Consider the following 57,671-nt stretch of genomic DNA (forward strand, 5'->3'; position numbering starts at 1 on the left):
TCAACATCGAAGCCTCAACGCGCATTAATAACGAGACTGCGCCCCTGATGCCACTCTCCACCCCATCCACCCTCCATCTCATCCACCCTCCATCCTATCCACCTTCAGTCCCGAGGGTCAGTGAATGTGTGTGGCGAACGAAAACTTAGACATTTTTCTAGAGGGGCAAATAACAATAGTTACCCAATTATGTCGCAGCCTTAGGGCAATGTCAACCGTTTTCTAGATCGGCAGACGTATGCTATAATCAAAAATGTAGAATATTTTAACTGACTTTTAGTCGAATGAGTGGCAGAATGAGTGGTCGAATGAGCGGAAGAATGAGTGGTCGAATGAGTGACTGAAAGGTAAGGTGCCAAACGACAAATGAAAGCGCTACGATTACAGTCCGACCGCGTCGGACAAATACCGCCGTACATGTTTGCCGAATTGAACAAGAAAAAAGCTGCGCTCTCCGCCCGCGGCGTCGATGTGATCGACTTAGGAGTGGGCGATCCCGATTTACCGACCCCTGCGCACGTGTTAGATAAGATGCGCGAGGAACTAAGCAAAATGGAAAACTCGCGCTATCCGAGCTATGTCGGTTGTACGGAGTTCCGCGAGGCCGTCGCTGCCTACTACGCGCAAAACTACGGCGTCACACTCGATCCGGATCGTGAAGTGCTCGCCCTGATCGGTTCGAAAGAAGGCATCGCCAACTTAATTTACGCACAAGTTGATCCAGGGGATTACGCCCTTGTACCCGACCCGGGCTACCCGGTGTATCGGATGGCGACCTTGCTCGCGAATGGACGCTATCATTCGTTACCGCTGCGGGCAGCGGAGGGGTTTCTACCGAATTATGAAGAGATCCCACCGGAAGTACTCGCTCAAGCGCGCATCTTGTTCGTCAACTACCCGAACAATCCGACGGCGGCCGTCGCCGACGAGGCGTTTTACGCGCGTACGGTTAACTTTGCCCGCGCGGAAAACATTGTCGTCGCCAACGACTTCGCCTACAACGAAATTGCCTTTAACGAGTACAAGCCGCCTAGTATTATGCAAATTCCCGGAGCGAAAGACGTCGCTGTCGAGCTCGGCTCGCTGTCGAAGACGTTCTCGATGACCGGGTGGCGCATCGGTTACATCGTCGGTAACCGCGAAGTGATTAAAGCGGTGGCCACGATCAAAAGTAACGTCGACTCCGGCCAATATACGGCCATTCAGCGTACAGCGGCGACGGCGCTAACTGGGCCGCGCGACTTCTTAGCACACAATTTGCGCGTATACGAGACGCGGCAACAGACGGTTTTGGAAGGGTTAAAGGCTTTAGGCATCGACGTTTCTCCACCGCGGGCCAGCTTTTTCGTGTGGGCGCCGCTTCCTGCTGGGGCGATCAGTTCGGCCGACTTTGCGGAAAAGCTTCTTACCGAGACGGGGGTCGTCGTGACGCCCGGGGCAGCTTTTGGCCCACACGGCGAGGGGTACTTTCGCCTCTCGCTGTCGCTGGCGACGGAGCGGTTGGAGGAGGCAATGCAGCGCATACAATCACTTGCGGCCAGAACGCGTTAGTTTATTCGTTTAATTTTCGGGAGAGCGTAGACGAGTTACGGTCGTTAGCTTGCCCGTTTTTTTGTGCTAAAATGAGGGGGAGCCAAGTCATATGTATTAGCACTACCGCGATGTGATCGGATACATTCGTCGCACGTCGTACACCCGATTTTTTGTGTGGGAGGGATCCTATTGCAAGACATACTATATAACGGACTCGATGAGCTGTACCAAGAAATGGTCGATATTCGTCGGTACTTACACCAACATCCGGAGCTGTCGTTTCAAGAAGTGGAAACACCGGCATACATTGCGGCATACCATCGAAAGTTAGGTCACGAGGTGCGTACTGGAGTCGGTGAACGGGGCGTCGTCGCCGTGCTTCGTGGGGCGAAGCCGGGGAAAACTGTGGCGCTGCGCGCCGACTTCGACGCGCTCCCGATTCAAGATGAGAAAGAGGTGCCGTACAAGTCGCAAGTTGCCGGTGTGATGCATGCCTGTGGCCACGACGGACATACGGCGACACTGTTGGTCTTAGCGAAAGTGTTGAACGGGCTAAAAGAGCACTTGGCCGGCAACGTCGTCTTTATCCACCAGCACGCGGAGGAAATGTCCCCGGGCGGCGCGATCGCCATGGTTGAAGACGGCTGTTTAGAAGGAGTAGACGCCATTTTTGGCACCCATTTGTGGGCGACGTTGCCGTCGGGCCACGTGTTTTACCGCTCCGGCCCGATTATGGCTGCGGCCGACCGCTTTGAGATCGAAATTGTCGGGCAGGGCGGGCATGGCGGTTCGCCGCACATGACGAGAGACGCCCTCGTCGTCGGCGCACAACTCGTCACGACGTTACAACAACTCGTCAGTCGCCGCGTCGACCCGATTGAGTGCGCTGTCGTCTCAATCGGCTCATTTCACGCAGGAAATGCATTCAACGTCATCGCCGACCGCGCCTACTTACAAGGAACCGCGCGCTCGTACAGTGCAGACGTGCGCGACCTCGTGGAGCGGGAAATTAGGCGCATCGTCGAAGGCACGTGCCTTTCTGCCGACGTCACTTACGACATGAACTACGTGCGCGGTTACCCGCCAGTCGTCAATCACGAGAACGAGACAGAGTTTCTCGCGACGCTCGCCCGCGCCGTTCCAGCAGTAAAAGGCGTGAGCGAAATTGCGCCACAAATGGGCGGGGAGGACTTCGCCTATTATTTAGAACACGTACCGGGAACGTTTTTCTTCACGGGTGCGAGGCATCCGTACTGGGAAGTCACCTATCCACACCACCATCCGAAATTTGACATTGACGAAGGGGCGATGCTCGTCGCAGCGCAGACGCTCGGCAGTGCTGCCTTGTCGTATTTGGCACAATAAGCTTAGGAGGTTGTCACGTTGTATACTTTACCGAGTAACGAACAACGCAAACGCATCTTGGAAGAAGCTCAAACAATTGCTGTCGTCGGTTTGTCCAACCGTCCCGAGCGCACGAGCTATATGATCGCCCAAGCGATGCAACAGAACGGCTACCGCATTATTCCGGTGAACCCGGTCCTCAAAGAGCCGGTGTTAGGGGAAGAGCCGTATGCGTCGCTCACCGACATCGAGGAGCCAGTCGATCTCGTGAACGTGTTTCGCCGTAGTGAGTACACGCCGGAAATTGCCACCCAGGCAGTGGAGATAAAAGCGAAAGTACTGTGGCTGCAGCAAGGTGTTTTCAATGAGGAAGCTGCCCGCATTGCCCGGGAAGGCGGCTTGGCTGTCGTCATGGATCAATGTATTAAAGTCGACCACGCGCTTTTTATCGGAAAGAAATAAATAGGTGCGTGTTAAAGTACTTACTGACAGTGTGAATGATATAATGATACAAACCGAAATGGCTCGCTCGTTTTAGCGCAAAGAACGAGGTGGTTCCATGGAGACGCTAAAACTGTCGGAAATCGTGAAGGCAATGGCGCCAGATTTATACGCGCTGTTGACGGAAGAAGAATTGGACGCTGATGTCGTTATTCACGGTGAGGTCGGGACGCTCGCACGGGAAGATGTGAACCGCATCATCGCTTCGGCGATTGAGCAAAACTTACAGACACCCCTTTGTTAAATGGGCAAAAACACCGCAGGATTGCCCCTGCGGTGTTTTTTTGAAAAAACGAGGCATGACTGTGCGACGACGGTACGTTCAGTTGTTACTTTGCGTTAGTTCTTCTGTCGTTTATAGCGCACTCGTCCCAACTGCCATTATCGAGAAAAATGCGTTTGTTCCAACTGCTGGTCATCTAGTTCAACGTTTCGTTTCCGCGATGTCCGCCTGCGTCGGTCAGTTGCCGAACGGGAGCGCGATTAACGTATGCCAGTCGTCCGATTGCACCGTGTGTTGTGCAATCCGATTCACGTGACGTTTGCCGCACCGCTGACACTCGTGTACAATTTGGTACCCTTTTTTCTTATGGCGTTTTAGGCCAACGGGCGCCATCAGTCCGCGGCAACGATTGCGCCGATCTCCCGGTACGTTGTCGACGTGTTTTGAATATAAACAAAACGGACAGTGGTTTCTGTAACTTCCATTCGATACGGGAAGTACTTGTCTCCCGCACGATTCACAATGAAAAGCTGTATTTTCTGTTTCCCTGCTCATACCCGCACCTCCACGATTTTTTGCAAAAAATCGGTAGAGGCAGGGTTCCGTATGCTCTTCCTAATACATCTTAGGTTTCAGGCTCGGTTAGCCGAGGGACACATTCACCGCGATTCCTCTCGGTTGGCGATTACTTCTCGTTCCTGCTTCATCCATGTCTTTCGACCAAAGAATCCGGACCACGACCAACTTTATGACTTTGTATTGGCCACTGTAGGGCGGGCATCCCCACCCTCCACGAGTAAGTGTCGACTACCCTCACTGACGTTTGGCGTCGTCCCCTAATGTGTATGTGCAGTGAAAGAAAAAAGCGAATAGCCCGTTAAACGGTATCGATCGTGTAACACAAGATCCTCCTTTTGCGCCGACAGCCATGCCAACCAATTGTAGCACACGAAAAGGCAAACGGCGGGGCTCACTTGACGATCATCCGCATGTGCATGGAACGACTTTTTTTGAAATCGTTATTTGTAATGGGTATGATCTAAGTATGAATAACGTATGAGTGCAAGCTAAGCGAGAGGAGATAGTCCTTTGACGAAAAAAACGTGGGTATGGATTACCGTTGGTTGCGGTATTTTGTTAGTTATCGGTTTAGTCGCCGGGACGCTAATCGTTGTTAAGTCCGGAGATGGCGGCAAAGTGGCCGGCGATTGGAAAGTCCGCATCGAGAAAGAGGGTGGTGCAGACCGCATTTTATTGCTAGGTGTCGACGGTGTGATCATGCAGAGTGAAGACGGAAGCCTGCTCGGCGCGGCAGGTACGAGCCCGTGGGAAGTGACAAACAAGTTGGAGCAAGCGGTGAAAGACAAAAGAATTAAAGGGATTGTCGTGCGCGTCGATTCGCCCGGGGGCGATGTCGTCGCCAGCGACGAAATTTACCACAAACTGCTGCAAGTGAAGCGCGAACAGAAGTTACCGATCGTTTTCTCGTTTGGCTCGACGGCCGCATCGGGGGGTTATTACGTTGCGACAGCCGCCGATAAAATATTTAGCAACCCGTTGACGCTAACGGGCAGCATCGGGGTCATTATGGAAAGCTACAATTTGAGCGAGTTGGCCGACAAAGTCGGTATAAAGAGCGTCGTCATTAAAAGTGGCAAGATGAAAGATATCGGTTCGCTGTTTCGCGAGATGACGAAAGAAGAGCGCGACGTCCTACAGCAACTAGTGGACGAGTCGTACGACCGCTTTGTCGAAGTGGTGGCGACGGGCCGCGACTTACCGGAAGCAGAAGTGCGCAAGATCGCCGATGGTCGCGTCTACACGGGACAGCAAGCGAAAAAGTTAAAGTTAGTTGACGAGCTAGGGACGTTAGACGACGCGATTGCGGAAGCAGAAAAAATGGCAGGGATCCGGGAAGCGACCGTCGTCAGTTACAAACAAGGCAGCAGTCTCCCGTCGTGGCTCGGCGTATTGGGCAAAGATCAGGGCTTGTCCGCCCAAGATCTGTTAGAGCGGAAGTCGCCGGGGTTAATGTATTTGTATACGACGGATTAAACGTCGTCAAGAGATCCGCAACTTGTTCAACAAACTGTCAAAAATATGTCGTTTATTGTCGAGTGGATCTGTGGTATATTATTAGTGTAAGCAAGATTGACCCTCTTGTTTACAAAGGTAGATGCTACCACGCTTCTTAACTCCTTTAATCTTGACCCTCTTTACATGCTTTTGGGCCGGACAAGTTGTCCGGTCATTTTTTTGTGTTGTTTTCTATTTTCATATGTTGGGCGTGGTCGGTTGTTTAACGCGTTTGTCCCCCAGCAGCTTTGCGGTAAGTACTGTCAACTGCCATTTCTTGGAGCTGTTCGAGTAGCGGCGGCACGTCGTACCAGCTCTGCACGCGGAAGACGTGCGGCGGTAGGACTCCTTGATTATACGGCGTGTCAAACAGAAAGACGGGGATCGCTAATGTTTCCGAGAGTTCACACGCGTTGTCGTAGCGGTCTTCGAAAAAGAGCTGTACCTCCTGTTTCCGTGCGGTAGCAATTTTATCGTGGGAACCGATTAAGTGGACGTCGTCGTACGGTAGCGCATGGGCATGAAGCCACTTGTATGTCACCTCGTAGTCCCTTTCCTCGCGCGCACTAATGAAGATCAGGCGGTGGCTTGCTGCGGCTAGCTCGGCGAGTACTTGTTTCGCATCCGGTTTGAGTGGTGCACTGGCGTATATTTTTTCATTGTTATTATAAAACCATTCGCCCATGACCGCCTCGGGAACGTCGTACAACAGATGGAGATCGTATTGCTCGACATCTGCTAGCGTGAAATTTTTGCTAAACGCTCGATTTAAGTGCGGCAGAAAACAATCGGGTTGTGTAATCGTTCCGTCAATGTCAATCCCTAAAATCAGTTGCCTGTTGTTTTTCCAGTTAGTCATTCTGTCTCCCCTCTCGTTTACAATGCATGGTGTCATATCGTCCATCGTTTCGCTGCCAGTTCGACGTCAGACTTAACGTCGTCGCACGACTAACGCGAAAGCGTAACATAATCCTTGGCACGATGTTTGCTAGTTGTTTGCTATATTCATCATACCACATACAGTCCCATGTTTTGTTTGCCTCCCGGAGTGATTCCGCGTATAATAAACATACAAGCGACGAAAGGACTGACTATTTGAGCAATGAGAAACTAAACCTATCCATTTCGCAAAAAAAAACGGGTTTTGATTCACTTGGTACAAAACACTCGTTCCGGATAGGTGACGTATGTCTTTTTTTGCTCATTGCTCATTGTTCGTATGCGGATCCCGTATAGCGCCGCCACGCGTGTGTTAATCGCGTTTGCGCCATACGTTTATCAGCCGCACCTGCGCCGTATGTAAAGGACGTGGGGTGCGTCGAGACGCAATAGCAAAAAAAAACACATTTATAACAAACAAACCTCACCGGAACGAAAACTGGGAGGTTTTTTTATGTTGTACATGCAGGCGCGACACATTGCTTATACGATTGGCGAGCGGGTGATTTTAAACATACCGAAACTACAGCTTTACGCTGGAGACCGCATCGGCTTGGTCGGCAAAAACGGGCAAGGGAAAACGTTGCTCCTATCTTACTTGTTAGGGAAGACGGAGGAGAGGCCGCAAGTCGAATGGCACGGGTCGGTGGGGTTGTTTGAACAGTTAAACACGACGGAGAACGGACACGAACCGTGTCCACACGAACCGTGTCACAGCTTAAGCGGCGGTGAAAAAACGGCGTTAAAACTGGAACAGCTATTTTCCGAAGGGCACGATGTGCTATTGCTTGACGAACCGACGAATAACCTCGATTGGGAAGGGGTCGAGGCACTTGAGCAAAAGCTAAAGTACTTCCGTGGCGCCTTCGTGCTCGCCTCGCATGACCGGGCGATGCTCGACGCCGTTTGTACAAAAATATGGGAGCTGGACGACGGAAAGCTTACGGAATTTAGCGGTAACTACACGCACTACCAACGTGAGAAAGAAGTGCAGCGGCGGCAGAGAGAAGCTGCGTACGCCGCTTACACCCAAGAAAAGAAGCGCCTGGTAGAACGATACCGGCAGCTGCAACAACGGTCGCAACAAATGAAAAAGGCGCCCAAGCGTATGGGGAATTCGGAAGCGCGACTGCACAAAGGAAAGGCGAGCTCGCAAAGAGGAAAAGTGGGACACGAGGCAAAGATGATCCGCGAACGCTTCGAGCGTTTGGAACGGGTGAACAAACCTTTCGAATGGGACACACTTAAAATGGATTTGACGCTCCACACGCCCCTTCATCGGCGGACACTTTTAACGGCCGACAATTTGGAAAAACATGTCGGGAGGCGCCACTTGTACACAATCCCGCGCTTGACACTTAGAACCGGATCCAAAACGGCACTCATCGGGGCGAATGGAAGTGGTAAAACGACCCTAATGAAGCAGTTGCTCGCAGGAGATGAAGCGGTCGATCGCGCGGCCAACGTCAAAATTGGCCTGTTTGAACAGCAGTTGGAAAAACTGCCTGCTGCCAAGACCGTACTTGCTTACGTACAGGAAGACAGCGTGTTCCCACAGCATATCGTACGCACCACCTTAGCCCGATTACGTTTCTACCGCGAGGATGTGCACAAAAAAATCGGCGTGTTGAGCGGCGGTGAACGCGTCAAGGTGGCCATCGCTAAACTTTTAACAGGCGATTATAATTTTTTGATGCTCGACGAGCCGACAAACCATTTGGACGTAGAGGCGCTGGAAGCATTAGAGGAACTCATTAAGGACTATCCGGGGACGGTACTCTTCGTCACGCACGATCGACGTTTAATCGAAAATACAGCGGACAGCCTGTGGATGTTAGAGAATGGAACGGTGCATCATTTTTCCGGGACGTACCAGGAGTGGAAAAAGCAACGGCGCGGCGAGGCGAATGCTGCGCAACGCGGCAACGTTCCCGGCGATGAATCAGCGACTCGCGTGCGGGCTTCCAACGACCCAGCTACTGGTGGCCGTGCCGCCGAGGCGCGTGACGGCCATGTTACTGACGACAGGGCTTCCAACACCCCGATTACTAACAAACGAGCTCCAGTCGCATCTGCTACTAAACGGGACGATAATGAGCGGCTCGCCTTGGAAACGAAATTGACAGAGCTGATCAGCCGTCTCAGCGTGCCGTCGTCTAAGGACGACCTAGCGGAGTTGGAGCGGGAGTACGCCCGCGTGTTGGCACAGTTGAAGCGCGTAAAAAAGGCCTAGCGACACGGTGGCAGCTTTGCGGAAAGTGTCAATAAATCGACGGTGTCAGCCTTCGTGTAATTTGGTACAATAAAAATTGACACGATCTTCGCTCGCAAGCCGCACATAAAAAAATATTTTCTTCGGGATACGACAGGATACGACGGGATACGATCGGAAGGGAGTCATATTGGAAATGAGTAACGAGCAACAGGAACGGACCGTACTGTCCGGGCGAGTCGTTTTTGAGGACGGCATCTTAGAAGACGGCATCGTCGTCATCGAGGGCGAACGCATTGCCTACGCTGGTTCACCGCTAGCGGAGTACGTAGAGGGCGCGAAGTGCGTGAAGGCGGACGGATATATTTGGCCCGGACTCATCGACGTACACATTCACGGGGCTGGCGGCGCCGATGTCATGGACGCGACACCACAAGCGATCCACAACATTGCAGAAACGGTCGCGCAATTCGGTGTGACGGGATTTTTACCGACGACCGTAACGGGAGATAAGCCACAGTTGGAAAAAGCGATGGCTAACGTCGTCGCCGAAGCGCCGACGATTGCAGATGGGGCTGAAATTTTAGGGATACATTTAGAAGGGCCGTGGATTTGCCCACAGCGAAGCGGCGCGCAAAACCCGGATCACATCGTCGATCCCGCGCCGGAGGATGCGGCGTGGGCAGTTGAAAAATCGTCGCACATGCTGCGTATTGTCACGATGGCGCCGGAACGCCCAGGCGCGCTGGCGACGATTCGCGAACTGGCTAAGCGCGGGGTGAACGTCTCCATCGGGCATACGGACGCGACGTATGACCAAGTATTGGAGGCGATCGAGGCGGGGGCGGCTCACGTCACCCACTGTTTTAACGCGATGAGTGCTTTGCACCACCGCGAGCCGGGGGTAGTCGGCGCAGCGCTTACCGAAGACCGGTTGACGGTCGAACTGATCGCCGACGGGTACCACGTCCATCCAGCCGCGGTGAAGTTAGTGACGACGGCAAAAGGTACGGACGGTACGATGCTCATAACGGACGGGATGCGCGCGGTCGGGATGCCCGAAGGGGAATACGACTTAGGCGGATTACGCGTCTTTAGTGACGGGGAGACAGCGCGGCTAGAAAACGGTGCGCTCGCGGGCAGTTTGTTGACGCTCGACGCGGCGGTGCGCAAAACGACAGCGTACAGTGGCATGCCATTGTACAAAGTTGTCCACATGGCCTCGCTCACCCCAGCCAAACGGCTCGGAGTCGCTACAGAGATGGGTAGCATCCGAGCAGGAAAATTGGCAAACCTCGTCGTTGTCGACGAGGCGTGCCGCGTCGAACGCGTCTTCCGGAGAGGGAAGGTCATTCACCAACGCACCCAGTAAATCAGTAGGGGAATATACACAAAAAGAGACAAACAGAGCCCGTAAGTCGCTTAGGCGACAGCGGGCTCTGTTCGATCTTAAAGACGACGCAACACACACTAGAAGCCTTCGATCGTGCTCCATACGTCGAGTTTCGTCTGCACTTTTGAGATGACTTCGTTCGTAAATTCGGTCATCGTGGCGCTTCCGTGTAGGTCCGCCGTGCGGGTGCCTTCTTTGACTGCTTCAATCGTCGCCTCGTAAATAGCGCGGGAAGCTGTCGTCGCCTGTTTATCGCCGAAGTAGGTGAGCATGGAGGCGGCGGCGAGAATCATTGCCATCGGGTTGGCAAGGTTTTTCCCGAAGAGTGAGGGCGCCGTGCCGTGAGGCGCCTCCGCCATGACCACGTCGGGGTTAAGTTGCTCGTCAAAGCTAATGAGCATCGATTCGGCGCCGGCAATCGAGCCGAACAGCTGCAGCACCATGTCGCTCAAGCAGTCGCCGTCGCGGTTGAGTGCGGGAATGACGAGCGGGTCGTCGCCGTGACTGTTTAACAAAAGCGCATATGTGGCATCGATCAGTTGCGGTTCATAGGCGACTTCTGGGTATCTTTCACTCGCCGCGTCCATTTCCTCTTTCAGCATACCTTCGTACACGGGGCTAACGGTAAACTTCGGTCCGCCGAATACTTTGGCATTCATTTTTTTGGCGTGGCGAAAGGCGTACTCGGCCACCGCGCGGCACGTCTTTCGGTCAATCGTTTCGGTGCGGTAGGCGATTTCATCGTCGCCGCTCCCTTCGCGCCACTCCTTGGCGCCGTAAGCATCGCCGACGGCCATGCGGATGACTGAAATCGGAGCGAACGTTCCGCCGATGGGACGAATGCCCGGAATACGGCGGCCAGTGCGCACGATCACTTTTCCGTCGATCTCTTTGCGCAAAATGGCGTTCGGGCTGCCGATGTCGCTTTTCGCTTCCGGTGTAATCGTTGCCGCTTTTATGCCAAAGCCGTGCTTCGTCATCGCGCGAGCGGCATCGTGCACGACTTCGTTACTCGTATTGCGCCGATTTTCCAAGCTAAGATCGTATTCATCAAATCCAATCTCAAATCCGATCACGTCTGGATGGAGCACGCGAAGTGCTTCGTCCAACAGTTCTTGACCTGTCTGATCGCCTTTCATGACGACGACAGTTTTTTTGCTTGCCATACTTTCATCTCCTCGAAGTGGTTCAACTTCCGCATATATTATAACGATAATTATCCTTTTTGAGTACAGTTTACCTCTTTTCCCTAACTTTCACCCTATTGTCGACAGGGGAGGAGGTGGAAGCGGCGACAAAACTGGCGGTTATGGGAGTAATAGTTCGTAAATGACCTGCCCATTCGCATCTTTGGCGTATATTTTGCGATTTTGCTGCTGGTGCTCCATACACCAGCTGTAAATGCGGACAGCCGTGCGCAACACTTGGGCGTAAGAGGTGGCATCCGTTCCAGCTTTAAGGCGTTCCAGTTCACCCATCGACTTATCAGAAAACTCGATTTGTAGTTTTTTTGCCACTCCATTTTCCTCCTTTACCGCGAAGTTTTGGTATCATAATATGTGAGTGAATTAAAAAAGTGTTTCAGCAGAGAGAAAGGGGGGGTAGCATATATAGTCTGTTGTGTTATTATCGGGTTATTAGTTTAAGTGCACCGTTTCGATGTGGAATGGGATGCATGGAGGAGGTAAAGGTTTGATTGTCGAAATTAGTGTGGCGGTGATTGCCGTTGCCTTCGCGGTTCTCGTCGCTTATTTGATCACCGTTGTAAAAAGGATTAACGAAACGCTGGCCACGTTAAATCAAACGGTCGGTCGCTTAGAAAGCGATTTAGAGAAGGTCAGCAGAGAGTCTGTCGCCATGCTTAAGGAAACGCAAGCGGTTATGCGGGAAACGGAAGGAGTCATGCGGGAGACGAAAGCAGTGGCGGCTGATATACGGCAAAAAAGTAGCCAGTTAGACAGCCTTTTTGCGTCGATCAAAGGCGTTGGCGACAGTGTCAACCAAGTGTCTGCGTCAGTGGCTACCCAAGCGCGCACTCACCAGCAAGAATTCGGTAAGCTACTCGCAGCGACAGGTTTTGGCTTACAAGTATGGCAAATGTGGAAAAAGGCGAAGCGCGAAGTGAGAGGAGAATAAAACGATGGAGGAGAAACGAGCAGTGGAAGAAAAATGCTGTAAGTTACAAGGAAAGGGCCTAATCGTCGGCGCAGTTGCTGGAGCGGTCATCGGCGGTGTGACCGCACTTTTGCTCGCACCGAAGTCCGGAAGAGATACGCGGGCCGATTTAAATCGGCAATGGGTGACGGTCAAAGATAAGACGCAAGAAGTCAGCCGTTCGGTAAAAGATAAGACGGTCGAAATCAGTCAAGCGGTTAAGGATCAATCAAGCGAAATGATATCGAAGTTCAAAGGTGTCAAAGACGACCTCGGCGAGGAATTGAATGAACTGAAAGATTCAGGGAAAGCGCTCGCTGTCATCGTGTCCGGAGACAAGGCGGCGGAAGCCGAGGACGCAGAGGGAGAAGGTACAACAGAAAACGCCGTAGGCGGCCAAGTTACAGCCGCGGCAGAGGATGCGGTAGACGTTGCAGGCGAAGTAGAGGAAGCTAAGGGCGAACAACCTGAGAAGGAATAACGGTCGCCGTGCAGGTGACATTCGCGAGTGAGATTTACTTATTTCATGTTGCAAGACAGTTTGGCTTGCTAGCTCTGGGTAGACATTGTTAATATAGAGCTAGCGGATCTAAATAGCGATGAGTCGTACTAGGAGTTGATCAGCTACTTCGTAGGACGTCTACGAGACGGCGGATCAGCTCCTCGGGACTTGTTTTTATAAAATGGTGAAACAACTCGTCCCTATTATCCGTTAACCATATTGGTGCTAGATTTTACGATTGAACGAAAGTCGCACTATCATTCATTCTTTTATTTCATCTAATTTATTCATTCATTCATCCATTACACGACTAGTAGTTTATTCGTTCGCAATTATTCATCCTATTATCTTTTATTCATTCAGGAGGTTCCCATGAAACCTAATAAATCAGGGTTAGCATACCCAAAATCCGTAACTGACGAATTTATGGAGCGCATTCAGCAACACAGCCGTTATTTATATAGTGTCGCATACCGTTTGACAGGTAACACCGAAGACGCGAAAGACTTGACGCAGGAGACGATATGGCAAGCGCATCGCAAATCGCACAAATACGTTTACGAGAAGTCGCTAAAAGCTTGGTTGCGCACGATGATGACGAACCGCTTTCGCGACCAAAAAAGGAAAAAGAGCTTGAAACTGGTGGCGCTCGAAGACGCGTTTATCGCTTCAGAACCGCCACACAACGCTCAGTTGCAATCGGTTGAAGAACAAGTCGAGCAGCGACTGATGGTTGAACGCATTAAAAAAGAAATCGAGAAGCTGCCGGAAATTTACCAACGCGTGATTATTTTACGGCATTTCAACGGCTTTTCCTACGCCGAAATTAGTGAAACGCTCGACATACCCGAAGGGACGGTGAAAACACAACTCTTCCGGGCGCGAAAAATGCTTAAAGAACGACTTTCTTAAGGAAAAGGATGACTTGAATGACTTGCCGTGATGTCGATCGATACATACAGCTTTACGTCGACCAAGAGATTAGCGAAGCGGAACGGCGCCATCTTTTGGAGCATACGCGCACGTGTCCCGAATGTCGCAGTGAGCTGCGCGAAATGGTTGCGCTCGTTTCTTCCTTGGAAGATATCCGGCAAGATATACGTCCCGAGACCCCTGTTTTTTTGCGTGGTTTTCTCAAGTGGGTCGCTGTTTGTACGGTTGTCGTTTCGTTTGCGACTGTGTTCCCGTTGACGAAGTTTTTCTTCTCCGGCCGTGGGAACGATACAGCGACACAGCCGATGCAACACGCTGTGACCGTGTTGGCGGCACAAGGGGAACAATTACATATTCCGAGTGGCGACTACGTACACGTCGTCCGTCCTAGCAAGTTGGAAAAAGGGGACTTACACGCGCTCGATCGGGAAGGCGCAAAGATGGAGGCTGCTTTAGTTTATCCGAGTGCGATGCCTTATTTTATGAAAGAAAAACGTGAGTGGAGCGATTTGGCCAGTCGCTTCGTCTTTGTCGCCGTGCCGGACGAACAGACGTTAATGTCGCTGCTCGCGTATATCGGTGCGAAAATCGATAAGTCGGCGGCACTTACCGATGTGACGTACCCGACATCGGTAATGGTCGACTTCGATGAGCAACTGGAATACGAAACGTTTCAATTTCCGGAATCGAAGCGGGACATCGCTGACTGGTTTGAGAATTTGTCCGCTCCGGTTTCGACTGAGGCCGCCCATTAAGTGGCGCTCGCGGTTTTGTTTTTGTCGCGGAAGGGGGATCTTCTTCCCGGTTCTTTTCGTGTACGGGCGTAATGGGCGAATGGGCGTATTAAAAATCTGCAGTAAAAAAAAGTCCCTCGGTTCCAACTTCGGGGTGGCAATCTAGTAGACGGTAAGCTATAATGACAAAAAGCTTACCGGGGGATGGATATGTCAAAAGCACAGTTGGAGCAGCTTAGAGCAGCACTCGACAACATTAACTTAGAAATACTAGACGCCATGAGTCGCCGGGCAGAAATTGTGCAACAAGTCGGCAAGGTAAAGGCAAAACAAGGTGTCAATACGTACGATCCGATTCGCGAGAAGAAAATGTTGGACGTTTTGGTAGATAAAAATACCGGGCCGTTCGACGACAATACGGTTCGTTATTTGTTTAAGCAAATTTTCAAGGCGTCCCTCGATCTACAGCTAAAAGACCAGCAAAAGGTATTGCTCGTTAGCCGCAAAGAACAAAAGGAAGATACAGTCGTTACGATCGGCCGCGAAGAAGTGGGCAATGGTAAGCATATGGTTGTCGCCGGGCCTTGTTCCATCGAAAGCGAGGAGCAAGTGCGGCAAGTAGCTGCCTCACTAAAGCGGATGGGGATGCCGTTCATTCGCGGGGGCGCCTTTAAACCGCGGACGTCGCCGTATGACTTCCAAGGTTTGGGTGAAGAAGGTCTGAAAATTTTGCGTAAAGTAGCGAACGAGTTTGATCTGGCCGTCATTAGCGAGATTGTGACTCCAGAACATATCGCCATGGCTACCGAGTACGTCGATGTCATTCAAATCGGTGCCCGTAACATGCAAAACTTCGAGCTATTGAAGCGGGCGGGACAAACGCGGACACCGGTACTGTTGAAGCGGGGGATGTCGGCGACGATCGACGAGTTTATTTTTGCGGCGGAATACATCGTCGCCCAAGGGAATACGCAAGTGATTTTATGTGAGCGCGGTATTCGCACGTACGAGAAAGCGACGCGCAACACGCTCGACATTTCTGCCGTCCCGATATTAAAACAAGAGACGCACTTACCGATCTTAGTGGACATTAGCCATTCAACCGGACGGCGCGACATTTTGTTACCGATCGCCAAAGCGGCGCTAGCCGCTGGTGCGAACGGCATCATGGTCGAAACTCACCCAAATCCGGCGGTGGCACTCTCTGACGCGAAACAACAAATCGACTTGCCGCAATTCGAAGCGTTAATGCGCGACTTAGTTGCTTCCGGCCTGCTCAATGTACCTCAGAAAGTCGTATAGGTGATTTTCTGCGACGAACGAAACTTTTTTGATATAAACAACTTTCTAAATCGCATAACGATATTTTGCGTTTGAATACGGCAACCGTTTTTCTACATTAAATAAATGGCAGTAAAAGAACTAACCCTCCCAGTTAGTTCTTTTGCTGGGTTTTTTGAAAGGAAATGATTAGTAGACAGCAATTTGAGGAATAATAAGAGCTGTCGTACTCTATAACATGAACTTTCTCTGAACAGTTGGCGAGACAAGTTTACACTATTGTATGTTTTGTCGTATGCTAAAGTTATGGAAACATACGGGATGCACGCCGTTGGTAATTAATGGAAAATGACGAAAATGAGGAGATAATGATGCCAGTAACAATATACGATGTTGCACGTGAAGCAGGCGTATCGATGGCTACCGTGTCGCGGGTCGTCAACGCAAACCCGAACGTCAAACCGACGACGCGTAAAAAAGTGTTGGATGCGATCGATCGGTTAGGATATCGTCCGAACGCGGTAGCCCGCGGGTTGGCGAGCAAGAAGACGACGACAGTCGGAGTCGTCATCCCCGACATTTCGGGTGCTTTCTTTGCCGAAGTGGCACGTGGAATCGAAGATATTGCTAATATGTACCACTATAACATTATTTTATGCAACTCTGATGAAAAGAAAGAAAAAGAAATCCGCCTCATCAATACGTTGCTCGAAAAACAAGTCGACGGTTTGATCTTTTTGGGCGGCGAAGTGACGGACGAGCATAAGGAAGCGTTTCGCACGACCTCTGTGCCGATCGTGCTTACGGCGACGTTTGACGATGAAAAACAGTGGCCGTCAGTCAACATCGACAATTTGAGTGCCGCGATTGACGCGACGGAAATTCTCATTGACGAAGGGCACAAAGATATTGCCCTCATTAGCGGTCCATTAACCGACCCGATCAACGGCTACAGCCGCTATAAAGGGTACCGCCAAGCACTGGAAGCGCGGGAAATTCCGTTCCAAGAAGAATATGTACGCATCGGTGATTACCGCTATCGCTCCGGTATGAACGTCATGAAGGAGCTGTTAGCGTTGGACAAGCCGCCAACAGCCGTTTTTGCCGCGAGTGACGAAATGGCAGTCGGCGCGATTCACGCCATCCAAGACGCGGGCAAGCGGGTGCCGGAGGACATTTCTGTGGTCGGTTTCGACAATATTGACATCGCCTCCATGGTGCGTCCGCTACTCAGTACGATCGCCCAACCGATGTACGACATCGGTGCGGTGTCGATGCGTTTACTCACGAAGTTGATCAATAAAGAGTCCGTTGAAGATCCCCACGTCGTCCTGCAATACGACGTCATGTTGCGCGATTCGACGAAAACGAAAGCGTAGGTCGCTATTATGCGGAAACCCGCTTGGGACAGATCGCGTTCTATAAATATGGGGTGGCCCGCGAATGGCACGGTGAACTTTCGCGGGCCTTAGTTTTTGCGAGGGAATCCTTAGAAGCTGCGAACGGGGAAGGGATAGTTGTGACGAAGTTTGGCATTATTGGCGCGATGAAGGAAGAAGTTGCGCTGTTGTTAGGACATATGACCGTCGATGCGCAAGAAAAACGCGGCGGTACGACGTATTACCGCGGCACGTTTATGGATCGTTCCATCGTTGTCTGTCAGTGCGGCGTCGGGAAAGTTAACGCGGCCGTTTGTACGGAAAGCTTAATCTCAGTTGACAAGGTCGAAGCAATCATTTTTACGGGCGTGGCAGGTGCTTTACACCCTAAGCTCGACATTGGCGATGTTGTCATCTCGAGCGAATGTCTGCAACACGACGTCGATGCCAGCGCACTCGGTTTTCCGCCAGGGACAATCCCTTACCACCCGCGGTCCGTGTTTAAGGCGGATGAGCGATTTGTTGCCGCAGCGCGTCAAGCGGGCGAAGAGGTAATCGAACATGCGACGTATACGGGAAGCGTCCTCTCCGGGGATCAATTTATTGCTGACACAGAAGTCGTGCAGCGCTTACGCGAGGTGTTCGGCGGGTGGTGTACCGAGATGGAAGGGGCGGCGGTGGCGCAAGTGTGTGACCTACACGAGTTACCATTCGTCGTTATCCGTTCCATCTCCGACAAAGCCGACCATTCCGCCGACGTCAATTTTGCTGCTTTTACGAAGTTGGCGGCTGAGCAGTCGTACCGCATCGTGCGCCGTATGTTACAGTTGTTGTAACGAGCAACGAATCCACCTTTGTGTAGAGGTGGGTTTTTTCCTTGTATTTTATGGTTACAATTCTTATCTTATTTGAGTGGTACAGACAATCCCCATTGGTCCCTCAATCCACGCTCACCATTTTTTGTTATCTTGACTGCACGTGTGTTTGCAAACCGCCGTTCGATCCAGTTGAGCTTGAATAGACGTTCTAAGATAGCTGCACCTAATGCGCCAGCCAAGTGGTGCCGTCGTTCGCTCCTATCGAGGCAGGAGGTTAATCGTCCCCTCCTACTCGATTTCGTCGTCGGATCCGCGTTTAAATAACGACACGTACTCTCCGTATCCTTCCTGTTCGAGATCTTCCTTTGGAATAAAGCGCAATGCGGCTGAGTTGATGCAATAGCGCAAGCCAGTGGAAGGTGGACCGTCCGGGAACACGTGGCCGAGGTGGGAGTCCGCCTCTTTGCTCCTCACCTCCGTACGCACCATGTTGTGACTGTAATCTGCCTTTTCGATAATCTTTTCCGCATGCAAAGGTTTAGAAAAACTCGGCCAGCCACAGCCGGCGTCGTACTGGTCACGTGAACTGAACAGCGGTTCACCGGATACGATGTCGACGTAAATGCCTTCGCGCGTGTTGTTCCAGTACGCATTGGCAAAGGGCGGTTCCGTCGCGTCTTCTTGTGTTACCGCATACTGTATTTCCGTTAGGCGCTCTTTGAGAAGATCCTTATGTTTACTTGCGCCGTGTTCATTGCCGTGCGTGTCGTTTTGTTTGCGATTCATGTCGTCACCCCACAGAATAATTGTGCCGTATAGTGGCGTTTTTTATTGCTTCCTTACGCGTAGCATACGACTCTGTTTGGTCGTCACATACAGCGTATCGCATACATGTATAGCTCTATATTACCAGTATTATTGCCAACAGAGCTGGATTTGGTACAATATAAGGGAAAAAAGTATCGCAAACGCGGGCGGCGATCGCACTCAGGTGGCCGCCTCCGGATAAGAGAGGTAACTATGGATAAAAAGAAACTCGTTCTCACTTTTATTTTTGTCATAGCCTTAATGGTTGGCGGGACGTTGTTCTGGAACTATCAAGGGAATAAAGTTGTCGAAGAAACGAAAGAGAAGACCTGGAGCTACTTGACAGAGTCAATGAAATATAAAGAGAGTGATATTAAAAAAATCGAAGCGGCTCTCGCACAGGGCGGAGATAACGGCGTGTTAGTCGCCGTGGTGTTTGCCGACGAACCTGACACCGAATACACCTACCAGCAAGTGGAGGGAAAAATTGTGCAAGTAGGCGTCAACGGCAGCAATAAAGCGAGCAAAAAAAATAAACACGCCGAAACGGGTAACGGTATTATCGAAACGAGTGACGGGAAAGAAAAATAACGTTCCGAGCTGTGATCATACAAGTGGATCGTCGATCATACACTTGGGCCGAAGGGCGCGCCGCGACATACGACTATTCGCGAAGCGCCCTTACATCATTCGACTATTGCGCCGTCCAGCCACCGTCGACGACAAATTCTGCACCTGTCGTCCACTTCGATTCGTCGGAGGCTAAATATAAATCCATGTAGGCGATGTCTTCCGGTACACCGATACGGCCGATCGGATGGAGTTCGCCGACTTTTTTCAAATACTCTTCTGGTTCGAGCCCGTAACCGCGCGCTTCTTCTTCGGTCAAATCGGTATGTACGTACCCCGGATGGACCGTGTTGACGCGGATGTTATACTTCTTCTTCCCGCAGGCGAGCGCTGCAGATTTTGATAAAATCGTAACGGCACCTTTTGATGCACAGTAGGCAAACAGCCCCGGTTCAGCAATTTGTCCGTCAATCGAAGAGCGGTTTATAATCGAGCACGGTTCGCCGTGCTGTTTCATCGTTTCGATGGCGAATTTTGTGCCGAGGAACACGCCTGTCGCGTTGACAGTCATCACGTTGCTCCAATCTTCGAGAGTCGTCTCTTCGATGTCTTTGGCGAGGGAAATGCCGGCGTTGTTGACCAACACGTGCAATTTGCCATACGAGTCGATGACTGTTTGCATCGCCCGTTTCCAGTCTTCTTCCTTGGTCACGTCAATTTGTAAAAAGAGCGCTTCGCCGCCGTTCGCTTTAATTTCACGGGCGAGTGCTTGTCCCGCCTCTTCTTTAATGTCGGCGACGACTACTTTCGCACCTTCTTTTGCAAAAAGTTCAACTGTCGCCCGTCCGATGCCGACGGCACCGCCAGTTACCATTGCTACTTTTCCGTCAAGACGTCCCAACATTCATACCTCCGATTGTTGTTATAATTAAGCTATGGAAAAAACTAGCCATCTTTATTGTAGCCCATATGATGTCTGTTCGCCGTGCGTATCCCTGAACGTTTTATAACTAATCGTACATTTAAGTACTGTTTGGCGCTATAAAATGGATGGGTAGCGTGGAAAGATTGCATTAAAGGCCGATGACTGAAATGAGGGGCTCTCGCATGTGATCGCGACGACGGCAGACGATTGCTGTTATGTGCATTTCGTATCATAATAGTAACGGGGGACAAACGACGACTGCAACATGCCATCGTTGGACAATAGGGTAAAACTTACTACGTAAACGGTTTACGACGAAGACGATGTACAACTCACGATGTACAACTCAAGATGTACAACGAAAACAGGAGGTCATTCGAATGCGTATGGTCGATCTCATTCATAAAAAACGAGACGGAGGCACGCTCACGACAGATGAAATCCAGTATTTTATTACCAGTTACACGAACGGTGAGATTCCGGACTATCAAGTGAGCGCGATGCTGATGGCGATTTACTTTCGAGGGATGGACACGCGAGAAACGTCTGATTTAACGATGGCGATCGTCCACTCTGGGGAACAAATCGACCTGTCGGCGATTCACGGTAGAATTGTCGACAAACACAGTACGGGCGGTGTCGGTGATACGACGTCAATTATTCTCGTGCCGCTCGTCGCCGCATGTGGCGTGCCGGTAGCTAAAATGTCGGGTCGCGGTCTCGGACATACTGGCGGTACGATTGACAAGCTGGAGTCGTTTTCTAACTTCAGTGTCGAAATTGACAACGAACGGTTCGTCGAACTCGTCAACAAAAACAAGCTGTCACTCGTCGGACAATCAGGGAATTTAACCCCGGCAGATAAATTACTTTACGCCTTGCGCGACGTGACCGCTACGGTCGAATCGATCCCGCTTATCGCCGCGTCGATCATGAGTAAAAAAATTGCTGCCGGCACCGACAGCATCGTACTCGACGTGAAAGTCGGCAGTGGCGCATTTATGAAAAATATCGAGGCGGCTAAAGCGCTGGCGACGACGATGGTCAACATTGGGGCCCACGTCGGCCGCCAAACGGTCGCCGTCATTAGCGACATGAACCAACCTCTCGGGCGCGCCGTCGGTAACGCGCTTGAGATTAAAGAAGCGATTGACACGTTGCAAGGAAAAGGCCCTAGGGACCTTGAGGAGCTATGTCTCGCCCTCGGCAGTCACATGCTCGTGCTCGCCGGAAAAACGGACGATGAACGCGAGGCGCGCGCCATGCTTCAGGCGGCGATTCGCGACGGCAGTGCGCTGGAAAAATTAGTGACGCTCGTCGAATCACAAGGCGGTGACCCGCGACAAGTGAGACAACCGGAGTTGCTGCCGACAGCGCCGCACCAGTTCGACGTGTGCGCGCCGCGAGCTGGTTACGTCCACCACATCGCTTCGGAAGAAGTCGGCATCACGGCGATGCTGTTAGGGGCCGGCCGCGCGACGAAACAAGACGACATCGATCTTTCCGTCGGCATCGTCTTAAACAAAAAAGTTGGTGACTATGTCGAGGCGAACGAGTCAATCGCCACGTTGCACGTGAGGGACGAAGCGCACGAGAAGCTCGGCGAGCGTCTCCTAGCGGCTTATTCGCTAGTTGACGCTAAACAAGAAGAAGCGCCACTCGTTCACGCGGTCGTCCGCGCCGAAGGGTAGGTCGTATCGGATATAGTGAACACCATTAAGTGAACACCATTAAGTGAGCACGCACTTGCGACGGCTACCTACAGTCGGCGCGCAATCGCAAAGAGTTCTCCAAATAGAGGGAGGACTCTTTGCGTTTTTCTACTGCCACTTTCGAACTTACGCGAACAAACAGATGAAATATGTTTGTTTAATTGTAACTTTTCCCAGTAGCCTTCGTATGGAAAACGTCGTTCTTATTATTGTAGTTTATACTTGAATGAGCTTAGGAGAGCGTGATTGTTTAGACGGACGTCCTGTGAATGATAAATCGTGTATGGTAAGGCGATAATACTAAAAAATGGGTTATTTGCTGAAGTCCTGCATTTTCCGAAGCTGTTGCACAAGTTACACAGCAAATGACCGACGAACGAGGGGAAAGGAACAGTATGTTTCCGGAATGGAAGCAAGCGGATCACGTGCTTCAACATGTGAATGTCATCGGAAATCGAAACAACGAGCCAGTGACAGTGACTGGTGGTGTGCCCGGCTTGCGCTGTATCGGGATTGGCACAGATGCAGCCGTGTTCCGCTATGAGAAGTTGCCGGCGTATGCCTATAAAGTGTATACCGCGGACGCGATACAAAAAAAAGACGTAGAAGCACACGTCTACGCCCGTTTGGCTGGTTCTCGCTTTTTTCCGCAATGTTATGGGGCGGGGAATAACTATCTCGCCCTTAGCTTTGAACGAGGTTATACGTTGTACGAGTGTCTTTTGCGCGGTATTCCCGTCCCGGAGCAAGTGATGATCGACGTCGAACAGGCGCGCGAGTTTGTGCGTGCCCGTAAGTTAAATCCGCGGGACATTCATCTAAAAAACGTGTTGCTACAGGAAGGTAGAGCTAAAATTGTCGATGTTTCGGAATACGTTAAGGATGGGAACGATTATCGCTGGGAACATTTAATGTGGGCGTACGAACGTTTTTATCCGTTTATTCAAGGTGCCAAAGTCCATTCCTTTATATTAAACACGATCTCGTACTGGTACAAACTGCTCTGGTAACTGTTTGATTTAAAAAAGGGCTCACCATCAAACATGAAAAGTTCCTATAAAGACGTTACGAAAATTGTAAAACCCGTCATAGCGAAAAGAAGTAATACGCTGATACAATTTATCTTGTACGGAGCAGCAAGAGTCAGGTATTTAAGGAATAATCCCCTACACAGGAGTGATGTCGAAATGAAAGCAGCACGATGGCACGGGCTTAAGGATATGCGCGTTGACGACATTCCAGTACCCGGGGTAAGACCAGGAACAGTGAAAATTAAAGTGAAGTGGTGTGGCATTTGCGGTTCTGATTTACACGAGTATACAACAGGACCGGTTATGGTGCCGATTGACAAGCCGCATCCGCTCACAAAGGAACAGGCCCCCGTCGTTTTCGGCCACGAGTTTTCGGGTGAAGTCGTTGAAGTCGGCGAAGGCGTGACAAAGTATAAAGCGGGCGATCGCGTTGTTGTCGAACCGATTTACAATTGCGGCAAATGCCCTGCCTGTCGCAGTGGAAAGTACAATCGTTGCGAGATGCTCGGCTTTTACGGGGTAATCGGTGGCGGGGGCGGATTTTCCGAGTATACCGTTACACCTGAAAAAATGGTACACAAAATCCCGGACAATATGACGTTCGAACAAGGGGCTCTTGTCGAACCGACAGCTGTCGCCGTACACGCCGTGCGAAAAAGTAAGCTGCGCATCGGCGATTCGGTTGCCGTATTCGGTACTGGCCCGATCGGCTTGCTAACGATTATGGCTGCTAAGGCAGCTGGCGCGGCTCGTGTCATTGCCGTCGAAGTGTCGCAAGAGCGCAAACAATACGCTGCAAAAGTGGGTGCCGACATCGTCCTCGACCCGACGGAAATTGATGTTGTGGAAGAAATTCATCGCTTAACCGGCGGTGGTGTCGACATCAGTTTTGAAGTGGCTGGCATCGAGGAAGTGTTGAATCAAGCGATTGACAGCGTCAAGTTCGACGGACAAGTCGTCGTTATCAGTGTATGGGAACAGCGTGCCGCGATTGATCCGAACAAGCTGCTCTTCAAAGAATGCGACGTCATCGGCACGATTGGTTATTGCGACATTTTTCCAGGAGTCATTAAGCTTATTGCCGACGGCCGCATCAAAGCCGATGAGTTGGTCACGAAGAAGATCGACATCGACAACGTTGTTTCTGATGGGTTGGAAGCATTATTGGCAGAGAAGAACCAAATTAAAATTTTAGTCAAACCAGACTAAGGCGAAATAACATGCATTTTACGCTGTAAATATTGCTTATAATATGTAACACTAATTGTACGTAAGGAGGTGGGATCGCCCCACTTCCTTAAATTATTGTATGTATTCTCGTAATAACGACGTTCTTTTCTTCAAACAGCTTCGTAATCGTTGGTCAGCTTCAAAAAAGTAGCGAGTAACCCAAAAAACGTTGCTAAATTGTTAAGTTTGTTTCCCCGAAAGCTAGTTAATTTTTGATACAATTAATTTCGTAGGGCACTGCTAGGGTTAGAGACGTAAGCGAATAATTTCCCCTACACAGGAGTGATGTCGTAGTGAAAGCAGCACGATGGCACGGAGTCAAAGATATTCGCGTCGAAGACATTCCAGTACCTGATGTGAAACCGGGTACAGTAAAAATTAAAGTAAAATGGTGTGGCATTTGCGGTTCCGACTTGCATGAGTATTTAGCGGGACCGATCCTTATTCCGGGAGACGAACCACATCCGCTAACGAATGAAAAAGCACCCGTCGTCCTCGGCCACGAGTTTTCGGGTGAAGTGGTCGAAGTCGGCGAGGGCGTAACGAAATTTAAAGCAGGCGACCGCGTCGTCGTCGAGCCGATTTACAACTGCGGCAAATGTCCGGCATGCTTAAGTGGCAAGTACAACCGTTGTGAAGTGCTCGGTTTCCACGGACTAATCGGCGGTGGCGGTGGCTTTTCCGAGTATACCGTCATGACCGAAAAAATGGTACACAAAATCCCGGACAATATGACGTTCGAACAAGGGGCACTCGTGGAACCGACCGCCGTCGCAGTGCACGCGGTACGGAAAAGTAAGATGCGCATCGGCGATTCGGTAGCTGTATTCGGTGCCGGCCCGATCGGGTTGCTAACGATTATGGCTGCCAAAGCGGCAGGTGCAGCGCAAATTATCGCCGTCGAAGTGTCTCCAGAACGTAAAGAGTTCGCGAAAAAAATGGGCGCCGACATTGTCCTCGACCCGACGGAAGTCGATCCAGTGAAAGAAATTCACCGCTTGACAGACGGCGGAGCCGACATCAGCTTTGAAGTGGCCGGGATCGAAGCCGTGTTGAACCAAGCGATCGACAGCATCAAATTTGACGGACAAGTTGTCGTCATTAGCGTGTGGGAAAAACGGGCTGCGATCGATCCGAACCAACTCTTGTTCAAAGAATGTGACGTCATCGGTACGATCGCTTACTGTGACATTTTCCCGGCGGTCATTAAACTGATTGCCGACGGTCAAATTAAAGCGGATCAATTGATCACGAAGAAGATCGACGTCGACGACGTCGCAACCGAAGGGTTCGACGCACTCGTCGCGGAGAAGAGCCAAATTAAAATTCTAGTAAAGCCAAATTAAAGCTGCGAAAATCGCTTATTTTCTGCATGAAGAAGAAGCCGTCGATTGACGCAACGTTTAATTGGTTAAATTTATTTAGCGGAACGTATGTGATGCGTTGCTTTGCACATGCGTAAGGAGGTGGGGCTGTCCCACCTCCTGTTTTCGCTGCGACTAAGTGTGCGCCTCGTGCAAACACTACAGTTAGTTAGCTTCTCGTGAAAAAATGCTACGACTAAGTGTGTTATCCGTGCAGATAACGTATCCTTGAGTACGCCGTGAATGCTTTGTAGCACATGGTTAGTAGCGGATCGTTACTTGTTAATAAACCGTTCCGGGTAGTTCGTGCAGACGCCGTCGACACCGAGTGCTTCGTAGTTTACACGTTCGCCGATCCGGCCGTCGACAGACCAAGGGTAGACCTTAATGTTGCGCTCCTTTGCGCCGCTGATCAACTCGTCGGTCAAATAGAACGATTTCGGGTGTAGGCTATAAGGCGTATAACCGAGTAGGTCAATGTAGTCAAACAGCTTAGCGAAGTTAATCGGCAAAATGAGACCAATCTTGACGGTCGGGTCTAGCTGCCTGACCGTGTCTAAGCATTGGAAGTCAAAGGAGTTGACGACTGTCTTGCCGAGACAATCATACGTTTTGAGTAGCGTGAGCAGCTGATCTTCGATGCCGTCGTAATAAATCGGGCCATTTTTTATTTCGATATTTAAAATAACGTCTTCGTGCTGCACCCGCTGTAGAAACTGCTCCAATGTCGGGATTTTTTCCCCGCGGAAGTCGGAGGAAAACTTGCCGCTAAAGTCGAACTGCCTTAGCTCTTCCAACGTGTAGTCACAAACAAATCCCGATCCGTCGCTCGTGCGGTCAATCCTCTGATCGTGACAAATGACGGGCACGCCGTCTTTCGTTAGTTGTATATCTGTTTCAATCGCATCTACCTTGAGCGAAAGTGCTTTATCAAATGCAGCCATCGTATTTTCGGGAGCTGTCCCGGAAGCGCCGCGGTGGGCAATGACAAACATCGAATCTCCCCTTCGTCTGTTTTTCACATATCGTGATTCCCATATAAAGACTGACTAGCTGTTTACAACGCCGTGCTTACTTACCTTTGAATAGACGTGCTTTACGTGAAAGTACTACAATCGGGACAAAGCGTCAAGCTAATTAACACGAAATTAATTGTATCGCAATTGTAAGCGCCACTTCACAATTACCCCCCTTGACCCAACAACTAGTCAGTGGTATACTCCGGGAAACGAAACATTTGAATAAGTGAGTTTATCGTCCTGAAGCTACATCACCAGACTTCTACGGTTACTTCAAGGAACACTTCACTCGATCCGCCAAGAGTCACTCCACTCGATCCGCCAAGAGTCACTCCAAAGGTCGCAAGCCGCTCATTTCTCAAACAGACCCGTCCCTTATTACACGTAGTTTACAAAGTATTAACATGTTTTCTACAAGAGTGTAACAACCGCTCGCTAAACTAATAGTGGCGGCAAATAAAGAGAGGGTTGGAGGCGAGTTGTATGAGGGTTAAGCGTGTAGCAGTCGTGTTAGTGGCGTTTTGTCTCATCGTCAGTGTCGCGGCTTGTTCCGGCGCAGGCGGTCAAAAGGAGGGGGCGCCGGCAAACGAAGGAAAAGGGTCAACGAAAGACAAAATGGTCATTACGCTGTTTGATCTAAAGTACGGTGAAATCCCGCCGAAAGACGGCAAAGGGATTGCGATGATCAACGAGAAGTTCAATGTCGATTACCGTCCACAGTACGTTCCGTACGAAGATTTTGAGGAAAAGTTAGCGACGCTCGTCGCTTCCGGCAACATACCGGATATTATCGGTTTTGACCATCCGAGCGGCAACTTTTTCAAATGGGTCAAACAAGGGGCATTCCTGCCTTTAGATGATTACATTGCCAACCATCCGACGTTGAAAAATGTGCCAGAACACGTCTGGGACTCGATGAAAGTAAATGGCCATATTTATGCGATTCCGCGCTACTTCCCGGCATATCACTTGCGAACGCCGATTATTCGCAAAGATTGGTTAGACAAGTTGGGACTAAGCATGCCGACAAATTATGAAGAACTGAAAGAGGTGGCCATCGCCTTTACGAAACAAGATCCGAACGGCAGCGGAAAAGATGATACGTACGGGTTAGTGTTATCGGAAAATATTAACCCGAGTTTCGCCTTTGGCGCTTATTGGGACGGTACGGCATGGTACCACAAAGACAAGGACGGGCAACTCATTCCGGGACACATCGCGGAAGGGAGTAAAGAGCGGATCGCCTGGCTGGCCGATTTATATAAACGAGGGGCGGTAAACAAAGACTTCGCCGTTATGTCGTATAAAGACTCACACGATATTTTCTTCTCGGGCAAAGGGGGCATTTACGCTGCGCAAGCGTACAACCAAGGGAAAGACCCTTACGAAAGCTTGGCTGAAATAGACCCGGAGGCCGAACTAGCTGCGATCCCGCCGTTTGAAGCGCCCGACGGTACACAAGGGTATACGGCGAGTAGCAGTTACTATCAAATGACTGCCCTTTCGGCGGAATTGGCCAGCGATCCGGATAAAGTGACGCGTATTTTGGAAATGATCGACTTTGGGCGCCGTTACTACCCGCTTGGCGAACATACGCCAGACAACAAAGATTACGATTGGTACGCCGGTCGTGAAGGCTCCGGCTATCAAATGAAAGACGGGAAGCCGGTGGGAGAGGGCCAAGGCTCAGGGTTAGCCCCGAAGCATTATTTACCTGATGAACGGCCGTGGCCGCCGGATGAAAGTAAGCACGAGTTTGCCAAAGGGTACGAAGTGCCGATTATGAAAGTGATGGCGGGCACGCTAGAAAACATGCACAACGAGAATGCCCACTACTTAAACCCGTTCTTCCGCATTTATTCGGAAAAGCATTTGCAAAAAGGTGCCGAACTCGATCAGTTTTTGTTAGGGGAGCAAACGAAAATGATCGCCGGACAGAAGCCGCTTGCCGAATGGGACGAGATGGTGCAGCAATACTTGCAAAAGGGCGGTGCCGACATTGTGAAAGAAGTGAACGAAGCACTTAAAGCGGGCAACATCTCCGGAGAGTGGGAGAAATAGTTTAGGGGATGGGACGAGAGAAAAATTGTATGAGGCGCAAAGACGTAGGTGAAGGAGGCGGTTGACGGTGCGCACTGAACAAGGTCGAGTAACGACACATTCGCGGTTACCGGTATCGAAGGTCGGACGGGGTGCGCGCATTCGCGCTCGGCTATGGCGCGACCGCTACGTCTACTTGCTCTTGTTACCTGGACTCCTCTACTTTCTCGTCTACAAATACATTCCGATGTTAGGGACGGTCATTGCCTTTAAAGATTACAGTCCCTTCCTCGGCTTTTCGGACAGTCCGTGGGTCGGTTTGAAACATTTTCGCACTATTTTCGAAGACGCGGAAGTGTTGCAAGTGCTGTGGAACACGCTTTACTTAGCCTTTTTGCAAATCGCCTTTGCCTTTCCCGTCCCGATTATTTTGGCTCTTATGCTCAACGAAGTGAGGCACCGCGCGTACAAACGGGTCGTTCAGTCAATCGTGTACTTGCCGCACTTCCTGTCGTGGGTCGTCATTATTAGCATCGTGACCATTTTTTTGCGCAGCGAAGGATTAGTGAACAAGCTGCTCGGTCTGTTCGGTTTTGCGCCGTTGCCGTTTCTAACCGAACCGGGTTTCTTCATGCCGCTCATCGTGCTTGAGGTCATTTGGAAGGAATCGGGCTGGGGAACGGTGCTGTTTCTGGCGGCGTTAGCTGGCGTCAACCCGCAGTTGTACGAAGCGGCAACGGTTGACGGCGCCAGCCGACTGCGGCAAATATGGCACATTACGCTTCCGGCGATTCGCAGTACGATCGTCATTTTACTCATGCTGCGACTCGGGCACGTGTTAGACAGTGGGTTTGAACAAATTTTTCTCATGCTCAACCCGTTTAATATGGAAGTAGGCAACGTGCTCGATACGTTTGTTTTCTTTAAAGGGATTGAACAAGCGGACTACAGTTTTGCGACTGCTGTCGGTTTGTTTAAAGGACTCGTCGGCCTCGTGTTGATCGTCCTCATCAATCGGTTAGTGAAGCGCTTCGGAGAAGAGGGTCTATATTAGAGGCTCGTGTAAATAAATCGTAGCGGAAGTAGCCATCGCACATGGATCAAAGGGATCGTGGTCGTAGAGGTTAAGGGAAGGAGTGGTTGCATGAGTCACCGAAGTGTCGCCGATCGTATTTTAGACGGTCTCAACATGGTCGTCCTCGGCGTCGTCGCCCTCACCATGTTATTTCCGTTTTTGTATGTGTTCACCGTATCTTTTTCCTCGTTGAAAGACTACATGGCGAACGACATCTTGCTGTGGCCGAAAGAATGGGTGGCCGACGCGTACGCGTATATTTTAGGGTCGGAACCGTTCGTTCGCTCCTTAGGTGTGACCGCCTTTATAACCGTCGTCGGTACATTCGTCAATTTGTTGTTCACATCCACGATGGCGTACGCGCTTTCGCGGCCGATTTATGGGCGGAAGCTACTGTTATTCTTTGTCTTGTTTACGTATCTTTTTTCAGCGGGGATCATTCCAACTTACTTAGTCGTCAATGCGACCGGCTTAATCGATTCCGTTTGGGCGCTCATCATTCCGGTGGCGATTAGTCCGTTTAATTTAATCGTCATGCGGCAGTTTTTCCTTCATCTTCCGCAGGAACTAACTGAGGCGGCGTTGATCGACGGGGCCAACGAACTGCAAATTTTTTGGCGGATCATGTTACCTTTATCTAAACCGGCCATGGCTGCGTTTGGACTGTTTTATGCCGTTTCGCACTGGAACAGTTTCTTTAGCGGGATCCTTTACTTGAACGACCCAGCTAAGTGGCCGATTCAAGTCGTGTTGCGGCAAATCGTCGTCGTGAACAAGCCGACCGACACGTTGGGAGCACAAGAAGCGCTCATGCAACATCCTCCACCAGCGGAGACGATTCAAATGGCGGCGATTTTAGTCGCTACCGTTCCGATTTTAATCATTTATCCGTTTTTACAAAAGCACTTTGCCAAAGGGGTGTTAATCGGCTCGATTAAAGGATGAATCCCTTTTTTGCAAAAAAATGTATGGGGTGTGGTGTAGCAATGCCGAAAGAAGGCGCGCCGGCGCAGTGGACATGGGGAACGTCGCTGAATGGTCCGATGAATTTAGGTGAGATTAAAGCCGCAGGCATCGACTGTATCGAAGTAGTGCTCAATGGCAAGCGGTTCACCCAAGATTGGAAAACGGCGACAGCGCATTATCAATCCATTGTAGAGCAGGCGAAACGGGCTGGACTGACAGTATTTTCGATGCATTTACCGTACGGTCACGCGTGGGATATTTCCCACCTCAACGGTGTACAGAGGGAGCAGATCGTTCAAGCACATGCACAATTGTTGAAACACGCGCAGCAATGGGGGATTCATTGCGCGGTCATCCATCCGAGCTATGAGCCGATCCAACTTGCCGAGCGGCCGAAACGGTTGGCCGTCAGCCGTGACGCGCTTAAAACTCTCGGCACAAACGCTCGTACACTTGGCGTACAGTTGGCAGCAGAGTGCTTGCCGCGCACGTGTTTAGGAAATACGGGCGACGAAATGGAGCAGTTGTTACAAGGTAACGACGATGTAGCAGTCTGTTGTGACGTCAATCACTTATTACAGGAAAAACCGGCGGCGTTTATTCGCAGGCTCGGTAAACGGGTCGTGACGCTGCACCTTTCCGATAACGACGGCGTCGACGAACGGCACTGGCTGCCCGGAGACGGCATCATCGACTGGCGCGACGTCATTGCTGCTCTGACGGAAGTCGGTTACGATGGACCGTTTATCATTGAGGTGAAGAACCCGCACCCGCGCACGATCGCCAAGTGCTTACACCGTTTGTTCGGGAGGATTTAAGGCGACACGCCTCACAGGGGGCATAAGGTTTATTAGAGCGAGTAACGTATGACACATAGGATTGTGAAAATAAATGTGGTAAGATAAGTACAATCAACTAGTAGACGCTTTTTAGCGGCTAACATACCTTATCAACCCATCACGCCATGACGACGACAGCTCAAGGAGCAAACACGACGGAACTAGAAAGATGAAGTAGTACCAGTGAATGTAAAAGGAGTACGTCGATGAAGATTGCATTGTCGAAGCACGCTATCGTATTTATTGTGTCATTTTTCGGCTTCATCAGTTCGCTAGGCGACGATTACTCATTGGATTCACCGAATGTTGAAGCGAAGGCAGCCGTATTGATGGATGCGCACAGCGGGAAGATTTTGTTCGAGCAAAACAGTGAGCAGCCGTTGCCGCCAGCGAGCATGTCGAAAATGATGAGTGAGTATATCGTTTTGGAAAAGGTCGCCCGCGGTAAGTTAAAGTGGGACGAAATCGTTACCGTTAGTGAAAACGCTGCCCTTACAGAAGGCTCGCGCATCGACTTAGCTCCAGGGGAGAAAATGACGGTGCGCGATTTGTACAGTGCGATGGCCATTGCCTCAGCAAATAACGCCACCGTTGCACTCGCCGAACACATCGCCTCTTCCGAGGCGGCGTTTACGAAACTAATGAATAAAAAGGCGCGGCAATTAGGGTTGTCGCGAGGGACGCACTTTATAAACTCTACTGGCTTAGACGAGCATGGCCGAGAATCGCAAATGACGGCGAAGGACGTTGCCAAGTTGGCGTATCGCTTACTGCATGATTACCCGGAGGTGCTGGGCACTGCCAACATCCCTCGCTATAAGCTTGAGCGCGGTGGGCCGCGCATTCGCAATACGAACCTCATGCTTCGCACGCGGCGGGAAGAGTTGCAGTTTGCCGGCGTGGACGGGCTAAAAACAGGGTTTACAGACGGGGCGGGGTATTGTTTTACTGGCACGGCGAAACGGGGCGAGAAGCGTGTCATTTCAGTCGTTATGGGGACAGACTCGATCAAAAGCCGCTTTATTGAGACGAAGAAGTTGCTCTCTTACGGCTTTCATCCGTTGAACTTCATCGCACTGCAAGCGAACGCAGATTCGTAAGAGTAGCTTTAAGCGTAAGAGTAAGATTTAAGCGTAAGAGTAAGCTTTAAGGTAGTAGAAGTAGTGCTTGAAGTTATGGATGACGTATTCAAGGTGGTCACCGAACGGATGGAAAAGCAACCGAACCGACAGGGGGCGGCCGGTTGATAAACAGAAAAAAAGTGCCGCGTGCAGTTGTTCTAAGGCAAACTGCAGCGGCACATGTTTATTTTTAAGGCTTAAAGATCGCTGGGAAGCTCGTTAAATCGATTCCCCACGAGACGGGGAGCCAGAAGTAGACGAGTGCGACGATTATGATCACGGAGACGATGTTGATCCAAAAGCCTGCTTTTGCCATGTCCGTCATTTTTAAATAGTTGGCGGCAAAGACGACGGCGTTAGGCGGTGTCGCTACCGGCAACATGAAGGCACATGAAGCAGCGATCGCCGCAGGAATCATTAAGCTGTACGGGTGCACGTTCATGGCAGTGGCTAGGGCAGCCATAATCGGTAAAATCATCGTAGCCGTAGCCGTATTGGACGTAATTTCCGTCAAGAAAATAACGAGCGCTGTTACGACGGCGAGGATGAGCACGAAGTGCACGCCTTGCATGACAGTCAGTTGCTCGCCGATCCAATCTGCTAGGCCCGTCTCTTTAAAGCCAGCGGCAATGGCGAGGCCGCCCCCGAAGAGGAGTAAAATACCCCAGGGCAACTGTTTCGTCACTTCCCAGTCGAGTAAAAACTTGCCTCGACTGTTGCGCGACGGGATCAGGAAGAGCACCGCAGCCGCAAAAATGGCAATGATTGTATCGTCGACGGCCGGCAGCCATTTGTTAATGAGGAATGAACGGCTAATCCACAAGAACGCGGCCGTAATAAAGACGGCAAACACCATTTTTTCTTCGTACGTCGCGCGGCCGAGTTCCTCTTTCTGTTCCTCGATCAATTTGGAGCCGCCTGGCAGTTGTTTCGTCTCCATCTTAAAGGCGACTTTTACGAGGTAGAGCCAAGCGAGCGACAGCAAGATGACGACGAGGGGGACACCGAACAGCATCCATGTGGCGAAAGAAATTTTGACGCCGTACATCTCGTCGACGACTGCCGCTAAAATCGTGTTCGGCGGCGTCCCGATTAACGTCCCTAAGCCACCGATAGACGCAGAGTAGGCGATTCCGAGCATCATCGCTTTACCGAATTGGAAGTCTTGTTGCTTAATAATCCGATTGTGTTCGCGGGCGAAAGCTTCCGACACTTGATAAATGATTGCTGTACCGATCGGCACCATCATCATCGCTGTCGCCGTATTGGAGATCCACATCGACAAAAAGCCGGTCGAGACCATAAACCCTAACACGATGCGTTCTGTACTCGTACCGATGACGGAAATGATGGACAGGGCGATCCGCTTGTGCAAATTCCACCGTTCCATCGCTAGGGCGATGAGAAACCCTCCAAGGAATAAAAAGATCGTGTCATTGCCGTAAGCGGCTGTGACCGCTTTCGTTTCTAACGCACCTGTGAGCGGAAACAAAATAATCGGCAACAACGAAGTAGCGGGGATCGGAATTGCTTCCGTGATCCACCAAGTAGCAATCCACAGAGTACTTGCGAGCACCGCCTTCGCTTCGGGAGTCATCCCCGTCGGGGTAGCGATCGCCATTATGGCGAGGAACAAAGTTGGACCGAGTACTAATCCGATCATTTGTGCCGGGCGGTAAGCGGGCCTGCGGCTCGGCGGTCGTTGCTCTTCGACAGTGAGATTAGGTTTACCTTCAGTTGTCCGTGCACTCGCTTCTCCTCTTCCAACTGCAAAGGCGAGTAGTTGTTTCGTCCGGTCGTGTGCGTGCCAAAGCGCTTGCCAGACAGCAGCAATTGGTGAAGCGCTCATGTGAGTCTCCTCCTCTTCGATCGTTGTCACATTCGGTGCCTTTGTTAACAGCTTGAATCAATAGCGAGGTGAATAAAATCACTTAATGAATGTAATCATTCAGGCAACGCCACCGAATGTTCATAAATAAAGTATAGAGCGCTTCCAACCGTTTTGTCCTGATTTGTCCTTATTGGTCTTTTTGTTCTTTTTGTTCTCGCTGTTGCAGTTTTTTCATCTCCGCTGCAAGATCTGGGCTAATGAGTGCGCGGTATTTCGCATAGAGCGGCTTGAGCGCCTCGATCCACGTCCTTTTTTCCGCCGCTGACTGAACGTGTACGTCGAGCGTTGAATCGGTGAGCTTTTGCAAGTGTTTGCGGTTCAAGGCGACTGCTTCTGAGTGCATCTTGAGCGAAACCTCTGCAAGCGCTTCTTGCACAGCCTTGCGGTAGTCCCTTGGCAACCCGTTCCAGAAAGACTCGTTGACGATGACGACGTAACCAAGGTAATTGTGGTTCGTCACCGTTAGATACAGTTGCTCTTTATAGAAGCCTTTCGTATAAATGTTCGTCGGCGTGTTTTCTGTCCCGTCGATCGAACGCTCGTGCAGCAGTTGGTACACTTCGTTAAACGGTGCCGGGTGCGGCTGGGCGCCGAGTAGCGTATACATGTCGGCAAGCGCCTCACTCGGCATGATTCGCATGCGCAAGCTGTTCATGTCTTCTGGCCGGCGGATGGGACATTCGCGGTTGATGGGCTGCTTAAATCCGTTTTCCCAAAAAGTGAGGCCGAGATACCCTTTTGCTTGTAAGCTTTCCAGCAACAGCTGCCCGATGTTGCCGTCCAAGGCGGCGCGAATGTCGTCGTCGTCCGCAAATAAGTAAGGCATGTCCATAATCGCCCAGTTGACATCGTGCACCATCACTTCGGAAAACGCAGGGGCGATCATTTGCACGTCTCCCCGTTTGAGGGCGGCAAATTCTTGCTGCGCGTCGTATAGGACGCCGTTCGGGAAAATTTGCACTTCGACCCAACCATTCGTTTTTTCACTGACGAGGTCGGCAAAATAATTGGCCGCGAGCCCTTTCGGGGAGTCACTCGCGACGACGTGACTAAAGCGGATCACGTATTTTTTTTCGAGGCCTTCCAATTCGCGGTCGATTGGCAGGTCGTTCTTCCCTCCCGGAAAACCGAAACCGACGTAGACGGCAGTAAGAATACCGAGTAGGAGAAAAGAAACGATGGCGGTGATGCGCTTCATTGTGTATCACCTTCAGGTGTCTCCGATGTTGCAGGATCACTACCTACAGGTGCCTCTCGTGTTAAAGGTTTGCTGTCCTCGGAAACGTAGCGATAGCGTTGCACCGGTCGGCCGATCGTCCCGTAATGCAGTTGCACGGTGACTGCATTGGCCTCTTCTAAGTATTGTAAATAGCGACGCACGGTGACGCGAGCGAGGCCGACGGCGTCGCCGATTTCTTCTGCCGACTGCGCCTCCTGCACGCGCTGCATGTACTGTACAATTTGTTCCAGCGTGTGTCTCTGGATCCCCTTGGGCAACGTTTGTCTGTTTGTCTTTTTCGGCGTGTGAGCGCCTTCGTGTGGTAGGCGCACTTCGTCCAACCGCGTCTGGGAGACGGTTTCCTGCTGTTCCAGCCGCTGATGGAGGTGTTTGTATTGCATGAGTGCCTGCTGCAAGCGATCAAACGTAAACGGTTTGACAATGTAGTCAACGACCCCTTGCCGCAATATTTTTTTAACCGTTTCCGTGTCGTTGGCCGCCGTGACGGCGATCACATCGACGTCGTACGCGCCTTTTCGCAATTCGCCCAGAGCGGTAACGCCGTCTTCTTCTGGCATGAACACGTCGAGAAGCACTAAGTGGGGCCGTAACTCGGCGACTTTAGCTCTTCCTTCTTTGCCGTTGGCGGCAGCACCGACGACGCGGAATCCGTCCACTTTTTCGATAAATAGACGGTTCACTTGTTGCACCATCGGATCGTCTTCAATGAGTAGCACGCGGATGTCCTCCGCCATCTCGTTCACCCCGCTTTCGCCACATCGGGAGGCGTACTGAAATCGTTGTCCCTTTACCGATTGAGCTTTCCATTTCAATGTCTCCTTCGACGCGGTCGACAATTGCTTTGACTAGGAATAGTCCAATACCTCGTCCATTTTTTGCTTTCGTAGATACGCCGCGCACGAACATCGTTTCTTTGACAGCAGCATCGACCCCTTTGCCGTTGTCTTGTACGGAGATGATTAGTTCGTCGTCTGCCTGGCCGAGGTAGACGATAACTTTTTTCTCCTTACGGTCGGCAGCGTGTACGGCGTCGACGGCGTTGTCGATTAGGTTGCCGAGGATGACCACGATATCGTGACGGTCGATCCCTTCCGGGTAGCGAGTAAACGAACTGTCGGCGTCTACGGTGATCGTCACGTCCAGTTCGTTACCCCGGCTAATTTTGCCTAGTAACAGCCCGGCAATGCTCTCGTCCCGAATTTGGGTACGGAACAGCTGGGACACTTGAGCCTGCTCCTGAGACAGGTCAAAAATATATTGCAGCGCTTTTTCGTTTAAGTTCAGTTGAATGAGGCCGGCGATCGTGTGTAATTTGTTCGCATACTCGTGGTTTTGTACGCGTAGTGCGTCGACGAACGACTGAATCCCGGTCAGTTCCGTCGCCAGCCGCGTCACTTCGGTCTTATCTTGAAAGATGGCTACCGCGCCGATCGTCTTACCTTGTTCTTTAATCGGAATGCGGTTGCTGAACACGAGACGGTTTTGAATGTAAAATTCCCGTTGCAACAGCGGCTCGTCCAACTGCAACACTTCCGGCAGGCGCGTATCGGGAATGACGTCGCCAATACGTAAACCGACCGCTGCGCCGCGGACGCCGAGCATGTGCCGCGCGACATCGTTAATCACCGTTATGCGTTCGTGTGCATCGATGGCGATGATGCCCTCGTTAATCGCGTTGAACGTTGCCGTTTTTTCCTGCAAGGTGCGGGCGAGCTCTTCCGGTTCCATATTAAACGTCCGCTCCTTAATGTGACTGGCGAGCATCCACGCCCCCCATAGCCCGAACGCGAGGGCGATGACGAGGACGACGACGCCTTGCGGGCCGAGTTCGCCGATTAGTTCGGGGATCGTTGGCAGCCGATTGCCAACGACGACGACGCCGACCTGCTCGTTCCGCTCGTTTAGGATCGGCACGAATGCCCGTATGATCAGCCCTTCGCGCGCCTTCGCTTTGGAAATGTAAATATGTTCATTAAAGGCCGCATCTTCGTCCCCACCTTGAAACGGAGTCATGAGTAGCTCTCGGTTCGGGTGGGTCAAGCGGATTTTGTCCATATTCAATATTATAATGTAATCGTCGTTGTTTATAATGCGAATGCGTTGCGCGAGCGGTTGCAAAATGTCGGCTGCGTTTCGCTCTGTCACCGCTTCTTGCACGGTGTGCAATTGGGCGACGAGTTGCGCCGTGACCATTGACCGTTCACTTAACTGCGTTTCTTTCGTCTTGGCGATGTACCCGAGGGAGATGATCGTACCGATCAGCAGCGAAAAAAGGACAATTCCACATGAAAGCACTGTAATTTTCCACTTGATCGGCAGTTGTCTGAATCTCTTCACTGGGTCAGCTCATCTCCCCTCGCAATCTAGGTGTATTAGTCACATGCCGCTCGCTGTCGATTGTCGATGAGCCAGTTAACACGATTGGCCATCACTTTTTCTTCAGTTACAACGCGCTTCAAACGCGTCACTAGTCAATTCTTAGTATAACAAGTTTCCTTTGCTTCTGCTGTGATTGAACGACTCGCGGATCGGGAGCGGAGAAAACGACGCACGTCTTAATGTGGAAAGGATGGTGTACGTTTTGCCGCAAGGAAGGGAGATTCACGATCATAAGCGGTTTGTCAGATGGCGAGCTTTCCTAGTACAATAACGAGACAATAGCGTTTCACAAAAGTGGGGCAGCAAAACGATTCATAGAGGTAAAAAGGAGAGGAAGCTATTGGACGAATTGACGACGCGCAAAAAAGTGACGATTATGATTTCGATCATGTCTACGCTTTTGTTTGTCGCTTTAAATCAAACGATCGTCGGGACTGCACTGCCGAAAATTGTTGCCGACATCGGCGGGATGCAGTACTTTAACTGGGTGTTTACGATTTTTATGCTCGCCTCCAGTATTACAGCGATTCTCGTCGGCAAACTGTCGGACATTTACGGCCGTAAACCGTTTATATTGATTGGGCTCGGCGTGTTTACGTTAGGGGCATTTTTGAACGGCACGTCCGGCACAATCTTCCACCTCATTACATATCGCGGCATCCAAGGGTTAGGCGGCGGCATGATTATGTCGACAGCGTTTACAGCAGTCGGGGATCTTTTTCCACCGCGGGAACGGGGACGCTGGCAAGGGTTGATGGGGGCGTCCTTCGGCCTCGCTAGTGTGTTCGGGCCGACGCTCGGCGGCTACATCGTCGATCATTTTCATTGGCACTGGGTGTTCTGGGTGTTTTTGCCGTTCGGATTGGTCGCGTTTGGTCTCATTTGGTGGCTCTTTCCACCACAGGCGAAGCGTGAGGGCGAGACGGTCGATTACATTGGGGCCCTCGTGCTCGTCTTGACTCTTGTCCCGCTGTTGCTCGCTGTTTCGTGGGCGGGGTCTGCCTATGCGTGGTTGTCGCCGGTTATCCTCGGGCTGTTAGCCGCGTCCGCAGGCGCCTTTATACTGTTCATTTTCATCGAGCGGCGGGCAAAAAGCCCAATTTTGCCCCTCCATTTATTTGCGAACCGCATTTTCACGATTTCTAACATTGTCGGGTTTATGTTGGGCGTCGGGATGTTTGGGACGATTATGTACATGCCGTTTTTCATTCAAGGTGTAATGGGGGCCACGGCAACCGCCTCTGGCTTTATGATGATGGCGATGACGCTCAGTAACGTCTCCGGCAGTGCGATTAGCGGGCAAATCGTGACAAAGACTGGGAAGTACAAGAAATTAGCACTTGGCGGATTAGCGATTATGGCAAGTGGGTTGGTGGCTGCGACTTTTTTGAGTGCGGGCGTACACCCGTCGTTTGTCGTCGCGTGTTTAATCGTCATCGGGTTCGGCCTCGGCACGTGTTTTCCGATCTTTACCCTGACGGTGCAAAATGCGATCCCGCACAGTTACCTCGGCGTGGCGACATCGTCCGCCCAACTGTTTCGCCAGTTAGGGGGAGCGGTCGGCGTATCTGCAATGGGGTCAATTATGAACGCGTTAGTGGCGCGGCAAATGACCAACCACGCGACAACAGCTGCCGAGCTGCCGCAGTTACAGCGACAACTTGACGAACTGCAAAACCCACAATTGTTGATGGACCACGATAAGCTGGCTCAACTACAGGCAGGACTTCCGTCCGGGGCACAACCGGTTGTGGCCGAGCTGATCGACCAGTTGCGCGGGGCACTAGGGACCGCGTTAAGTGGCGTGTTCTTCACTGGCGCGTGTGTGATTGCGGTCGCTTTCGTTTTGACGTTGTTTCTGAAGGAAATTAAATTGCGCACGACGAATCGGTGAGGATGTGTGGGTAGTTTGACTAAGGGGAGAATATCATTGGTTAAAAATAATTTTTTGGAAATAGAGGTTACGAGGGAAAATAAATCGATCCCAGTAGCTAGTGTAATTAGCACTTATTCGCAGGTAGAAGAACAGGCAGGATGGCATCCATTCCCGTGGTTGAGTGACAGTGAACGGTTAGTTTATGAAGGGTACACAGCACATAAAAGAAAGCGAGAATATTTGTTAGGAAGATATGCGGCCAAGAAAGCTGCGAGTGTCCTTCTCGGTGAGAGCGACTATAAGAAAATTTCTATTCTAAGTGGCGTTTTCAACCAACCAGTGTTGTACCACCACAATAATAAACACAACATTCAAGTAAGCATTACGCATGCAGCTAGTAAAGGGGCGGCGATTGCTTTTCCGGAGACTCATCCGATGGGGATTGATATTGAAAAAGTAGAAGGGAAGCTAGAAGACAGTCTTAAATCCGTCATGACGAATGAGGATTTGACGCAACTATACGATCACCTGTTGCTAAACGTGACAGGATTGACTTTATCTTGGAGTGCGAAGGAGGCGCTTTCAAAAGTTTTAAGAACAGGTTTTACAGTTTCACCCTACTTATATGCAATAAAGAGCATGCAGCAAATGGAAAATGTATACATATTGGAGTTTAAGGAATTTCATCAGTACAAAGTAGTCAGCTGGTTTTTTGCCGATTATGTAGGTTCTATATGTCTTCCTAAACGTTCTCACCTAAAATTACATCGTGTGCTTTAAACAGTACTGCCGTTGTATATATACAATTCTTTGAGAGTCGGGAAATAAACAACGCGATTTTTTTTATTGTATCGGCCGAAGTTGTATATTATAATTGGTGGGAATACTTGAATAAGAGGGGATGTACACATAAGTCGTAAGAATAGTGAAGTAGTAGCAAGAGAAGAAAGGAATGATTACCTAAATGTATTTGAGAAGGGAAGTGATTAGGTGGCAGATATTGTAAGAACGAGTCGATTGACGAAAGTCGTTCTAGGAAAGGAAATCGTTTCAGAGGTGAGTATGACGATCGAAAAGGGCGAAATTTACGGCTTTCTCGGTCCGAACGGTGCCGGTAAAACGACGTTTATGAAAATACTGACCAACTTGGTGCGGCCGACGCGAGGAACGATTGAACTGTTTGGCGAGCCAGTCCAACCTTCATCTTTTTTATATTTACGCAGAATTGGTAGCATGATCGAATACCCGATTTTTTACGAGAAAAAGACAGCCAAGGAAAATTTGATTATACACTGCGACTACATGGGGCTTAACGATCGACGTGCGATCGGCGAAACGTTGGAACTCGTTGACCTAGAGGCGAGTGCAGATGCCCCGGTTCACACTTTTTCATTAGGAATGAAGCAGCGCCTTGGCATCGCACGAGCTATTTTAACTAGACCAGAGCTGCTCATTTTGGATGAACCGATCAATGGCTTGGACCCTGCAGGGATTAAAAAGGTCATACAATTGTTCCGCTTTTTAAGTCGAGAACACGGTACCACGTTGCTCATCTCTAGCCATATGTTGCACGAGGTCGAACAGTTGGCAGATACGCTTGGCGTCATTAAGGATGGCCGGATGATTGAAGAAGTATCTATGTCGAAAATTCGCGGGAAAGACACGGCGTATGTTGAATTAGTAACACCTAGTCCGAAAAAGGCGTGTGTTGTCCTCGACCGAGAGCTGAAGCTCACATGTACGATGGCAAGTGATGATACGATTCGCATAAATGCAGCATCGTATTCGCAAAACGACATAACTAAAGTTCTGATCGCACACGACATTGAAATTGAGTCGATTAGTAAAAAGAATAAATCGCTAGAAGAACACTTTTTCAGCCTACTGCAACAGCATAATAAACAGAATAGTTGGAAAGGGGATGCAAATGATCAAAATAATGCAGTTGGAAATTAAAAAGGCTCAGTTAGGTTGGTACGTGAAGGGGGCAGTAATCGCAAACGTCATCATTCTTGCCATAACCGCCCTTATAATTTTCATTGCACAGCTAGAAGTGGAATTTTTCTTTTCTGACACTGAGGAAATATTCATTATCCCCGGTATTCTCGTGCGGGGCACTTTTATTGTATTTGCTGCGGTCCTACACGTGAAACTCGTCGTCGAAGAATTCAAGAACAGGACGATCCATGTCATGTTCATGTATCCGATTAGCCGGAAAAGACTCATTGCAGCTAAGGTGCTTTGTGTTGTCGGTTTGACTTTTTTTACGATCGTTCTTTCAAACGTCATCATCATGTCGATCGTTATTGTCGCGAATGCGTCATTCCAGTTTATTGCTGCACCAATTACGGTTGACATGCTCATGGGACAGTTAGTTACTATCGTGATCTACGCGATTGGTGCAACGGGAACAAGTCTAATTCCTTTGTACTTCGGTCTGCGAAAGCAATCAGTTCCCGTCACGATCACCTCATCGTTGGTGATCGCCTTACTCATTAGCTCGCACAATCCCGTTTTTTCGATTGCCTCTATTATTTACGTACCGCTAGTTCTGGCAATCGTCGGTGTCCATCTTACTTTGATGACGGTTCGGGATGTAGAAATGGCCGACGTGTTCTAACGAAACGTCCGCCTCTTCAAGAGAAGCGAAAAAAGTTACCAAATGATGCTTGACGACCTTATTATAATTAAATATAATAAAGGTCGTTAACATTCGTTAATCAAACGAATCGTTAATACTGTAGCAACCCGATCAGTCGTATTTGGTTTAGTGAAAGCCCTTGCAGTGAAAGGGTGGTCGCTTCTGATTAAACGTCATGTAAATTGGCCTTTAAACGGGGCAACTTTTTTAAGAAACACACATAGCGGTGAGTCAGGATAAACACACCAATGGGTCAAGATCAACACATCAAGAAAATCAACAAATTTCCCTTGTTTTAACTTTAAACCGCTTCCATGAGAAATAATTCGTTGCAATTTCGGATGGCCGCGTGACAGCGCGTCAAAATAACGACAGTTTTTGTCTAAAGGTGTTATTCTGCTATCTAGTTTATTTTTGGGTAAATCTGTGTTCATTTATGCAACAATATTGAATAAAAGTAATAAAAGAATAAAGGAATATGGAGGTAACTATGGTTCTAAATGTCGAAAAAGTAACTAAAGTTTTCTCTAACGGGAAGACCAAAGTAGTAGCCAATGACAATCTTTCATTTAGCATGCAAAAGGGTGAGATCCTTGGGTTGTTGGGTCACAACGGGGCGGGTAAAACGACACTCGTTAACCAGATTTTGGGGTTACTTACCCCGACATCCGGAGAGATCACTTTGTTAGGGAAGTCTGTTGCCGAATCGCCGGCACGAGCTCGGTCAATTTGTTCCGTGCAGCCACAGTCGCAAATACCGCTCGGAAATTTGACTCCCGCACAAGCAGTTTCGATAATGGGTTCGATGCGCAAGGGGAAAAAGAGTGAAGTGAGACGGCGCATGAATGAATTATTTGAGGCTTTAGATATGCAGGGGTGGGCCAATACGGAAGGCGAGAAACTCTCAGGAGGTATCCGTCGACTGACAGCTTTTTGTATGGCGGTCGTCGTTCCGGGTGAGATCGTCATCCTCGATGAGCCGACTAACGATGTCGATCCGATGCGTCGGCGTTACTTGTGGGATACGATTCGCAAGCTTACCGACGATGGCACTTCTGTCATTTTAGTCACTCACAACGTCCTGGAAGCTGAGAAGGCCGTCGACCGAGTGGCCATTTTGCACAAAGGGAAGTTCCTTTCCCAAGGAACGCCTTCTGAAGTGAAAAGCTCCGTTAGCAATCAAATAAGGATTGAGGTAAGCTTGGCTGCCGAGTTTGAAGAGTTCGACATCCCGAGTTTTGCGCTTTCCTCGCATCGCAAAGGTACCCGGTTAGTTTTTTCGGTAGAACAACGTTCTGCTCTCGAAGTTGTTGAATGGGCCAGAAGACGCATCGATGAAGGTACCGTTCTAGACTACTCGATATCGCCAACGACACTCGAAGATGTGTATGTCGAGTTAACCTCGGATAAGGAGGCAGTTGCAGTATGAATGCGGTAAATGACTTTAAAAGTGTATTTGCCATACAGTTTCTAAGGAGTTCTGGTTATCTAGTGTTTTTTACTATCATTCAAATAATGATCTCCTTAGGGATCGTCATCGGTTTTACATACTTGATACCGAATCCAAATACGGAGAGCATTCTCTTCTTAGCGACGGGTGCCCCGACACTCATATTGATTATTACCGGACTAGTGATCTTGCCGCAACAAATCGCCAACGCAAAGATGGAAGGGTATATCGAATTTATGCGCACGTGGCCAGTGAATCGCGCGGTAATTCTTGGAGCGGACACATTGACGTGGCTGTTAATTACGCTACCGGGGATCGCTGTGGCATCCGTTTGTGCACACTTCATTTTTAATCCAGGATATCACGTGACGTGGACCGTCATTCCGGCTTTACTATTGATTGCCTTAACTTGTATTGGGGTCGGATATGGGTTTTCTTACTTGTTACCTCCACAAGGTTCAATGGCGCTTTCCCAAGTGCTGATCTTTGGTGCGCTTATGTTTTCGCCTATTAACTTTCCTATGGATCGCCTTCCGGAGTGGCTACAAGCGCTTCATGTGGTTCTGCCAATGTATTCAATGGCCGAAGTTATGCGGGCTTCGTTAGCAGCTTCATCTTTTACTGCCGGCATCGGAGACTATATTAATTTGACGATATGGTGTGTGCTCGGTTACGGGGGAGCAATCCTCATTTTATCGAAAAAATGAGAAGGCAGTTGGAATTGTCGATCATTGACGAAGGGGCGCAAAAATGACGGTAATAGCAGTTGTCGGAGCTGGAGTGATGGGCTTAGATGTGGCCGCCACTCTGGCTTCTCATAAATATGACGTAATTTTAGTGGATATCGACCAAGAGGTGTTGAGTGGGGCACCAGCGGCCATAAAGCGAAACATCCGCAACTACCGCATCGTTTCGCCGAAAGTACGTGAATGGGATGCAGCAGATATTTTGGGACGGATCACGTTTACGAGGGATTACGAACGATTTGATCAGGCCGCTTGGGTCATCGAAAACATTACCGAAGATTGGCAGGCAAAAAGTAAGTTCTATGAAGAAATGAGCGACGTATGCGGGCCAGACACTATTTTTGCAGTTAATACGAGCTGTATTTCGATTACGAAACTGGCCGCTTGCGTGCCCTACCCCGATAAGGTCATCGGCATGCATTTCATGAATCCTGTTCCCCTTAACGATACGGTGGAAACTATTCGCGGCTTTCATACGTCTGAGCAAACCGTTGAGGCCGCCGAAAAGTTTTTGCGGAGCCTCGGGAAATTCCCGATTGTCGTCAAGGACTCCCCTGGATTCGTGTCTAACCGCTTGTCTCACCTATTTATGAATGAGGCGGCATTTTTAGTCCAAGAGAATATCGCTGGACCGCAAGAAATAGACGCTATGTTTAGGAAGGGATATGGCCATAAAATGGGTCCTTTAGAAACGGCTGACCTAATCGGGTTGGATACGGTCGTACGTTCCTTAGAAGTGCTATATAAAGATTATCAAGATCCGAAGTTTCGATGTTGCCCACTCTTAAGGAAGATGGTTGAAGCGGGGTTACTAGGTCGAAAAAGCGGAAGAGGGTTTTACACCTATTAGAGAGGAGTACTTAAGTTGAAAGAAATAAAATGCGTCGTATGGGACCTAGACGATACGCTATGGGACGGTGTGTTGTTAGAGGGCGATCGCGTTCAGTTAAAACCTGGCGTTCGTGACATTCTTAATACGCTAGACAATAGAGGGATTCTTTTATCGATTGCTAGTAAGAACAATCATGCTCAAGCGATGGAACGGCTTGTTGAGTTTGGAATCGATCATTATTTCTTGTTTCCACAAATCAATTGGAATGCAAAGTCTTCCTCGTTAGCCAAAATTAAACAATCCCTTAATATAGGTATGGATACGATTGCGTTTATCGACGATCAAGCGTTTGAGCGGGACGAGGCAAAGTCGGTACATCCGGAGATTACCGTCTTCGACGCCACAGCTTATCGGGAGCTGCTTGCAATGCCTCGCCTTAACCCGAAAGTTATTTCGGATGATAGCCGCCGTCGCAGACTTATGTATGTGGAGGACCAGAACCGACAAGCAGCGGAAGCGGCATATGAAGGGCCGACTGTGAAATTTTTGGAAAGCCTTGCTATGAAATTTACGATTTCGCGCGCTCGGGAAGAAGATTTGCAACGAGCCGAAGAGTTGACAGTTCGCACGAATCAGCTCAATTCGACTGGTATCCAATACAGTTACGATAAGCTGAAAGAGCTGCTAGAATCGCCTACCCACCACTTATGGATTTGCGAGCTCGTGGATCGATACGGTTCATATGGAAAGATCGGACTAGTGTTAGTAGAGATTCAAGGCGATGTTTGGCATATTCGCCTCTTGCTTATGTCGTGTCGGACTGTATCGCGGGGAGTTGGGACCGTCCTGCTGTCCTTCCTAATGAAAAAGGCCAAAGAAGAAGGGAAAGTCCTAAGAGCCGACTTCCGGCGCACCGAGCGTAACCGCCAGATGTTAATGACTTATCAATTTGCTAACTTTAAGGAGAAGGAGCGAGTGAAGGATATTACCGTATTTGAAAACGATCTATCCAAAATTCAGGACTACCCGCCGTACATTCAAGTGATTGTAGCTGAGGAGGAAAAAGTATGATTCAAACCGAGCAAGAGGCAAGGAACCGAATCCGGGAATTCATCTTGGAAAATATGGATGTATTCGACGAGACGGCGGAGTTATGTGACTCTGACAACATCTTTGAAAAAGGATTTGTTAGCTCTATTTTTGCCATGCGTTTGCTTCATTTTATCGAACAGGAATTCGCAGTCGACGTATCGGACGAGTATATCGTGCTGGAGAATTTTAATTGCGTAGACAACATGATTCGCTTAGTCACAGACTTGAAAGGTGGCGCCTATGCAACGTGAAGACCAACAAGCGGTATTAGCCCGTGCGACTGTGTTTGCCGAATCTGTTATACGCCCCCAAGCTGGGCATATTGATCAGGTGGAAGCCCTACCGCGCGAAATTATTACTGGTATAGCAGAACACGGTTTACTAGGCGCACCGATTCCTGCCAAGTACGGGGGATTAGGTTTAGATCCCGTAACTTACGGGAAGCTGACGGAGATTATTGGCAAAGCATGTTGTTCGACGCGTACGCTGTTGACGGTACATACTTCGTTAGTTGGAGAGACGCTCGTTAAAATGGGAAATGCCGCGCAAAAAGAGAAATATTTGCCCGATCTAGCGGCAGGAAAACGGCTGTGGTGTTTTGCACTGTCGGAACCTGAAAGCGGGAGCAATGCGAATTCTGTACATACGCGTTACGAAAGCAAAAAAAACGGTTTTATCCTCAACGGAAAGAAAAAATGGATCTCCTTTGCAGAAATCGCCGACTATTATTTGCTGATTGCCGCTGACAACGGGGTAGTAAGCGCCTTCATCGTAGAGCGGGATCGGCCAGGTATTGAAATAAGGCCGATGAAAGGCTTGTTAGGAAGCCGAGGATCGCATATGGCGGAGATTTCGCTTCGAAACGTGGAAATTCCTGCGGAAAACTTGTTAGGACAGCTGGGTATGGGCTTTAATTTTATTGTGAATACAGCGTTGCACTACGGACGATACAGTGTTGCCTGGGGAGGTGTGGCCGTTGGACAAGCTGCATTGGAAGAAATGGTGAACTACGCCAGAACTCGGGAGCAGTTTGGTCAAAAAATTGGACAGTTCCAGCTGGTCAAAGGAATGATCGCGGACGCAGTGACACGCGTTCACGCGGCTCGTGCCTTATGCCTCAAAGCAGGGGAGTTGCATCTCGCCAACGATGAGCAAGCTGTGATGGAAACGAACATTGCTAAATATTTCACCTCTAAAGTAGCGCTCGAAGTTGCTTCTGACGCTGTTCAAGTATTTGGAGGTAACGGTTGCTGGAATCAGTATCCTGTCGAGCGTTTGTTCCGAGAAGCGAAGATTTTGGAAATCATTGAGGGTACATCGCAACTGCAACAGGTTTTAATCGCCGACCACGGGTTGCGCAAGTACAGGCGGCGGAAACTGACAGGATTGGGGGAGGCGTATCGTGAATAACATTCGGTCGAGACAATACGATGAGATGCTAAAAACTGTGCGAGAAGAAGTCGAAAGTTTGTTAGGCGACACTTGTGATAACGTGGATACCGGTTTCTTTGATCTCGGTCTAAGCTCGGCGCAACTGCTTGCATTCCAAGACGGATTGGAGAAGCGACTAGGTGTAAAATTGTCCAGCACTATCGTGCTAGATTACCCTAATATACGTGTCTTAGCCAATTACTTAGCGAGTGATGAAGTACAGGAAGGGCAAGCGGTAACGACGCAATCTTTAGCTAAGGGGAAGGAAGGGGTAACAGGTGATATTGCAGTCGTCGGGATGGCTTGTCGCTTTCCGGGTAATGCAAACACTCCTGACGCGTTTTGGGATTTGTTAAAGGAAGGGATCGACCCGATCGGCGACGTACCTCTTGGCCGTTGGGATAACGATCCGCTTGCTCAATCTAAGATGACCAACTCGATGGGGGGTTACATTGACAACGTCGATCAGTTTGACTCGCTATTTTTTGAGATTTCATCGAAGGAGGCTGAAGCTCTCGACCCACAGCATCGCCTATTATTGGAAATGGCTTGGGAAGCGTTAGAAGATGCCGGTTGGGATCCGAAGTCGCTCTCAGGGAGTCGTACGGGCGTATTTGTCGGTATAACGGGTAGTGATTATGCTCAAGTTGGACGCGACCTGGGGCATCCGCCGGGTGCATACAATTTAACCGGGACAATGAACAACAGTGCAGCCGGACGGGTCTCTTACACGTTAGGCCTACAGGGCCCGTGTATGGCGATTGATGCAGCTTGTGCTTCCTCGCTAGTAGCCGTCACCGAAGGAATGATGCACCTTCGTTCGGGCAGCTGTGACGTTGCGTTGGCCGCAGGTGTTAATCTCATTTTACGCGCCGAGGGGCATGCTTGTTTTTCGAGCTTGCAGTCATTGTCACCTTCCGGGCGATGCCACAGTTTTGACGAGGCGGCCGACGGCTATGTGCGGAGTGAAGGTGGAGCTATGCTCGTTCTCAAGCGCCTAGAGGACGCTAAGCGGGATGGCGATCCAATTTGGGGGGTCATCAAGGGGGCGGCAGTGAACCACGACGGGCGTAGCGGCGGGTTTACGATGCCTAATGGTCTTGCCCAGCAAAATGTCATTCGCCAAGCGTTGGCTGATGCGGGTCTTACCGCAGACGATATCGATTATGTGGAGGCACACGGTTCGGCAACAAAAATTGGCGACCCGCAAGAAGTTAACGCCTTGGCAGAAGTATTCAAGGGCAGACAGCGAAAGCTCTATTTAGGAAGTGTCAAATCAAACGTCGGTCACCTAGAAATGGTCGCTGGCTTGGCCGGTTTGTGTAAAGTTTTATTGGCTATGCGCGAAGGCCAGATTCCTGCGAACCTCCACTTTAATAAGGGAAACCCGATGATTCCGTGGGAGAAAATCCCGATCGAGGTCGTAGGCGAAACGATCGATTGGAAAACGAAGGATGGCGTGTGCCGAGCGGGGATTACTTCTATCGGCATCAATGGGACGAATTCGCATGTAGTTGTAGAAGGTGTGCCCTTAAAAACGAGTGAATCGTCAATGCCAGCTACTTCTTTTAAAGACACGCATCTGTTTACACTTTCTGCTCGGACTGAGTCCTCCTTACGCCAATACGTGCGTGAATTGGCCGCGTGGTGTCACCAACCGACTGCAGGAATAGCAGAGCTTTGTCAACATTTAAACCTTAGCCGAGCATCACTCAAGCGGCGGCTTTCTTTGACTGTAGATAGTGTAGACACGTTAGCAAGGCGCCTAGAAAAAGTGGCGAACTCCGCAGAGCCTTTAGGGAGAGAAGTAGAGGAAAAACGGGCACCTCTCGTATTTCTATTTACGGGTCAAGGTTCACAATACCATAACATGGCACGAGCCCTTTATGAAGAATCCGAGGCATTTAGGGAGAAGCTTGACGAAATGGATAAGGCTTTTCGCCCCAAAATAGGCGTGTCTTTGACGGAATTAGTATACGGCCCCGAAACAGATGCACTCACGCGCCCATTGTATTCGCAGCCCCTCATTTTTTCAATACAGATGGCCTTAGCCCACTTTTGGGAGTCTTTAGGGTTAATACCCGACCTACTAATCGGTCACAGTATTGGGGAATACGCTGCTGCTTGCGTAGACGGAGTCGTGAGTCCCGAAGACGCGGTCGCCATGGTCACTGCCCGCGCGCAGATCATGGATCAAACGTCAGTAGAGGGGCGAATGGTGGGGATTTTGTCCAACGAGGCACGCGTTCAGGAACTTATTAAAGATTACGACGACGTATGTATTGCGGCCATTAACTCACCAGAAAACATCACTGTTTCCGGTCGTAAGGCGAGCATTGACGATCTCGTGGCACGAGTGCGCAAAGAAAGGATTTTTGTTGAAGAATTACAGGTGTCTCATCCTTTTCACTCGGCGCTTATGCGGGATGATGCGCGAAGGCTGCAAGAGCAACTCGCCGGGCTGACCTTTCATCCGCCTTCTCATCGGTTTATTTCTACTGTTACAGGTCGTTTTGTACCTGAGGGGAAAGTGTTGGACGACGTTTACTGGGCCGATCATTTGGTGAAACCAGTGCAATTTGTCGACGCTTTGCAAACTGCTGTTGCGTTTGGCGGCCGTGTGTTTCTCGAAATTGGTGCTACTGCCACACTCAGTGGACTAGCCGCCCAAAATTATAACGAAGACACCCTGCAGTTTTTACCGAGTCTGCGGAAGGGACGTTCCGTATGGCAACAATTACATAACAGCTTAGGGCAATTGTGGGAAGCAGGATTTTCTATACGCTGGGAAGGATTACACCACAACCGAGCACCTAGGATTGAACGTTTGCCACATACGCCTTACGATCGGAAAACAGTTTGGTTCGCTAAGCGCCATGCGAGTGATCTCAATGTGAGGGAAGTAGCGACGGCCAAGGAATCAACGCTTGTTATGCCAAGTGATTCCTTAAATGCGGCAGCGCCATATTTAGCCAATGGCGTCAACAATGCCAATAGTGGTAGCGATGTCAATGGATGTAGCGATGCCAAAGCTGCGAGTATGGGAGAAGCGCTCAAGGAGATGGTCGGTAAGGTAACGGGTGTCCCGAGAGCAGACATTACGGATCGTGTCAATTTGTTTTCATTAGGTCTCGATTCGTTAATGATGGTACAGCTGCGAAGGTTTATTTTGGACGAGTACGGTGTCGATATCCCGACCAATACGTTTTATATAGAATTGCATACGGTTGAGTCGATGGTACACTACATCGTGCAAAACCGCCCGGCTACTGAAGACGATCACGGTGAAACTAACGACTGTCAGTTTGTGACGCAAACGCCACAACATGCCGGTGAGCCCCATTCGGAAGCGATCGACGAAGCGAGTGCTGCACCGGTTGGCACGCAGTTGTCAATCCCGTCCAGCGGTGCGGAAGCAAGTGGAATAGAGGACATCATCCGCCGTCAGTTAGTCGTAATGGAAGAGCAACTACGCCTCATTAAGGGGGGGGATTCTGAACCGGTCCGAGTGGCCGAAAGTGCACCATCTCGTCAAGCGAAATCATCTCCTAAAAGTAGTGGGAGAGTGGATGATTACAAATTGGAAAACGCGCCACTAAACAACCGCCAAAAAGCACTTGTCGAACGCTTAGTCGCATCGTGGACAAGCCGTACAAAGCAGTCGAAGGCGTATGCAGCTAAGTACCGAGAAGGATTGTCTGACTGGATTGCCAACCTCAACTTTGATTTTAATATTAAAGAGCTCGTGTATCCGGTCGTGGCCGCACGATCGAAAGGTTCTAAGTTTTGGGATATTGACGGCAACGAATATGTCGACACGGCGATGGGGTACGGCGTTTCCTTTTTCGGACACACCCCTGACTTTGTAGCCGAAGCCATTCGTGAACAGTTGGAAAAGGGGATTGAGCTCGGACCGCAATCAGCTTTAGTCGGAGAGGTAACGGAACTTGTTAGGGAGCTTACAAAGGTGGAACGTGTCGCTTTTTGTAATTCCGGCACCGAGGCAGTGATGGTAGCGTTGCGCATCGCTCGCGCGATCACTGGGAGAGACAAAGTCGTGCGCTTCACTAACTCGTATCACGGTACTTTCGACGGTGTACTAGCTGATAGTAGCGGGGATAACAGTCAACCGATGGCCAAAGGGACCCCGCAGACGATGGTCGATGATACGATCGTACAAAGTTACGGAAGTACGGAATCGCTTGAATTAGTTAAACAGATGGGATCCGAGCTCGCCGCTGTACTGGTGGAACCTGTGCAAAGCCGTAACCCAGGACTGCAGCCAGGTGAGTATTTGAAACAATTGCGTGCCTTATGTTCGGAGCACGGCATCGCGTTAATTTTCGACGAAATGATTACAGGGTTTAGGATTCATACGGGAGGTGCCCAGGCGTACTTTGGTGTTACGGCTGATATTGTCACTTACGGCAAGATTATCGGTGGAGGGATGCCGATCGGCGTTGTGGCCGGAAAGGCGGAATATTTGGATGCTCTCGACGGCGGAAGTTGGTCGTTCGACGACGACTCCGGGCCGACGGTACAGCCTACTTCTTTTGGCGGCACCTTTTGTAAGCATCCGTTGTCCATGGCGGCTAGTCGTGCCGTATTGCGGCGCTTACGGGATGAAGGCCCTGCTTTAATTGCAAAGACGAATGAACTGACGCGCCGCTTTGTCGACCGAGCGAATGCGTATTTTCAAAAGGCGCGCGTCCCTCTCCATGCAATGTGCTTTGGGAGCATGTATCGATTACAGCCTGGTGTCTCTACTAATATGTCTATGTTGTCGATCGAACTGAACTTGTTTTACCGGTTAATGATGGAAGCCGGGGTTTATATGTGGGAGAGGCGCACGTGCATCTTTTCTGCGGCGCATAGTGAAGAAGACGCTAAGCGCATTTTGGATGCGATCCGCTACAGTGTGGAAGCGTTGCGGGAAGGTGGTTTCGAGTTTCGGACATTGGACGGAGGCAACGGCCCAGGTGGAGGTGGCAGTAGCGTCGTTCGCGATAGCAGTAGCGTTTCCCAGGGCGTTAGTGCCCCCCAGGGCGGCAACGGCTGGGGATCCCAAAGCGGAAGCGGGCAAAGTGGCGTGAGTGTCACTCTAAGTGGCGGCGATTTCAGAAGCGATCCGTTCCCCCTGTCGTCGGAAGAACGGAGAATTTACATCATGTCGAGACTGGAAGGTGGAAATGAAGCCTACCAAATCCGCGGTGCTTATGACTTAGACGGGAAGCCGGATGTGGAGAAACTAAAAAAAGGGTTTCAGATGATCGCAGAAAACCACGAGATGCTACGGAGCTCTTTTCATGTGGAACAATCAGGCGTCGTGCACCGTATTGCCGATTCTGTCGAGCCCGAATACGTTTATGCAGATTTCCGCAAACCCGGGGATAAGGAGTCGTTTGCATCGTTTTGGGAACGTCCCTTTGATTTGGAAAAGGCACCGCTTTGGCGCTGGGCTTTAGTCGTTGATCAACATGGGGACCATAAACTGTTTCTCAGTTTCCATCACATCATTTCCGATGGCGGTTCTATGAATATTATTTTGCAAGACTTAGCTGCAGTCTTTAAGGGAGCCCCATTGACAAAACCTTCGTTGCCTTACCGGCAGTTTGTAGAGGCGGAGCAGCTCTTTCTGAACAGTGTTGAAGCGGCGAAACAGCGCGATTGGTGGATGGAACAATTACATCCGTTGCCACCTGCCCTTAATCTGCCTAATGATGCCTTACGCCCTGCGGTGAACGAGTTTCGCGGAGCAAGCCATTACTTTACCGTAGAGGCCGAGGTACTGAAGCGGGTCAAGACGTTGGCTAAGCAAAGTGCAACTACTCCGTTTATGGTGTTATTATCTGCGTGGGCGGCCTTTCTAGGGCGTGTAAGCGGACAGACCGATTTTTGTATCGGGGTTCCGTGGGACAGGCGCAATAGCGGCGACTTTGGCAGTACGGTCGGGATGTTTGCCCAGTCGCTCGTGATGCGGTTAAAACCTAAGTTTACACAGACGTTTATGGATTTTCTCGGTACCGTGCGGTCAACGTGCTTAAGTACTTATGGACATGCCGATTATCCGCTCGACGCCTTATTACAAGATTTGCAAGTGTCTCGCGATATGAGTCGCAACCCTCTTTTCGATGTCATGTTCAATTATGAAAATGACGATCAAAGGGTAGTCGATCTGGATGGCGTCCGCGCTGAAATGGGCGAACATCCTATACGTTACGCCCAATTTGACTTGTTTTTGGACCTGCTAGAGAGAGGCGATCGGTTGTTTTGCATTTTGACTTATGCTGTACCACTTTACTCTAGCGAGCGAGTCGACGATTGGGTGCATCGTTTTAAACACTTTTTAAACGAAATCCTTATGTACCCCGAGCGTGAGATCGGAGATTTTAAGTTTCTCCGGGAACAAGAGGAACGGGCAATACTAGCCCTAGGACGCGGTCCGGAAGATAAGGGGGGGGCTGCAACAGCTACTGAGCTTTTAGCTACTGCCGCTCAAGTGCACCGTAGGAAGCCCGCCATTTGGTTTAAAGGGAAAGAAATGTCCTTTGCCGAGTTCGAGGCAAGGGCGAATACAATAGCCGCTCACTTGTCCAGTTTCGGTGTGAGACCCGGCGATACAATCGGCATCTTGTTGTCGCGCACGCCCGATCTGATTGCCGCGCTCATGGCAGTTATGAAAACAGGATGTGCTTGGGTGCCCTTAGATCCGTCATTTCCAGAGGAGCGTCTACGCTACATGATTGAGAATAGCGGCACTCGGCTATTAGTGAGCGAGAAGGCGATCATCGATCGTTACACGTTCAGTGTACCTTTTACCGATCTTAGCGACGTCGGCAGTCAGCAGGATGTGTTAACGCCGACGTACAGGAGTAGCCCCGAGGATTTGGCGTACGTGATTTATACGTCGGGTTCAACGGGACGACCGAAGGGCGTGATGTTAGAACAAGGGGCGTTAGCTAACTTTATCACTGGGATGTCGCAAGCGCTAGATTGGCCTACTGGCAGAAGGACTGCTTGTTTAACGACGGTTTCTTTCGACATATTTTTACTAGAGACGTTGATATGTATGGCAAACGGCGGCTGCGTGGTCCTGGCAGAGGAAAGTGAGGCAGTGTCTCCGGCCCAAATAGCTAATCTCGTACGTGACGGTCGGGTGGATTGTTTGCAAATGACACCGACGCGACTACAGTTGCTCTTTACGGACAAACAAGCAGCTAACGAGGTGCTCGAAGCGGTGGAAGCTGTCATTGTCGGCGGCGAGGCCTTTCCTACACAATTGTTGCCTGAACTGCAGCGTCATCAATCGTTGCGAATATTTAACGTTTATGGGCCAACGGAAACTTGTGTGTGGTCGACGTGCAAGGAGCTGACTGATTCACAACATGTCAGTATCGGTCTCCCTATTGCGCGTACGAACACTTACGTGTTGGACAAACATAGGCGCTTGGTCCCCCCGGGGGTTGCCGGCGACCTTTGGATCGGGGGAGCGGGAGTCGCTCGTGGCTACATCGGCAATTCGTCTCTTACCGCGGAGCGTTTCGTCGAAGATCCTTATAGCGGTGGCAGGATGTATCATACGGGAGACCGTGCCATATGGAACAACGGAGAACTGGAATGCCTCGGTCGCGATGACGACCAAATTAAAATTCACGGGTTCCGCATTGAACTTGGGGAAATTGAAGCAGTTTTACGCGAACACCCTGCTGTCGCGCATGGCGCGGCGGCTATTCGGGAAACGAGTTCGGGAAATCGCGTGCTCGTCTCTTATTACAAGAGAAAGTCAGGGGCATCTGTGACGGAACACGAACTTAAATCGTGGCTAGCGGAACGATTACCGCAGTATATGGTGTCGGCTTTCCTAGTCGAACTAGAGGACATCCCGCAGACACCTAACGGAAAAGTCGATCGAAAGGCTTTGCCCGTACCGACTGTCCGGCAAAACCGTAAGCTGACCGATTCGTCACACGAACAATTGGAGCAAGTGTTACGGGACGTCTGGAAAAAAGTTTTAGGCGATCGACCGTTTGGCACACACGACAGCTTCTTTGACGTCGGTGGGAATTCCTTTCGTTTAGTTTTACTACACGCAGAATTGGAAAAGGTTTTCCCGGGTATCGTTTCAGTGGCTGATCTATTTGCACTGCCTACGATCGCCAGATTAAAAGAACATATTGAACATGAAAATAGCGGGGCGAAGGATAATCAAGGGGTGTTGACACTAGCGGAACAGTGGTTCACCTCCTCCGACGGAAGAGAAGGGTACGTCGAGATGGCGCTGGACATGGCAATGAAGCGTGCCATTCAAGCGTTAGGAGTCCCTTACGGTTTGACGATCCGAGAAACATTAGGTGCTTTGTTTGCCCTATATTTGCACAAAAGCCTTAAGCAAAGCGAGATTCCGCTGTGGTTCATTAAAGATTCGGAACAAGCTGCTCTAGTGACAGTTGACTTTACCGATCAATCGGATCTCGGTAATGTGCTGAGGGAGTTATCGACGATGCGGCCCACTCTTACGGATTATGAAAAACTAAACAGGTTGCGCCCGACCGTGAAGGCTAAAGCTCGCGTGGGCTTTGCATCTGCAAAAAGCCCGGATCGCCGATTGTTACTGAAAAGGTTGGACCTTTACCTGGCCGTTGAGGAAAAGGGTGGGAAGACCTCTCTTATTTTCGAATACGGTAAACGACTAGCGGGTTCGGCTTTAGAGCGACATATGCACCGCTTTCTTAAGTTGATCAACATAGTCGGAGAGAAAATAGGTTCGAACAAACATGAGCCAGTTAAAAGTTGAGTACGTTATTAAGCCACAGGACGGGAACATTCATGTGAAAGGAGTAGTCAAATGAATAAAACAGTCTTCATGTTTCCTGGTCAAGGATCCCAATATGTCGGTATGGGTAAGTATTGGTATGACCGTTACGAATCGGTGCGTCGTCGTTTCGACGAAGCTTCGGAACAATTGCGGCTCGATCTTGTAGATTTGTGTTTTAATGGGCCCGCTACGCGACTCAATCAGACGGAAAATACACAGCCTGCACTGTTAACGTTAAGTGTAGCTATGTTTGAAACGATTCGGGAGGAGGCAGGTATTCAGCCGGACTATTTGGCGGGACACAGTATCGGGGAGTTGTCCGCATTGACCGCGGCCGGCGTTTTCCGGTTTCGCGACGCCGTTCGACTGGCTCGCGCAAGAGGTGAGGCGATGGCCGCTTGCGATGCGGGAGTAGGGGCCGGCATGGTTGCGATCACGAATTTTAAAGCGGCTGATATTGAAGCGGTTTTAACGGAATTGGATCCTGGAGGATATGAGGTGCAAATCGCTAATTACAACAGTCCTGTCCAGTCGGTACTTTCCGGGAGTAAAGACGG

At 50.1% G+C, this 57,671-nt stretch carries 47 protein-coding genes and 1 pseudogene (1 of these 48 only partly in view); 36 read left to right on the forward strand and 12 right to left on the reverse strand.

From position 1 onward, the window contains the following. Positions 1-366 precede the first annotated feature (366 nt). The 4 genes from BN1247_RS00995 (at position 367) to BN1247_RS01010 (ending at position 3,622) form a co-directional block, all read left to right on the forward strand. The gene (locus BN1247_RS00995; RefSeq protein WP_054948710.1) at positions 367-1,551 is read left to right on the forward strand and encodes an LL-diaminopimelate aminotransferase; all 1,185 of its coding nucleotides are present in this window, start codon (positions 367-369) and stop codon (positions 1,549-1,551) included. Between the two features lie 171 nt (positions 1,552-1,722). Continuing rightward, the gene (locus BN1247_RS01000) at positions 1,723-2,898 is read left to right on the forward strand and encodes a M20 metallopeptidase family protein (protein ID WP_269432634.1); all 1,176 of its coding nucleotides are present in this window, start codon (positions 1,723-1,725) and stop codon (positions 2,896-2,898) included. 18 nt (positions 2,899-2,916) lie between these two features. Continuing rightward, on the forward strand, positions 2,917-3,339 hold the full coding sequence (locus BN1247_RS01005) for a CoA-binding protein (protein WP_054948711.1): 423 nt from the start codon (positions 2,917-2,919) through the stop codon (positions 3,337-3,339). 97 nt (positions 3,340-3,436) lie between these two features. Continuing rightward, positions 3,437-3,622: a hypothetical protein gene (locus BN1247_RS01010; protein WP_054948712.1), complete on the forward strand. Its 186-nt coding sequence runs from the start codon at positions 3,437-3,439 to the stop codon at positions 3,620-3,622. A 216-nt stretch (positions 3,623-3,838) separates the two neighbouring features. Here the strand turns inward: BN1247_RS01010 and BN1247_RS01015 are convergent, their stop codons facing one another. Further along, positions 3,839-4,156 carry an RNHCP domain-containing protein gene (locus tag BN1247_RS01015; RefSeq protein WP_054948713.1) on the reverse strand — a complete coding sequence of 106 codons (318 nt, stop codon included), beginning with the start codon at positions 4,154-4,156 and terminating at the stop codon, positions 3,839-3,841. A gap of 534 nt (positions 4,157-4,690) precedes the next feature. Here BN1247_RS01015 and sppA point away from each other — a divergent pair. Then, positions 4,691-5,656 carry a signal peptide peptidase SppA gene (gene sppA, locus BN1247_RS01020; RefSeq protein ID WP_054948714.1) on the forward strand — a complete coding sequence of 322 codons (966 nt, stop codon included), beginning with the start codon at positions 4,691-4,693 and terminating at the stop codon, positions 5,654-5,656. A 244-nt stretch (positions 5,657-5,900) separates the two neighbouring features. On the opposite strand, the gene BN1247_RS01025 is transcribed toward sppA, so the two are convergent. Continuing rightward, positions 5,901-6,536 carry a 5' nucleotidase, NT5C type gene (locus tag BN1247_RS01025; protein WP_054948715.1) on the reverse strand — a complete coding sequence of 212 codons (636 nt, stop codon included), beginning with the start codon at positions 6,534-6,536 and terminating at the stop codon, positions 5,901-5,903. 534 nt (positions 6,537-7,070) lie between these two features. On the opposite strand from BN1247_RS01025, the gene abc-f reads away from it, so the two are divergent. Next, a complete protein-coding gene (abc-f, locus tag BN1247_RS01030) occupies positions 7,071-8,849 on the forward strand; it encodes a ribosomal protection-like ABC-F family protein (protein ID WP_054948716.1) in 1,779 nt (592 codons plus the stop codon). 175 nt (positions 8,850-9,024) lie between these two features. Continuing rightward, entirely contained in the window at positions 9,025-10,200 is a 1,176-nt protein-coding gene (gene nagA / locus BN1247_RS01035; RefSeq protein WP_054948717.1) for an N-acetylglucosamine-6-phosphate deacetylase, read from the forward strand. A gap of 98 nt (positions 10,201-10,298) precedes the next feature. On the opposite strand, the gene BN1247_RS01040 is transcribed toward nagA, so the two are convergent. Together BN1247_RS01040 and BN1247_RS01045 are read right to left on the reverse strand one after the other, a co-directional pair. After that, the gene (locus tag BN1247_RS01040; RefSeq protein WP_054948718.1) at positions 10,299-11,387 is read right to left on the reverse strand and encodes an isocitrate/isopropylmalate family dehydrogenase; all 1,089 of its coding nucleotides are present in this window, start codon (positions 11,385-11,387) and stop codon (positions 10,299-10,301) included. A gap of 141 nt (positions 11,388-11,528) precedes the next feature. Beyond that, entirely contained in the window at positions 11,529-11,738 is a 210-nt protein-coding gene (locus tag BN1247_RS01045) for a hypothetical protein (RefSeq protein ID WP_054948719.1), read from the reverse strand. A gap of 175 nt (positions 11,739-11,913) precedes the next feature. Between BN1247_RS01045 and BN1247_RS01050 the strand changes: the two genes are divergently transcribed. The 7 genes from BN1247_RS01050 (at position 11,914) to BN1247_RS01080 (ending at position 18,040) form a co-directional block, all read left to right on the forward strand. Continuing rightward, positions 11,914-12,357, forward strand: a complete 444-nt coding sequence (locus BN1247_RS01050; RefSeq protein WP_054948720.1) for a DUF948 domain-containing protein — start codon at positions 11,914-11,916, stop codon at positions 12,355-12,357. 4 nt (positions 12,358-12,361) lie between these two features. After that, on the forward strand, positions 12,362-12,856 hold the full coding sequence (locus BN1247_RS01055) for a YtxH domain-containing protein (protein ID WP_054948721.1): 495 nt from the start codon (positions 12,362-12,364) through the stop codon (positions 12,854-12,856). Between the two features lie 393 nt (positions 12,857-13,249). Further along, a complete protein-coding gene (locus tag BN1247_RS01060; RefSeq protein ID WP_054948722.1) occupies positions 13,250-13,789 on the forward strand; it encodes an RNA polymerase sigma factor in 540 nt (179 codons plus the stop codon). Between the two features lie 17 nt (positions 13,790-13,806). Beyond that, entirely contained in the window at positions 13,807-14,565 is a 759-nt protein-coding gene (locus BN1247_RS01065; protein ID WP_054948723.1) for an anti-sigma factor, read from the forward strand. 189 nt (positions 14,566-14,754) lie between these two features. After that, the gene (locus BN1247_RS01070; protein ID WP_054948724.1) at positions 14,755-15,846 is read left to right on the forward strand and encodes a bifunctional 3-deoxy-7-phosphoheptulonate synthase/chorismate mutase; all 1,092 of its coding nucleotides are present in this window, start codon (positions 14,755-14,757) and stop codon (positions 15,844-15,846) included. A gap of 350 nt (positions 15,847-16,196) precedes the next feature. Beyond that, positions 16,197-17,204 carry a catabolite control protein A gene (ccpA, locus tag BN1247_RS01075; protein ID WP_054948725.1) on the forward strand — a complete coding sequence of 336 codons (1,008 nt, stop codon included), beginning with the start codon at positions 16,197-16,199 and terminating at the stop codon, positions 17,202-17,204. Between the two features lie 23 nt (positions 17,205-17,227). After that, the gene (locus BN1247_RS01080; protein WP_315969581.1) at positions 17,228-18,040 is read left to right on the forward strand and encodes a 5'-methylthioadenosine/adenosylhomocysteine nucleosidase; all 813 of its coding nucleotides are present in this window, start codon (positions 17,228-17,230) and stop codon (positions 18,038-18,040) included. Between the two features lie 270 nt (positions 18,041-18,310). Here the strand turns inward: BN1247_RS01080 and msrB are convergent. Next, positions 18,311-18,817, reverse strand: a pseudogene (msrB, locus tag BN1247_RS01085) (peptide-methionine (R)-S-oxide reductase MsrB); the annotation flags it as partial. Between the two features lie 225 nt (positions 18,818-19,042). Here msrB and BN1247_RS01090 point away from each other — a divergent pair. Beyond that, a complete protein-coding gene (locus BN1247_RS01090; protein ID WP_054948727.1) occupies positions 19,043-19,420 on the forward strand; it encodes a DUF3139 domain-containing protein in 378 nt (125 codons plus the stop codon). Positions 19,421-19,523: 103 nt separating this feature from the next. Here the strand turns inward: BN1247_RS01090 and BN1247_RS01095 are convergent, their stop codons facing one another. After that, complete coding sequence (locus BN1247_RS01095) at positions 19,524-20,300, reverse strand: glucose 1-dehydrogenase (protein ID WP_054951433.1); 777 nt, start codon at positions 20,298-20,300, stop codon at positions 19,524-19,526. 404 nt (positions 20,301-20,704) lie between these two features. Between BN1247_RS01095 and BN1247_RS01100 the strand changes: the two genes are divergently transcribed. From BN1247_RS01100 to BN1247_RS01115, 4 genes are all read left to right on the forward strand, one after another. Beyond that, on the forward strand, positions 20,705-22,015 hold the full coding sequence (locus BN1247_RS01100) for a pyrimidine-nucleoside phosphorylase (protein ID WP_054948728.1): 1,311 nt from the start codon (positions 20,705-20,707) through the stop codon (positions 22,013-22,015). A gap of 386 nt (positions 22,016-22,401) precedes the next feature. Further along, positions 22,402-23,046, forward strand: a complete 645-nt coding sequence (locus tag BN1247_RS01105) for a serine/threonine-protein kinase (RefSeq protein ID WP_187119685.1) — start codon at positions 22,402-22,404, stop codon at positions 23,044-23,046. 177 nt (positions 23,047-23,223) lie between these two features. After that, complete coding sequence (locus BN1247_RS01110) at positions 23,224-24,276, forward strand: 2,3-butanediol dehydrogenase (RefSeq protein WP_054948729.1); 1,053 nt, start codon at positions 23,224-23,226, stop codon at positions 24,274-24,276. A gap of 314 nt (positions 24,277-24,590) precedes the next feature. Continuing rightward, the gene (locus tag BN1247_RS01115) at positions 24,591-25,643 is read left to right on the forward strand and encodes a 2,3-butanediol dehydrogenase (RefSeq protein WP_054948730.1); all 1,053 of its coding nucleotides are present in this window, start codon (positions 24,591-24,593) and stop codon (positions 25,641-25,643) included. 293 nt (positions 25,644-25,936) lie between these two features. Here BN1247_RS01115 and BN1247_RS01120 read toward each other — a convergent pair whose 3' ends face one another. Then, positions 25,937-26,656 carry a glycerophosphodiester phosphodiesterase gene (locus tag BN1247_RS01120; protein WP_054948731.1) on the reverse strand — a complete coding sequence of 240 codons (720 nt, stop codon included), beginning with the start codon at positions 26,654-26,656 and terminating at the stop codon, positions 25,937-25,939. Positions 26,657-27,163: 507 nt separating this feature from the next. On the opposite strand from BN1247_RS01120, the gene BN1247_RS01125 reads away from it, so the two are divergent. From BN1247_RS01125 to BN1247_RS01145, 5 genes are all read left to right on the forward strand, one after another. Further along, complete coding sequence (locus BN1247_RS01125) at positions 27,164-28,741, forward strand: extracellular solute-binding protein (protein ID WP_054948732.1); 1,578 nt, start codon at positions 27,164-27,166, stop codon at positions 28,739-28,741. Between the two features lie 139 nt (positions 28,742-28,880). Next, positions 28,881-29,774 carry an ABC transporter permease gene (locus tag BN1247_RS01130; RefSeq protein ID WP_054951434.1) on the forward strand — a complete coding sequence of 298 codons (894 nt, stop codon included), beginning with the start codon at positions 28,881-28,883 and terminating at the stop codon, positions 29,772-29,774. Between the two features lie 90 nt (positions 29,775-29,864). Continuing rightward, on the forward strand, positions 29,865-30,740 hold the full coding sequence (locus BN1247_RS01135; protein WP_054948733.1) for a carbohydrate ABC transporter permease: 876 nt from the start codon (positions 29,865-29,867) through the stop codon (positions 30,738-30,740). 41 nt (positions 30,741-30,781) lie between these two features. After that, on the forward strand, positions 30,782-31,579 hold the full coding sequence (locus BN1247_RS01140; protein ID WP_054948734.1) for a sugar phosphate isomerase/epimerase family protein: 798 nt from the start codon (positions 30,782-30,784) through the stop codon (positions 31,577-31,579). Between the two features lie 227 nt (positions 31,580-31,806). Further along, the gene (locus tag BN1247_RS01145) at positions 31,807-32,700 is read left to right on the forward strand and encodes a D-alanyl-D-alanine carboxypeptidase family protein (protein ID WP_054948735.1); all 894 of its coding nucleotides are present in this window, start codon (positions 31,807-31,809) and stop codon (positions 32,698-32,700) included. Between the two features lie 211 nt (positions 32,701-32,911). Here BN1247_RS01145 and BN1247_RS01150 read toward each other — a convergent pair whose 3' ends face one another. The 4 genes from BN1247_RS01150 to BN1247_RS01165 all read right to left on the reverse strand — a co-directional run bounded on the left by BN1247_RS01150 (position 32,912) and on the right by BN1247_RS01165 (position 38,189). Beyond that, positions 32,912-34,570, reverse strand: a complete 1,659-nt coding sequence (locus BN1247_RS01150; RefSeq protein ID WP_054948736.1) for an SLC13 family permease — start codon at positions 34,568-34,570, stop codon at positions 32,912-32,914. A 169-nt stretch (positions 34,571-34,739) separates the two neighbouring features. Continuing rightward, a complete protein-coding gene (locus tag BN1247_RS01155) occupies positions 34,740-35,810 on the reverse strand; it encodes a DctP family TRAP transporter solute-binding subunit (protein ID WP_054948737.1) in 1,071 nt (356 codons plus the stop codon). Further along, positions 35,807-36,586: a response regulator gene (locus BN1247_RS01160; RefSeq protein ID WP_074011025.1), complete on the reverse strand. Its 780-nt coding sequence runs from the start codon at positions 36,584-36,586 to the stop codon at positions 35,807-35,809. The genes BN1247_RS01155 and BN1247_RS01160 overlap by 4 nt, the downstream gene beginning before the upstream one ends. Then, positions 36,555-38,189, reverse strand: coding sequence for an ATP-binding protein (locus BN1247_RS01165; RefSeq protein ID WP_054948738.1), 1,635 nt, complete (start codon positions 38,187-38,189; stop codon positions 36,555-36,557). Before BN1247_RS01165 ends, BN1247_RS01160 begins: the two co-directional genes overlap by 32 nt. A gap of 382 nt (positions 38,190-38,571) precedes the next feature. Between BN1247_RS01165 and BN1247_RS01170 the strand changes: the two genes are divergently transcribed. The 4 genes from BN1247_RS01170 to BN1247_RS01185 all read left to right on the forward strand — a co-directional run bounded on the left by BN1247_RS01170 (position 38,572) and on the right by BN1247_RS01185 (position 42,727). After that, the gene (locus BN1247_RS01170) at positions 38,572-40,125 is read left to right on the forward strand and encodes an MDR family MFS transporter (RefSeq protein ID WP_054948739.1); all 1,554 of its coding nucleotides are present in this window, start codon (positions 38,572-38,574) and stop codon (positions 40,123-40,125) included. 36 nt (positions 40,126-40,161) lie between these two features. After that, the gene (locus BN1247_RS01175; protein WP_054948740.1) at positions 40,162-40,887 is read left to right on the forward strand and encodes a 4'-phosphopantetheinyl transferase superfamily protein; all 726 of its coding nucleotides are present in this window, start codon (positions 40,162-40,164) and stop codon (positions 40,885-40,887) included. A gap of 210 nt (positions 40,888-41,097) precedes the next feature. Further along, positions 41,098-42,063 carry an ABC transporter ATP-binding protein gene (locus tag BN1247_RS01180; RefSeq protein WP_054948741.1) on the forward strand — a complete coding sequence of 322 codons (966 nt, stop codon included), beginning with the start codon at positions 41,098-41,100 and terminating at the stop codon, positions 42,061-42,063. After that, entirely contained in the window at positions 42,035-42,727 is a 693-nt protein-coding gene (locus BN1247_RS01185; protein WP_054948742.1) for an ABC-2 family transporter permease, read from the forward strand. The genes BN1247_RS01180 and BN1247_RS01185 overlap by 29 nt, the downstream gene beginning before the upstream one ends. A gap of 194 nt (positions 42,728-42,921) precedes the next feature. On the opposite strand, the gene BN1247_RS17880 is transcribed toward BN1247_RS01185, so the two are convergent. Beyond that, positions 42,922-43,182: a hypothetical protein gene (locus tag BN1247_RS17880; protein WP_187119686.1), complete on the reverse strand. Its 261-nt coding sequence runs from the start codon at positions 43,180-43,182 to the stop codon at positions 42,922-42,924. A 56-nt stretch (positions 43,183-43,238) separates the two neighbouring features. On the opposite strand from BN1247_RS17880, the gene BN1247_RS01190 reads away from it, so the two are divergent. The 8 genes in view from BN1247_RS01190 to fabD are tightly spaced (at most 51 nt apart) and all read left to right on the forward strand, a layout consistent with a single transcriptional unit that may run on beyond the window. After that, positions 43,239-44,177 (forward strand): ABC transporter ATP-binding protein, encoded by a 939-nt coding sequence (locus BN1247_RS01190; protein WP_054948743.1) that lies wholly within the window; start codon positions 43,239-43,241, stop codon positions 44,175-44,177. Next, on the forward strand, positions 44,174-44,905 hold the full coding sequence (locus BN1247_RS01195) for an ABC transporter permease (protein WP_054948744.1): 732 nt from the start codon (positions 44,174-44,176) through the stop codon (positions 44,903-44,905). Before BN1247_RS01190 ends, BN1247_RS01195 begins: the two co-directional genes overlap by 4 nt. Positions 44,906-44,948: 43 nt before the next feature. Continuing rightward, complete coding sequence (locus tag BN1247_RS01200; RefSeq protein WP_054948745.1) at positions 44,949-45,794, forward strand: 3-hydroxyacyl-CoA dehydrogenase family protein; 846 nt, start codon at positions 44,949-44,951, stop codon at positions 45,792-45,794. Between the two features lie 15 nt (positions 45,795-45,809). Beyond that, positions 45,810-46,847, forward strand: coding sequence for an HAD-IIIC family phosphatase (locus BN1247_RS01205; protein ID WP_054948746.1), 1,038 nt, complete (start codon positions 45,810-45,812; stop codon positions 46,845-46,847). Beyond that, entirely contained in the window at positions 46,844-47,119 is a 276-nt protein-coding gene (locus tag BN1247_RS01210; RefSeq protein WP_054948747.1) for a hypothetical protein, read from the forward strand. Before BN1247_RS01205 ends, BN1247_RS01210 begins: the two co-directional genes overlap by 4 nt. Further along, positions 47,109-48,278: an acyl-CoA dehydrogenase family protein gene (locus tag BN1247_RS01215; protein WP_054948748.1), complete on the forward strand. Its 1,170-nt coding sequence runs from the start codon at positions 47,109-47,111 to the stop codon at positions 48,276-48,278. The genes BN1247_RS01210 and BN1247_RS01215 overlap by 11 nt, the downstream gene beginning before the upstream one ends. Next, on the forward strand, positions 48,271-57,093 hold the full coding sequence (locus BN1247_RS01220; protein WP_054948749.1) for a hybrid non-ribosomal peptide synthetase/type I polyketide synthase: 8,823 nt from the start codon (positions 48,271-48,273) through the stop codon (positions 57,091-57,093). The genes BN1247_RS01215 and BN1247_RS01220 overlap by 8 nt, the downstream gene beginning before the upstream one ends. Positions 57,094-57,144: 51 nt before the next feature. Further along, positions 57,145-57,671, forward strand: the start of a protein-coding gene (gene fabD, locus BN1247_RS18075; RefSeq protein ID WP_054948750.1) for an ACP S-malonyltransferase. Its footprint extends 739 nt past the window's final position; the window shows 527 of its 1,266 coding nt (coding positions 1-527); the start codon lies at positions 57,145-57,147; the stop codon falls past the right edge of the window.

Origin of the sequence: Numidum massiliense (assembly GCF_001375555.1) — a bacterium.
GTDB classification, from domain to species: Bacteria; Bacillota; Bacilli; order Thermoactinomycetales; family Novibacillaceae; genus Numidum; species Numidum massiliense.

Coding starts and splice junctions, on each gene's coding strand:
- BN1247_RS00995 (WP_054948710.1), top strand. CDS start 367: ATGAAAGCGCTACGATTACAGTCCGACCGCGTCGGACAAATACCGCCG.
- BN1247_RS01010 (WP_054948712.1), top strand. CDS start 3,437: ATGGAGACGCTAAAACTGTCGGAAATCGTGAAGGCAATGGCGCCAGAT.
- BN1247_RS01015 (WP_054948713.1), bottom strand. CDS start 4,156: ATGAGCAGGGAAACAGAAAATACAGCTTTTCATTGTGAATCGTGCGGG.
- BN1247_RS01025 (WP_054948715.1), bottom strand. CDS start 6,536: ATGACTAACTGGAAAAACAACAGGCAACTGATTTTAGGGATTGACATT.
- abc-f (WP_054948716.1), top strand. CDS start 7,071: ATGTTGTACATGCAGGCGCGACACATTGCTTATACGATTGGCGAGCGG.
- nagA (WP_054948717.1), top strand. CDS start 9,025: ATGAGTAACGAGCAACAGGAACGGACCGTACTGTCCGGGCGAGTCGTT.
- BN1247_RS01040 (WP_054948718.1), bottom strand. CDS start 11,387: ATGGCAAGCAAAAAAACTGTCGTCGTCATGAAAGGCGATCAGACAGGT.
- BN1247_RS01055 (WP_054948721.1), top strand. CDS start 12,362: ATGGAGGAGAAACGAGCAGTGGAAGAAAAATGCTGTAAGTTACAAGGA.
- BN1247_RS01060 (WP_054948722.1), top strand. CDS start 13,250: ATGAAACCTAATAAATCAGGGTTAGCATACCCAAAATCCGTAACTGAC.
- BN1247_RS01065 (WP_054948723.1), top strand. CDS start 13,807: ATGACTTGCCGTGATGTCGATCGATACATACAGCTTTACGTCGACCAA.
- BN1247_RS01070 (WP_054948724.1), top strand. CDS start 14,755: ATGTCAAAAGCACAGTTGGAGCAGCTTAGAGCAGCACTCGACAACATT.
- ccpA (WP_054948725.1), top strand. CDS start 16,197: ATGCCAGTAACAATATACGATGTTGCACGTGAAGCAGGCGTATCGATG.
- BN1247_RS01090 (WP_054948727.1), top strand. CDS start 19,043: ATGGATAAAAAGAAACTCGTTCTCACTTTTATTTTTGTCATAGCCTTA.
- BN1247_RS01100 (WP_054948728.1), top strand. CDS start 20,705: ATGCGTATGGTCGATCTCATTCATAAAAAACGAGACGGAGGCACGCTC.
- BN1247_RS01105 (WP_187119685.1), top strand. CDS start 22,402: ATGACCGACGAACGAGGGGAAAGGAACAGTATGTTTCCGGAATGGAAG.
- BN1247_RS01110 (WP_054948729.1), top strand. CDS start 23,224: ATGAAAGCAGCACGATGGCACGGGCTTAAGGATATGCGCGTTGACGAC.
- BN1247_RS01120 (WP_054948731.1), bottom strand. CDS start 26,656: ATGTTTGTCATTGCCCACCGCGGCGCTTCCGGGACAGCTCCCGAAAAT.
- BN1247_RS01125 (WP_054948732.1), top strand. CDS start 27,164: ATGAGGGTTAAGCGTGTAGCAGTCGTGTTAGTGGCGTTTTGTCTCATC.
- BN1247_RS01135 (WP_054948733.1), top strand. CDS start 29,865: ATGAGTCACCGAAGTGTCGCCGATCGTATTTTAGACGGTCTCAACATG.
- BN1247_RS01140 (WP_054948734.1), top strand. CDS start 30,782: ATGCCGAAAGAAGGCGCGCCGGCGCAGTGGACATGGGGAACGTCGCTG.
- BN1247_RS01145 (WP_054948735.1), top strand. CDS start 31,807: ATGAAGATTGCATTGTCGAAGCACGCTATCGTATTTATTGTGTCATTT.
- BN1247_RS01150 (WP_054948736.1), bottom strand. CDS start 34,570: ATGAGCGCTTCACCAATTGCTGCTGTCTGGCAAGCGCTTTGGCACGCA.
- BN1247_RS01155 (WP_054948737.1), bottom strand. CDS start 35,810: ATGAAGCGCATCACCGCCATCGTTTCTTTTCTCCTACTCGGTATTCTT.
- BN1247_RS01160 (WP_074011025.1), bottom strand. CDS start 36,586: ATGGCGGAGGACATCCGCGTGCTACTCATTGAAGACGATCCGATGGTG.
- BN1247_RS01185 (WP_054948742.1), top strand. CDS start 42,035: ATGATCAAAATAATGCAGTTGGAAATTAAAAAGGCTCAGTTAGGTTGG.
- BN1247_RS17880 (WP_187119686.1), bottom strand. CDS start 43,182: ATGAACACAGATTTACCCAAAAATAAACTAGATAGCAGAATAACACCT.
- BN1247_RS01190 (WP_054948743.1), top strand. CDS start 43,239: ATGGTTCTAAATGTCGAAAAAGTAACTAAAGTTTTCTCTAACGGGAAG.
- BN1247_RS01195 (WP_054948744.1), top strand. CDS start 44,174: ATGAATGCGGTAAATGACTTTAAAAGTGTATTTGCCATACAGTTTCTA.
- BN1247_RS01200 (WP_054948745.1), top strand. CDS start 44,949: ATGACGGTAATAGCAGTTGTCGGAGCTGGAGTGATGGGCTTAGATGTG.
- BN1247_RS01210 (WP_054948747.1), top strand. CDS start 46,844: ATGATTCAAACCGAGCAAGAGGCAAGGAACCGAATCCGGGAATTCATC.
- BN1247_RS01215 (WP_054948748.1), top strand. CDS start 47,109: ATGCAACGTGAAGACCAACAAGCGGTATTAGCCCGTGCGACTGTGTTT.